Below are 57,671 nucleotides of genomic sequence, written 5' to 3'. Positions count from 1 at the left end.
AAGGAATTATGTGCGAGGATTGTGGCGATCCACCCGTCCCGGATAGAACGCATAGCCCGCTAACGTAGAATGGCGGCGGGGCAATTACCGATATTTCGGGCCGCCTCTCACGATTGAAACTCTCCGAACGGACGCTCGAAGAACTCGCAAAGATGGTAGTCGGGGATGCCACGCATTTCCCGTACCGCAGCAGCTACTACATCACGCAGTTTTTCGCCCGTTGCGGTCTCCCTTTCAAACATGACAGCACAACAAGGCCTATTTGGGCTGCCGACCGCCTCAAAGAGCTAAACACTGGCGCAACCCAATCTGCTGATCTTCCCTCAGATGATCTTTGTCGCGTCATCTCTGAACTCTTCGATTCTGAAGATTTCGACGCCTATAACAATAAGAGCAGTACCGGACCCCAACATCTGGCCGACATAACCCTCGCACTCGAAAGCTTCAATAAGCTTGTACGGCGTTATGGGATTGTCGCCTATCTCGATGACAACGGTCGGTGCTATTTGCGCAGCACAGGAACCGGCGTTAGCACCGAGTCATTCTCCCAACAGACGCGACCCTTGTCGGCTGAGGAACACGCCCAACGACAGAAACTTGCTACGTTCCTCGACACTGCTAGCGAGGACGATTTCATCGAGAAAGTCCTCGTTCCTCTATTTCAACGGCTCGGCTTCCGCCGCGTCAGCCCAACGGGCCATAAGGAAAAGGCTCTGGAATTCGGTAAAGACCTGTGGATGAAGTTCCAGCTGCCGACGAGCCATTGGCTCTACTTCTGCGCTCAGGTCAAAAAGGACAAAATCGATTCCAGCGGCACAGGTGGGAGCCATAATTTGGCCACCGTCCTCACACAGGCACGCATGGCCATCGACCACCCTATCTTTGATCCGGAAGCCAATCGCAAGGTTTTGCTCGACCATCTGTTTCTGATTTCAGCGGGTGAGATTACGCGGGGTGCGCGGACATTCCTTGTGGAGAACCTTGATGCCGGCCAGCGCCGCCACATCATCTTCATGGACCGGGATGAATTCCTCGATCAGTCGGCGCGTATTCTTCTGGACTTGCGCATCGAGGACGATAATCCCACGTCGATCACTGATGATGACATCCCGTTCTGAAAGGGGCAGATCGCCGTGAACTACATCTTGATGCCGCTGGACACACACTACGATTCAGGGTTTGGCGCGATTGCTGAATCGTTCCGCGAGGCAGCAAAAACCCTCCGAACGGCCAACCCTGACCCGGCGTTCTTCGCGCACCTGCCCCAAAGTTTCCTGTTTCGGCATTCAGTTGAATTGTTCCTGAAATCGGAAATCATCATTCTCCATCGAAAGCTTCGTCTGCCTTATGGCACGCATCCTCACGATGGATCACCCATGATCATCGACGGAGGAGATTGGAAGGCTATTCATCGGGTTCATAGCATCGGGATTTTGTATGAGCATTGGAAGTCTCTTATTAATCCTCGGCTGAATGAATTGAAGGACATGACCAAATACAAGGCCGACTGGACCATCGTTGATGGTGCGGACGAATGGGTAAAGGTGATCGATTCTGTCGATCCGCGCAGCACTTACTCCCGATACCCTTCCATCAGTGATGCCGAGGAAGATCGATCGAAGTCCCCCTTCAAAGCTGCCACTCCGGAAGAACTATTTCCCGAGAACAGCCATGAAGATAGGAAGATCATGGCGCTCGTAATCGAAAATGCGGATGGTGAATTCGTCAGAGCGTATATGAACGAGAAAGGTAGTGAACCAGACAAGGAATATATGGCTGCCCTAGAAGCCATGTCCGAGATGCTTTACAACTACCACGCGATGATGCGGTTCGAACTCACTAGCGGGTTCTAGTGCCGTTTTGAGCGCAATGTGGCGTAAGTCTTTGGGCGAATGCGTAAAGTAGTCTGACGGCAAAATGGATGGTTAGCTGTAGAAAGGTTGAAAGCCTCCGCTATCGCCTGGTCGGGAACTTGACGGCCATGTGGTAGCTGTAAAACAGAAATCGCATTGTTGAGTCGATCACGCAGAATCTCAAGAAGCGAGGGTCGCGTTCATACCATGCGATAAGGTCGGCTTCAACGTAGTTCTCAATCCCGCTTAGGTATTTGATCAGTTGAGCCTTATCGTTCCGTTGTTTCACTAGGTCTATCAGGCGCACATCCGCGAATCTGATGTCATGGGCATAGATGTTCCGTACCTTCCGAATCGTCTCGACAAAAACCAGTTCCTCGGGAGGGAGACATGCTGCATCCAGCAATTTCAGGATGCCGGTTCTCCCATTGATCGGCAGCGAGTCAACGAACTCATCGAGCGTTTCATTCTGCATAACCCTATTGAGGAGCTTGATCCGCAGTCCTGTTCTGACGATGTATTTCGCGGCGCTTTCAAGCAGCGCGTCTATTTTGAGAATGAAGGCCCAATCGCTATCGGTCTTGATGATCTCGCGGATTAAGTCTTTGTGCAGGCCGACGTCTTCGCAGAATTTCTCTGACTCCTCAAGCATGATGGTGAAACGGTCGGCACCTTCAAGCGGCAACGTGGATTTGGGCGCGCGCGGTTGAGCCTTTTTCTGGACGGACTTTCTGGGTGCTCCAGGCATGATCGTCTGTGAATATTTCGTGATCGATCCATTGTATTCGTCGGGGCCGCCCTAGAAGCAGCTGAGGAATGTCCGTAGATTCCTACTTCACGGATTCGAGCTTAATGTCGGTCAGAAGCTGGAAGTTCGACGTGGAGTACACCCGAAGGTGAGAATCGGCAGTTCTAACGACTAAGGTTTTCTGGTCGTTGGATACGGCGAGCGCAAGGACTGGCGCATTCAGGTCCAGCATACGTAGCTCACGTCCGGTTGCAACGTCCCATTCTCTAACTGTGTCGTCTTGGCTGCCGGCATAAAGGGAGCGGCCATCAGGGGAATACGCAAGCGATGTAACAAGGTTTGTGTTGCTCCTCAGAGAAAATACCTGACGTCCCGTTGCCAGATCCCAAATCTCCACCGTATTACGTGTTGTAGCCACGGCGACCGATTTCCCGTCAGGAGAGACTGTGACGCTTGAGCCATTATTGGTCGCTGCGATCAGCCCCTTTAGGGTGCTCAGATTGATTTCCCCGCTCTTCAGCTGACTGATGGTCTTCTCATTGAATTTGACAGGGGAGTTCTGGTTCAGTATGTCCGTGGCCCAATCTCGCAGCCCTGAGGGGTCATCGGGTGATGATGGCTTCTGCAGTATTGAGACCGCTAATTTCACATACTCCAGCTTGATGTTCTCGCCGCCGAGTCGATTCTGAATCATCCATCCGAGCACAGCGACGACGATAGGGATCGCGACGAGCGACAGGACCTTGGCCAGGCGTTCGACATCGAATTTGGAGGGGCTCGATGCAGCCTCACCCTCGTCCTCGGGTATATCCTCGGGCATGCGACCAATTATCAGGCCTCATACTCGATGCAGTAAGAAAAACTTGTTTAGAGATCATCCATTCTAAACCGATAGCGGCAGAGATGGGAGTGGCTCAGGAGATTGCCAAATGACTTACATCAGTGCCTTTCGGTGTCTTGGCGGTATCGTGATTTCTGCCGACACCGAGGAGAATTGGGGAGACCAAAAAAACTATGTCGAGAAACTCTCGATAGTCGAAGGTCTCGCCTTTCCTTTGGCAATTGGTGGCGCTGGAATTGCGGACCTAGTTGAGCCGATGGTTCAAGAGGTGACCGAAAAAGCGGCGGAAAGAAAACCCGCAACGACGAAGGAATTGGCTGCACTTCTCAAAGAAGCAATCGACACGGTTTACAGAGACGACCTTCCGTGGCTCGCAGTGAAAAAGCACGAGCGGACGCCAGAATTCCTGATTGCAGCCAAACCGACTTCAGAGGATTTCTGTATTTTCCGCATCAAGGGGCGTCGTCTATATCCGGTCAAGACAATGGCCATTATCGGCTACGCTACCCCAATAAATTCCGCGCTACTGATCCGCATGTACAGGGACAACCTCCCCATGCAGCAAGCGGTTATGCTTGCGGTCTATCTGGTCTCCCTTTCCAAGAAGTTGGATGAAGGCGTGGGGGGGGAAACCAGCGTTGCGGTGATTCGGGAAAATGGTGCCTGGATTGATTACCCTCCGTACATCCTGAATTCAGAGGACCGTATCGCTGAGTTCTTGAAGCTAACCGACGATCTATTTCTCTCCTCTGTGGATATAAGCATTTCCCCGTCTGCTTTCCCGGCGATTTTGGAAAAATTTCGAAACGATGTGGCGACGCTTAGACAAAAATACTTGGACCAAAGTTCTGCGATTTCCCTGGGCCGTGTTTTTTCTGATCCAAACTATGGCGGTGAGCCATACGAGAAGGTTTTCCTCGGCGCTCTCGTTGAACTCAGAGGGGATGGCGGCGTGAGTACCAGAGAGGAGACCCCAGAGGAAAGAGCACAGCACAAGATGATGTGGGAGGCAGCCAAACTGGCTATTAACGAGTCAGCCGGCAAGCTATTACATCACCTGTTATCTGGCAAACAAATACTGTATTTAGGGGAAGAGAAGGTTCATGTACAAGGGACGGCTGGTCTGGTTGAAGGGTCGCAGGCTCCTTGATCTTCGTTCGCTAGAACATAGGTTTTAACGACAACATCGTTCGTCACCGAACGGTGGCATACAGCGCATGGTACCTATGTCAATTCCAACGCCCGAGCCCGGCACTGCGAAATAGGCCGGGCGAAGGAATTACCGCAGAGAAAAACTTACCGTTCGAAAAGGGCCAGCCCGTACTCGATGAGTGCTTTGGCGACGGCCGAACAGAGGCACTAGTCTGGATATACGACGTTACAGCCAGGTGGAATCAGAATCCTACGCAGCGACTTCACAAATCAGCACTTTGCGAGATCTGGGCCGCCAAGTCCAGGCGTCGTGCCATCGTCGCAAGCAGCTTCGGTCGAGCATCCGGTCGCGTCCAAGGACACTCGGCGATGCAGATGCCGCAGGATGCTGCTTCGGCGAAGTACGGGATACACTTATCGAAATTTACATACCATCGTTCTACGCCTCGCACCATTTGCTTTTGTTCGGTGATGGCTGCCGGAGGGCAGGCTCGGGTGCACACCTGGCAGGTAGCGCAAAATTCGTCTGCGCCGAACCGATCAGGTGAGGTTGCGACCAGCGGCATATCGGTGGTCACGCCCGCCAGACGCAGACCAGCTCCGAATTGCCGGTTGATCAGCGATCCATGTTTGCCGAGTTCCCCGAGACCGGAGTCAATAGCGGGCGGAATGAGAAGCAGGGCGCTCGCTGACGGCCCCGGATAGGCATTTGCGGTGTAGCCCTGCGATCGGATCCAATTTGCAAGGGCATATGAGGATCGAGTGCCGCGCGCATATTGCTCACCGATGGCACAAACGCCCACACCGTTGGTCTCGTCTGAAGGAACCTCTTTCAGCTTTTCATAATCGGGAGCAAGGGCGAGTACGATCACCCAGGGTTCCTCGATTTTGTATCCCTCGAAAACATATCGTGGTTCCATTGGCGCGAAGCCAACCGCACCTGCCTCGTGCGCTAACGCGAAGACTGTCGCTTGAGCAGTGAGCTCCGCGGCTGGAGCAAGGTTTCGTGTTTCAGCAACGGGGATTAGTTCCGGATGCGTGTAAGCCGCCATGAAAACCTCGGCTGAGCCTGGACACTTGCGCGAGTTGCGACGGGCGACATTCTGCAGCGCCTCATACGGATGCTGCGTTGGTGGATGCCAAAAGAACGGAGATGCCTGCCTCTCGACTGTTTCTCCAAGCCCGTTGATCGCATTGCCCGAAACTTCTAACAGCGAGAGCGTCTCCGCCTGAGGCGTATAACTGCCCCGCTTCGGCCGTCGTGGATTCGGCTGCCCTTGCGTGGAAATCGGCCGTTCTGAGACGCTTTGGTCGTTTGTCAGAGTATTCAACATGTCGATGTCTTTCCTTAGAACTGAAGTTTCAGAGAAAGTTGAACCTGCCGCGCTGCCGCCGCATACGTTGGACTTCCGAATGTAGGATTGGCCGGGCTGCCAATGCCATCACCGTAGACTTTCGGGACAGGACCGAGGAACGTTCCGGAGCCGTAGACCTGGTCCACATCCGTCACATTCACGCGGTTCACAAGATTGAGTACCTCAGCACTGAGATTCACTTTGACACGCTCGCCCACGTTCAACAGTTTTTGCAGGCGTATATCAGTGTTGTAGTATGCGTCCCCACGATAGCTGTTCCGACCTATGCCCCCTACGCGATCGTTGAACGGGAAACCATCACCATTGATGTCGGATCCGGCGAGAATGCTGTAGTACTGGGGACTTTGCAAAGTATTGAGTATCGAAAACTGAAAATTCCGTAGCGGCGCAACCCAGGTGTTTGGTGATTGCGCCATGATCGTCAACGCCAGTCGGTGACGGACGTCGTTGTCACTCACTGCCCGATCGAGTGCGGGGTTGAGGTAGTCCTGTGGTTCGTCCTGCAGCTGGTTTTCCGTAGCCACATCGATGGACTTGCCGTAGACATAATTGGCCATCACGCTATAGTTTTTGGCAAAATCCTTGCGCAGGCTGACAATTCCAGCGTTATAGATCGACCAGCCAGAGGGGGTTGCATACAAAACAAACCCAAAGTTGGAGTCGGCCGGCAAGAACTTCTGTACGCCATCTGGGAGGAAACCATCAGGAACGCCATTGATTGTGTTGGAGCTCAACAGGCGTGACGCGTGTACATACCGGTATCCGAGTGTCAGAATCCAGCCTCCGCCCAACTGGTTTTCGATCTCCAGAGTCCCCAGCTCTGAGTAACTGAACGGGAATGTGCGCTGCGTAAACCCGAGGGGAAACTGCTTCAGAATTGAAGGGACCGGGTAAGTACCTGTATGGGTAAAGTTCGAAAATGCCGCGCCCGCGAGTACCGGGCCAGCTGTCCCGACCATGCCCGCCGGCCCAAAGCCCACCAGGTCATTCGTCGGGTCTGCGAAATTGGCGAGCAAGGGCTGGTTCATCTTCGTGAACGGGGCCGCGCCGTGCCACCCATTGACCAAGCTGCTGTATTCGAGCGACCCGTTATACAAACCGAAGCTGGAGCGGACTACACCTTTGCCTTCGCGAAAAGAATAAGCAAGGCCCACCCGTGGTTGCACATTTCCAAAGCTGGTTGGGTTCATCTTGCCGATGATGCGAAGATCGCTTGCTGACGGAAGAAAATCGATGTCGTAACGCAGCCCGTAAGAGAACGTCAGATTCGGGAGGGCTTTCCACTGATCTTGAATATAAAAGCCTGCCAGCTTGTGCCAAAACGCTACCTGATCAGCCGCCTGGTGAGCCGGTCCATTCGGGCCGTCATAGAAACCGCCCTCGAAGGGCAGGTTGCGTTGCGGAACCTGAGTGCCAAAATCCGCCCTGGTCTGCTGGAAGAGAAACTCCACCGCCGTCCCCGGACCGAACCCCGCAAATTGACCGGCACCAAAGAAGCTCTGAGGACTAAAGATCCCTACGCCAGGCGTAAAGTATGGCGTCTGCGCCGCAAACCATATCGGTTCAAAGCCGCCCCCAAATTTAATGGTGTGAGAGCCCCGCGTGTAAGTCATGGCCTGCGTGACTGGGAAGTAAATCTCGCGATAATAGTCGACGCCACCGAGAAATCCGCCGCTGTAGAGTGTGTCTGCAACATCGATGGCCGGCTCGTAACCGGCGCCGACGGGGTTCATATAGAACACACGCCGGCCGAAGGCGACAGAACTCTCCGAAGTAAATACAGGACTGACGAGATGGAAGAAGTTTCCGTAAACCGTTTGATCCTGAATGGGATTTTGACGGTAGCTCGAAGGCAGGCCCTGTCCTGGCGAGGCCGCAGGAGTGCCGTCATTCCTCAAATTCGCATAAAGGTAGCCGACCGACAGAGTGCTTCGTTCGTTGAACACATCGGTGAGCTTCCCGAAGGTCTTGTCGTAGTCATTGACAAGAAGAAGGGAGTCCAAGTTTTCCGGCGACAGGCCCAGATCCTGTTTGATCTGATTGATGCTGGGTGTGCCGGGTCCAAGGCAACCTTGGGTGTCGATGCACTTCAAAATGAAATGAGAGTAGATGGGCGATTCCGCGCGGCGCTGTCCTTCATAGCCGAGAAAGAAGAACGCTTTGTCTCTCCGCAGAGGGCCGCCGACAGTCGCCCCAAACTGGTTAAATCGCAGCGTGTTAAAGCCCGGCGCGGAGAGCAAATTGTTGGCATCCATCGCGCTGTTGCGAACGTAGTCGTAGAGCGAACCATGCAAATCGTTGGTGCCCGATTTGGTAATCGTGTTTACCACTGCACCTAGATTGAGTGTGCCGCTTGCGGCATCCGGGCCATTGACCACTCGGAACTCCTGCACCCAATCGAGCGACGGGCTTACCCGCTGGACCCCGGAGACGGTGGTTGTGTAATCGACCCCATCCACTCCATAAAGGACGCTGTGTGTTTCGCGCAAACCCCCGAAGCTAACCTGGAGCACCGATTCTTGAAAGGCCGACTGGGCTCCGGTGCTCGTATTGCGCCCGACCGTGGCGGTGGGCGTGAGTAATACAAAATCAACAAAATCGCGGTCTGAAATTGGAAGATTCGATATTTGCCTGGGATTGATGACTTGGCTTCCCACAGTCCGCTCCCGGTCAATCCCTTGAGTTGATTCAGTGACCTCCACCTGTTCAGTTGCGCCAGCAATGCGCAGGGGCACCTGCACGTCCGCCATCTGGCCGAGCGTCAGTACCAGCGGAACTTCGTAAGGAGCGAAGGAAGCGGCATCCACTGTCAACGTGTACTGACCGGCCGAGAGGCCAGGAATCACAACGCTCCCTGCCTTATCGGAAACTCCGTCGCGAACAATACCGGTATCAGTTTTGCGGGTCGAGACCTTTGCATCTGCAACGAAGCTACCTGACGGGTCCACGACAGTGACCTTGAGCGTTGCGAACTGCTGGCCGAACGATGAGGAGATTGCTGTGGCCGCGAAGAGGATTAGCGAAAGGCCTCGAAGCGTAGCTGAGGACGCACGAGAAAGATTGATGCGAAGATTATTCGGCACGGAATGCTGAGTGGAGTGATCGTACACATTAGTCACTGAATGGCCTCGAAGTGGTTCATTGATAGTTGCGAGTTGGAGGAGTGTGCAGCCTTGTGGCTGTCACATCGGCATTATCAGGAATGCGAAGCGAAGGCACCACAACCCAAGGAAGGATGTCGGCGTCATACCTGGGATGGAGAGTCCGGTGGTTGTAGTGCCTAACGAGGGGGCCATCTGCGTGGCAAGGCGCGATGTATCCCTCTGAGAAAGGACGCAACGTCAAGCGTCAGAGCTATGAAAGAAACAAGCAAGCAGTTAGATCTTCGAAAGTTCTATGACGCGGCTCCGGAAGTCGAGGATGACTGAGTCCGTTTGCAAAACCAGTGAAAGGCTCCGAGAGAATATCTCAATGTTGCCAGCAACAGGCGAAGCAGGGTCGTCTTGATTAACCCTTGAGGGCGCAGTCGCGAGTAGACAACATTCATGCTCCAGGCTGGAATGGTATACAGATCGCCGGCGTTGAAAGGACCGATGCGATTTCTGATCGGCCAGTCGTAGAGCACATTCTCAATCCCGCTATTGAAGAATCTGGCGAGGCTCAAGACCCGTTGGCTGTACATAGCCGCAGACAGGCGCGAAAGTGTTTGGCGGTTGCGATACCGGATGATCAGGCTCGATCCCTCCGCCGCGTGTCTCAACGCAGCTGTCACGCCATTCGAAGTCATCGGATCAACCATCGCCGCCGCCTCGCCAGCCACCAGCCAGTTGGGTCCGGCAACATTTGCGAAGACACGGCAGCGAAAGGATGTCGTTCGAGGCTGCTCTCTCCCCGGCTCGTGCAACAAACTTTGCAAATCAGGGAATCGTTGCAGTTGCGCCGCAAAGATGTCTCTTACGCTGAGCCCTTGTTGTCGCTTCTCTTTGACCATCTCCCCTGTCGTGACGTAGCCCACGCTGATGGTGTTGGGATGTATCGGAATCTGCCAAACCCACTCCATGTATGGCGGTCCTGCACCATCGGCATGAAGGATCGTGCCCTCGATAGACTCGGGGACCGTGAAGTATTCCCACATCGCCACTTTGTGCGGGCCATACTCATAGACCGGCAAGTCAAATATCCGGGGGAATAAACCGGCATTGGAGCCAGATGCGTCAATAAACCATTTTGAGACGATGCGTTCGCCTCGGGCAGTGACGACTGCTTTGACCACTCTGCCGGCAGTCTCGATGTGGGCTACTCTGTCGTTGATCAGCGTAATTCCCTTGCCAATGAATATCTCCCTGAGCGCCTGATTCAGTTGGCTGCGATCGACGTGCAAGGTGCGGAGATTCACGTTGTAGGGAGGCTTGCCCAGCCACTCACCGGGAATATAGTGCTGCTCGGCACCGTCTCTGAGCTTCAGAATGACGTGCCGTTTGTAAGTGGCGATGCCTTGGTCGAGCAGATACTGCATGGGCAGTCCTAGAGCTTTAAGCAGATCGGGGGCCGACCAGTCCAATGACTCGCCTACTGGATCCTTGTCGAGAGGATCGGCCTCGATACACAAAACTTTCAGGCCGGCATTGGCGAGATGGATCGAGGACGACATGCCGGCGAGGCCGCCGCCGATGACGGTTACGTCGAAATTGTCTTTCTTGTCTTGCACGGACGTTCTGACCAATCTTTGAGGTTGAGTTGGGCCCACATCACGTAGGAAACCACGCTATAGAGAGTGTCCTCGATAGGCAGTTCAAATGGAGTTAGGCGTGAGAGCGTTTCGTATCTGCGAGCATTGCCCTTCGGACGCTGTGAGCCTGGCAGATGTGCCGCCGAGAGTGAGCGTTGCATGCAGAGAAGAACTCGAGCAGGTTCACGCGGAAGTAGCTGGCAACCGGAGAGGAGAATCGCCATGCAGTGAGGTCAAGACCGCTGGCCTCCGAAATACGCAGCCTGAGGGCTGCCTGCGAAGTAAGAAACTGCTCCAACTCTGATCCAGCGGAACTAAGCAATCGCGGCAGCAGCGTCTTTGGAGCTCGCATCTTGATCAATGGCCGCGCGTCCATTCGCCAGACGATGAGTCGGCCAAAGGGGCTCAGTGCAAATGGTCCCTCACTATGCAGTCCCATTATCCTGCTCGCCTCAAGGGCAGAGTCCACGGCGGGCAAAAAAACCTGGATGGTGGTGCGGAGATGGGCGAGATTTTCGGCGACTGACCACTTTCCCGTCCCAGGACTCCAGGAGAGTTGTTCTTCGGTCAGTCCGGCGCAAAGTTGTTTGGCCTCGAGGTCGACCGCAAGCGCTGCTTCAGTGAGCTCAACAGTCTTTATCACCGGAACGCGATCAGTAAAGTCGAGATACCTATCAGTCGCACCGAACATCCTGTTCTCCCAACGCTAGTCTTCCGAATTGCCAGTCTGGATCTCAGCCTATTTCAGCGAGCTGCATTTGCTATCGCGGATTCGGTCACGGCGGTGTATCCCTGGGCGACGATCCGCGCGGCATTGGCGCGGTAGATATCCATATCTTTCGGAGCCCAGGTGTCGAGACCGTCGACATAGCGGTTGCACATGCAGAAGATAGCCGCAATTAGGACGGCATCGTGAATTTCGAGATCGGTGGCTCCTTCAGTTCGTGCGGCGGCGACATCTTCTTCTGTCACGTGCTTACCGCCGATCTGGACTTTCCCGGCGATATTCAGGAGAGCCTTCATCTTGGGAATGATGTCGGCATTGATCCAGTCGGTTTTGACCATCTGCACCAACTGCTCGTCGTGCCCGAGTTGCGCGGCGGCGACGGCTCCGTGAATGGTCTGGCAGAACAAGCAATCGTTGCGCCAGGAAACGTGGGTTGCGATGAGCTCGCGTTCCCCACGGGTCAGGGTGCTTTCCCCTCGCAGCAGGATATTAACCAGCTCATTGATAGGAGCGGCGGTTTCCGGACGGAAGGTCATCGGTCCGACGATACCAGGGAATTCACGGCCGAGTTGCTCAGCGATCGGCAAAGTGATGTGGGCCACGAGTAGTGCCTCCGCAATCGAATTCTGCAAAGCATTTCAATCAGCGGTGTTTGGCAACGCCGCAATTCTTCTCGAGAGCATAGTAACTCCCGCATCGACCGGAACGCGTCATCCGAAAGGTGGAGATGGGTGTCGTCCTGCCATCCGCGTTGACACATTTGCGGCATTCCAGAAGTTCTCTACACAGACAATGGTTCCGATTTTACCTCGAAGCATATCGAGCAAGTTGCCGTAGATCTCAAGATGCGCCTTGTGTTCTCGACACCGGGAAAGCCACAGGGGCGAGGTCGGATTGAGCGTTTTTTTCGAACGGTAAATCAGATGCTGCTTTGCGAACTCGACGGCTACCTCAAGAGGAAACGACAGAAGCCCAGCCTCTCGCTCGAACGTTTCGAAGAGCTCTTTCGAGCGTTCCTGCTTGAGACTTACCATCGCCGCATCAGCGAGGAAGGGCGGCCCGTTCCCTCCTCGCGATGGGAAGAGGGTGGTTTCTTACCGCGCATGCCAGTCACTCGAGCAGCTTGACCTCTTGCTGATGCAGGAGGTCCGCACCCGCAAAGTGCGCCGTGATGGCATTCATTTTCAGGGCCTTCGGTACCTATCGCTTACGTTGGCTGCCTATGTAGGAGAAGATGTGACCATACGCTTCGATCCGCGCGACATGGGTGAAGTCCGCGTGTTCTACAGGGACCGGTTCCTCTGCCCAGCTGTTTCCGCAGAACTGGCCGGGGAGACGATTCCCTTACGAGACATCATTCGCGTGCGCAATCAACGTCGCCGCGAATTAAGTTCGGTACTCAAAGATCGGCAGAAGGTAGTCGACGCGCTTCTTGAACTGAAAAGGGGCACAGCCCTTCAGGAGATTCATGCAAATGCCGCCGTCCTCCCCGCTTCCGGGTTCCGGATCAAAAGGTACCGCAACGGGCTTACGGGGCAGTAGAACTTATCAGACACGCTGACTCCCATATCTCTCAGGAGACTGCATTTGATGCCCGCATTGCATTCATTAGCATCGATAATGCCGTTGAAACGTGCATTCGGGTATTTCTTTCCCTACCGTCTTCTAAGTCAGGGGTCGTAGTTTCTAAAAAAGAGCTGACAGAAGCTGAGAACAGCTTTCCTGGCCTCTTAAACCTTCTCTGGAACAGGGCAGGGGATCGTCTAACTGGACTGGATGATGCCGATATCGAGCATTACCATCGAATAAGAAATAAGCTTTATCACGATGGTACCGGCCTGAGCGTTGACCAGCAATATTTGCTTGCCTACAGGCAAATTGCGGTAGTGCTTCTCAAACATCTCTTCGGACTGTCTCTAGGTGACCCACGTCCAGCTCCGACTCTGGAAACTCTAGTAGCACTTTGGAACCAGATCGAAGAGAAGTTGAAACGAAAGTCTGAAGTCGCTGGAGTGGAGCCTGGTCATACTTTCTTTTGGGAAGAGGCTATGACTGTGGGCGTGATTAGTTCTGAAGATCTGAGCCGCCTTATCGAACTACGCATGATACGTAACAGCGAAGTGCACTCGACCTCAATCAATCGTCAACGAGTGGCTTATGCAGTGGGGTTGGCGGAGGAACTTTTGAAGAATATCAACAAATCGATATAGGTCGTGAGAAGCGATCTTAGCTGGGGAAGTATGATCGCAGGGCAGGGGCGTCATTGACAGCAAGCGGTGAGGGCTACAATACCTTCGCCCCGCAGTGATTGGGCAGTAGGAAAGAGGTAATAAGTGATGTTGAAGGTCTGAACCGAGACGATGGTTAGGCGTCGAGAGCGGAGATTCCTGCCAGCACGACGGGCTCGCGATCTGGAAATTCGGCTATGAGCGACAGGGTTCCGCCCATGGCTTCGATTGAGCGCCGGAGAGTAGAGATGTGCATATCGGTCCGCTTCTCGATTTCCGAAATCTGCTTTTGTGCAACACCAAGGCTTTTTGCCATGCGCACCTGCGTTAGCGCTCGTGCTCGGCGTAACTCCTGCAAGGTCATTTCCTCGGCGATCAGAGTGGAGGCGCGTTTTTCGATCTTCCGCTGACGGCTCGCTGGGAGATTCTTGATGATGTCGTTGACGTTCTTGGCCATGATCTATTTCCTTTCCTTCTTGATGCGCTCCAGATGAGCATCGAACCGTTGATCGGCTTTCCGGATCAATTCGCGATAAAACCGTTTTTGGCTCCCGCCTGACTTGTCCCCAGCCACAAGCAAAATCGCCCGGCGCTTCGGATCAAAAGCAAAAGCTACGCGCCAGACACCATCCGAGGCGTCAAAGCGCATTTCTTTCATATTGGCGTGCTTCGAATCCTTGAGCGTGTCCACATGCGGCCTGCCGAGATGCGGTCCGGAGTGCTGGAGCAACCTGGTCATCGCCAAGGTCTCATCCTGCACGTCCTTTGGCAGCGCCAAGAACTCCGGCTCGAATTCATCGCCAATGAGTACAATCCATTCCATGTTTAATATACTCCTGAAAGTATATCCCGTCAAGGGTATACTAGTGACTGAGCCGTTCTCCCAACCGTTTCAACGACCTGAGGCCATCAGTAAAGGAATTAGCTGCCAGAATACGTTTATAACAGTAGGCCCAAATGTAACAATTGTTGGTGCACTGAATTTGAGGTAAAGTCATTGGCCTAAAGCCAATTGCGGCGATTTGGGTTCTGTGGTGCAATGTGCACCAATCTAAGCCGGATTTCACTGCGGCTCGGGAGCTTCAGCATCGCACCTTCGAGGCTCGGTGCAGCAGTGCAAAAGCGGTAGTCTTGGAGAAATCATGCAAGGTGATGTTTTACAAAGTTTCTGGATAAAGGCCTGCTCGATCTAGGTGAGGACCGCGAGAAGTTCGGTTACATCCAATCTGCAGCTCAAGACCTGGCCAAAAAGCTTCTCGAAAATCGTCTGGATTTGATAGCGGCGGCATCAGTAGTCCTGGGAGGGGATCTTCCCGACGATGACTCAACCATGTCGCTATGCAAGCAAGCCATCACCGTGCACTGGCAGACTTATGGCAGCAGGTTGTCAACTATGGAATAAGCTAGATCTATGGGACAGACTGTACTTTGGAATTCTCACGTCTGAGCCTGTCGTATCCGAAGATGAATGGTGGGAAGCGTTCCAACAGTTGAGCATAAAGCTTTATCAATACGGGGTACGTCATAACGAAATCTGGAATGAAGCTGACGGTGATGGTTCACGGATAAAGCAAGGGGCAGGGCGCGATGAGTGGATCGAGGCTTTGGACCTTCTTCGTAAGGGAGGTGCTGGTGGAACGATGACCGTTGAGGGGTTGCTCCATCAGATGCGCAATGATTTTTACTACAACTCAGAGCTTGAACTGCTTGAGAATGTCTATCTCAGCAAAATCAAGAGGAGATGGTAACGGATGGCAGGTTCTAAACCGACAAAAGCATTGATCATTACGGCGCTGCCTGGTGAACGTGATGCCGTGATTCATCATCTCCAGAACCTGCGATCAGTCAGGCACGATGCCGGTAACGAATAACACGATCGGCCAATTTGAGTCATGGCAAGTGTGCGTCTCGCAGGTAGCGCCTGGCAATACATCCGCTGCTCTTGAGACTGAGAGGGCCACTCAATATTTTAGTCCTGACATTGCGCTCTTTGTGGGAATTGCCGGTGGAGTAAAGGACGTAAAACTCGGCGATGTCGTTGCCGGGTCGAAGATATACGGTTATGAAAGCGGCGCTGATCGAGACCATTTCCAGCCGAGACCCGAAGTCTTCCTCGCTAGCTATCCCTTGATCCAGGAGGCGCAGATTGTCGCGCGTGATAGCGAATGGTTGCATCGAATTCGCATCAAGGAATCTGTCGGCAATCCAAAGGTCTTCGTCGGCCCAATCGCTGCCGGTGATAAGGTCATCAAATCTTCTACTGGCGCAGTCACAAAGCTTCTAAAAGAGAACTACGGAGACACGCTCGCGGTCGAGATGGAAGGTTTGGGATTCATGCGGGCCGCGCATGCAAATAAGGTTGATAGCATGGCCATTCGAGGAATTTCTGACCTCCTCGATGGAAAGGCTGAAGCTGACAAGAGTGGCTCGCAAGAGATTGCAGCAGACAATGCGGCTGCTTTTGCGTTCCAATTACTTTCGCTTCTCGGCTCCCGAAGCATTGCTGAAGTCGCGTCTCAAGGGCCAGCGGTCAAGCTGCTTCGCAAAAGTGATGATCCGTCGGACTTCTGGTCGCGTTTTCGAGAACTCGCTCCAAGACTTTACCCCCGTGGACCTGACGAAGATGCCGTCTGGACAGAAGCAGGAGGCGACTTGTCGAGATTAAATTTGTCTGGCAATGGACGAAGCCAGTGGTCTCGAGCACTCCGACTGCTCGAGAATGGTGGTGGTGGTGAGATATCGCCGAAAAGCCTTATCGAAGGGATGTTAAAGGCGTATGGGAGAAATTACGAACTCCAGTATCTGCGAACTTTAGTAGAGCGGGTGTGAGGGAGCAGCGGTAGCTCTGAAAGTCGCATACCCCACCCCTCGGTTCCCTGCCTGGCGAGGATATCCCGACCGATCGACCAATAGAGGAGCACCAACTCGCGATTGACCGCGAGCGCGGCGCGGACCTGGGCGGTACGGATGCGTCCTTTGATCTCTTGGAGGAGCTCATGGTAGCCGGAGGGGAGCAGAAGGCTTTTTTGCACGAATTCAGCCTAGCACAAATATTAACAACGACAATCGACATTATCGTAGGTACTGTTCACTGATTCTAATCAACTTATGGTCGACAAACCGCATCACTTGAACGTCACTTATTTTTCAAATCCACGCTGTTTAATCTACCCGCGAAGGTCTATGCTTGGACACACAGGAGTCAAGCATGTCCAAAAAAGAACCCAAAAGCGCTAAGAATATGAGCGCCCAGCAGTCGGTAGAGAATCTCTTTCACCCTAAAGCTTCGGGGAACGCTAAAACGCATGCCGAGGGCGCGAAGAAACCGAGGAAGAAAGGCTCATAAGATGGGACGCTTTCTGGATTAATAGTGAACGTGCCGCGTTTGCAGTGCTGTGCCCAATTTGTGCCCACACCCTGCGTTTCTGTCGCGTTCTGCATTTCTGGCACGATGAAAAATCAGTAGGTTATTGACCGGCAATCTGAACCGAGAGTTCGAATCCCTCTCCCTCCGCCATTTTGTAGCTTCCTACAAACCAGTTGTGCATCCTGGATTTCTCAAGAGATGCCTCATTTTTAGAGGCACCCATAGGGCATCCCTGGGCAGTCCCGCCCTTCGATTACAGGCCAAATCACCCGACTGATAAGCCAGATCGGGAGCCAGAGTGCAGCGAAGGGCTTCGCTACGCCGTGAATACAGAGACAAATAGATGAGCCAAGCGAAGTTCCGGGATCAAGGGCATTACCCATGATACGACGGCAACGCTCTATCCAAATAAGTATCCCCAATCTGTGCCGCACGTTCTTTGTTAGAATCACCTAGCTTGCGACGACACACAAGACAGGCAACCTCGTACTCAGGGAGTATTCATGAGCAATTTGTTAAAGCTGATTCAAGAGAGTCGCGCTTCCGTTCTGCAAAACTGGATGGAAGGAATTCGAGATTTGAGCCGTCGGCGCGGCCTTATCGATGAGCGTGAGCTGGAAGCTCAGTCCGGAGATGTGCTGTCGGCGATTGCCGATGTTCCTGCCGATACCAACCTAAGCAATATAGATTTGCCGGCATGGCAGACGTTAAAAGAATTGCTGGGAACTTTGTCGGCAGCGCGCGCGGTTCAAGGATTCTCGCCCTCGGAGACAGCTTTATTTGTACTTTCACTGAAACAACCTTTGTTCGAGCTTGCCCGCAAACATTGGGGAAACAAGGCGAACGAACTTTTCTCCGAGATCACGCTCACCAACGATTTCATCGATAAGCTTGCCTTGTACACCACCGACAGCTACATTCACGGACGCGATCAGGTGATAAGCCGGCAGCAGGAAGAGATGCTGGAGCTTTCGACGCCTGTTGTTACGCTCTGGGATGGAATCGTGGCGCTGCCGCTGATCGGCACACTGGACAGCTCGAGAACGCAGGTGGTGATGGAATCCCTGCTGCAGGCAATCGTTCAGACCAATTCGCGTGTTGCCATCATTGATATCACTGGTGTTCCCACTGTCGACACGCTCGTAGCTCAGCATCTGCTGAAGACGATCACGGCGGCTCGGCTTATGGGCGCGGAGTGCATTCTGAGCGGAATTCGGCCGCAGATCGCTCAGACCATCGTGCATCTAGGTATCAACCTTGAAGATGTAACCACGAAGGCGAAGCTGTCAGATGCTTTTCGGCTCGCTCTCGAGCGCAGCGGACGAGCCGTCGTCAGGGTCTCCAAGGCCAACACTTCGGCTCACGCAGCTAAGGAACTCTAATGGACCGCATTCCGATTCTGCGCATGGGAAACTTCCTCCTGGTAACCATCCAGGTGGATATGCACGACAGGCTGGCACTCACACTGCAGGATGATCTCACTAATCGAATCTCTGAAGTGGGAGCACGGGGCGTGCTGATCGACATTTCTTCACTGGAGATCGTGGATTCGTTCATCGGACGAACTCTCGCCAACATTGCGTCTATGGCACGGGTGCTGGATGCACAGACGGTGGTTGTCGGCATGCAGCCGGCAGTCGCCATCACCCTCGTCGAACTGGGAATGTCGCTACCGGGGATCCGCACTGCCCTGAACGTCGAATCCGGCATGGAGTATCTCCAGGAAACTGCAGAAGCGGGCATGGAAATAGGGGTCTATGGCGGCGACAGTACTGAAGACTGAGACGATCCATATCAAAAGCTCCTCGGACGTGGTGACCGCACGCCAGCAGGTACGCACATTAGCTATCGAGCTGAAGTTCAGCCTCGTTGACCAGACCAAAATTGTGACTGCAGCGAGTGAGCTGGCTCGAAATACTCTCGATCACGGCGGCGGCGGCGAAATGGATGTAGCTGTCGTGGAGAATGGAATCCGCAGAGGACTCCGATTGACATTTCGAGATCATGGTCCAGGCATAGCCGATATCAAACAGGCTCTTAGCGATGGATTTACTACCGGCGGGGGTATGGGGCTAGGACTGGGCGGAAGCAAGCGGCTCATGAATGAGTTTGATATTCATTCCCAACCGGGTGCCGGTACAACGATTACCGCGGTGCGTTGGAAATGACAATGCCGGTCAATCGAGCGATTCCCATCTCTGCCGGCGATCCCAGCCAAGTAGGTAACGCACGCCGGCAGGCAATTTCGCTTGCCGCCGCTCTGGAATTCGACGAGACGCGGCAGGGACAAACCGGCATTATTGCTACAGAGGCAGCCCGCAACATCGCCGCTCATGGCGATTCCGGTGAAATCATTCTCAGCCCGTGGTCCATTCATGGCAGCGTCGGCCTCGATATTTTTGCTCTCGATCAAGGCAAAGGTATCCCGAATATCGAGATGGCTGTCGAGGACGGGTACTCCACGGCAGGAACGGCAGGCCAGGGGCTAGGAGCCATCTCGCGGCTTGCCGGAGAGTTTCAGATATTCTCAGCCGCGGGACGGGGAACCGCACTTTTCGCCCGTGTCTATCGAACTGCCACCGATCAGAGTGCTATTTCGCATCTTTCTTTCGGCGCAATCTCTGTGCCGATTGCGGGCGAGCGCGTAAATGGAGACGCCTGGAGCGCTCAACATACTACTGATCGGAGCATTTATATTGTTGCCGACGGTCTTGGACACGGCCCCTTGGCGTCCGAAGCGGCCGAGGAAGCAATCAAGATATTCCACCTCACCGCAGACCGGCATCCGGAGCTGATTTTGAAGGATATCCATTCTGCTTTGACGAAAACCCGCGGGGCCGCAGTTTCCATTGCCGAAATCCGCTACAACGAGGGCGTATTAAACTTTGCCGGAGCGGGCAATGTCGCTGGTGCAGTCTTGTCCAGGGGAAAGGCCCGGAATATGGTTTCGATGAATGGCACGGTTGGGCACTCGGTGGCAAAAATTCAATCCTTTTCCTATACTTGGGAGCCAAACTCTTTTTTGCTGATGCTCTCGGATGGTATTGGAACTCGTTGGAACGTGGAGCAATATCCGGGTCTGGCGCAGCGGCATCCCGCGTTAATTGCCGCCATTCTCTATCGAGATTTCAGTAGAAGGCGCGACGATGCGACAATAATAGTGTCACGCATCCAGTAGAATGAGCAGCTTGTCGGAATTTCCCATATTTACCCTTCGTCTGCGGCACGAACGCCACGTTGTCTATGCTCGGCAGCGGGCTAGAGAGATAGCCGGGCTCCTCGGTTTTGATCACCAGGAGCAGATACGACTGGCTACTGCTACCTCTGAATTAGCACGAAATGCCTATCGTTATGCCACCGGCGGCGCAGTAGATTTTCTCGTCAGAGACTCGAAGCCACAGCTCTTCGTCATTCTTGTTACCGATACCGGATCCGGAATCGAAAATCTCCAGGAGATTTTCCATGGACAGTATGTCTCGAAGACTGGCCTAGGCAAGGGACTCATCGGCACCCGACGCCTGATGGACTATTTCAAAATCACCGCTCCCGCCACGGGGACTCGTATCGAGTTCGGTAAATGGTTGCCGTCTTCAGCACCGCGTGTGGATGCAGTTCGAGCGAAAGATATCGCCAGCCGGTTGGCCAAGAGCGACTCAACCGAACCGTATGACGAAATCGAGCGGCAGAACCAGGAGTTGCTCAAGACTCTTGCAGAACTGCGTGAAAAACAGGACCGGCTTGCCGAACTGAATCAGGAGCTGGAAGACACGAACCGCGGAGTCGTAGCTCTCTATGCCGAACTTGATCAAAACGCCGACGACTTAAAACGCATCTCGGACCTGAAAACGAGCTTTTTATCAAATCTTTCTCACGAGTTCCGAACTCCGCTTAATTCCATCATTTCGTTGAGCAGGCTCCTGCTGAACCGATCAGACGGTGAGCTTTCACACGAACAGGAAAAACAGGTCACATATATTCAGCGCTCGGCCGCTGAATTATCGGAACTTGTGAATGATCTTCTCGATCTTGCCAAGGTCGAAGCTGGCAAGACCGACGTGCGGCCGAAATACTTTGAGGTCCAGGAGATCTTCGGCGCATTACGCGGTGTCTTGAAGCCTCTTCTTGTGGGGAACAATCTCGATCTGATTTTCGAAGCAGATCCGAACATCCCACCGCTTTATACCGATGAGGGAAAGGTGTCGCAGATTCTCCGCAACCTCATCTCTAATGCAATCAAGTTCACAAGGCGCGGTCAGGTTCGCGTTACCGCTAAAACAGGGATCGCCAGTGGGATGATCATCTTCCAAGTAGCGGACACGGGTATCGGCATTGCGCCCGAAAATATAGAACGGATCTTCGAAGAGTTTATCCAAGTGGAAAACGAACTGCAGAGCCAGGTGAAAGGCACGGGCCTCGGCCTACCGCTTTCCCGGCGACTGGCTGAGCTTCTTGAAGGCTCACTCGGAGCCGAAAGTATTCCGGGCGCCGGTTCAACTTTCACCCTGAAAATACCGCTGCATTTTGGAAAGCTGCCGCCCACGGCGGCGCATCAAAAGGAAGAAGATCAGACCACCCAGCCTGTCATCTTATTCATCGAAGACAATCGAGAAGCTACTTTCGTCTATGAAGCTTCTCTGAAGAACAGTAAATATCGCCTTGAGTTTGCTGCCACACTTCACGAAGCAAGAGCTGCGCTGAAACGTCTGGCTCCGGCACTCGTCGTGATGGATCGCCTGATCGATCGAGAAGATTGCCTGTTTTTCCTGGAGGAATTACGAACGACCGGATTTAACGGGCCCGTGCTTGTAGTCAGCGTTGTCGATGAGCCTGCGGCGGCCTTACAGGCTGGAGCTAATGCATTTCTCGCCAAGCCAGTCGTGCCATTCACCCTGTTAAGCACGATTCAGGAACTCGTCGAAGGATATAAGGCGAAAACGATCGCGGTCATTGACGACGATGAGGTGACTCGCTATCTTGTCGGGGAGATGCTGGCCAAGCTGGGCTATCGTGTTCTGGAGGCCCGCAATGGACGCGAAGCGCTGCGGCTCATCGAAAATCACCACATCGATGGCATGTTCCTAGATATCCTCATGCCCGAGATGGATGGGCTTGAGGTATTGCGCGAGTTGCGGGCCAATGCAATCACGGCGTCGATGCCCGTTATTATCCACTCGTCAAAAAACCTTTCCCCCCAGGAATCGAATCTGATCTCCGACATGGGCGCAGTAGTATATCCGAAACGTAAACTTGCAGAAGACGGACTGCCTGAATCACTGGTGGAGATAATCGAAGCAGCAGGCATCAGCAAATGACGGGTAACCAGGCCACGATACTGATCGTCGACGATCGTGATGCCAATCGCTACACCATTGCGCATATCCTTAAGCGCGCCGGGTACGAGGTGGTTGAGGCATCTACGGGAAAAGAAGCTCTCGAACTTGCCAATCACCATCCATCAGTCATACTTCTGGACGTAAAGCTTCCGGATATTCTTGGATATGAGGTCTGTCGCCGGCTCAAGTCGAATCCGCACACAAACTTCATACCGGTGGTGCAGCTCTCTGCCGCGTTTCTCGATAATGAAAGTAAAATCTACGCTCTCGAGAGCGGAGCAGATGCTTATCTCACCCAGCCGGTTGAACCCAATGTCCTCATCGCTACAGTCAAGGCTCTCGTACGACTGCATCGTGCAGAATCTGAGTCGAGACTGTCTGCACGACAATGGCAGGCTACATTTGACGCTCTGGCTGAAGGCGTTGCTTTGGCGGATTCCGACGGAATCATTCGCAGAAGCAATCGCGCGTTGTCCGCGTTGCTGGAGAAGCCGTACTTTGAAATTGAAAAACATCCACTGAGCGATCTCATGTACCGCCAATTTGGCGTAGACGTTGATCCTCGAATGAAAGTAGTTTCTACAGAAGTAAATTTTAGGGATCGATATTTCGAATTCAGCCTGGATCCGGTTTTCCTCGATGAGATTCACACCAGCAGTATTTTGATCGTTTCTGAAATTACGGCGCGTAAAAAGGCTGAGGCCGCAGTTCTGATCAATGAGCGACTCGCCGCCACTGGACGCATGGCGAATACGATAGCCCACGAGATTAACAATCCGCTCGAAGCGATCACCAATCTGCTTTTTCTACTTCATAGTTCACTGGATAAGCCAGAGGTTGCCCAGGAATATCTCGATTCGGCGCAACGGGAGCTGGACCGGGTATCGAAAATCGCGCGACAAATACTATCGTTCAATCGTGAATCTTCAATGCCTGTACAGGTGAACCCCGCGGAGATTCTGACGGATGTGCTCGCACTCAACAATCAGGCCCTTGTCGAAAAGAGAATTCGGGTTATCAAGGAGTTGCAGACGAGCACTCTTGTGCAAGGCTTTCCTGCTCAACTGCGTCAGGTGTTTTCCAATCTCATCCGCAATGCCGTTGAGGCGTCTTTACCTGGCACCGTGTTGCGGCTCAGAATTTCCCACTGTCTAATCGGCAATCGACTTGGTCAACCAGCTGCTCGTGTGACCATTTCCGATCGTGGAATCGGCATCCCGCCTGAAAACCTGAAAAGGGTATTTGAGGCCTTTTTTACGACGAAGGAGCTGAGAGGCTCAGGTATCGGGCTTTGGCTCAGCTCAACGATCGTACAGGAACACCATGGCTACATTCGGGTGCGTAGCAGCACGCGTCCCTCTGGATCGGGGACGTGCGTATCAGTCGTGCTGCCTTGCGAATGGCTGCCGAAGTCGTCGCGATTGCATTAACCGTCACTAATGTTTGGCGGGCGCCTTGGCGGGCTTTGGATTCGCGTGCTTCGTCTGTAATTCGGTCTGCTGGGTTTGAGGAACTCCACCGCTCAGGTTCGGAGGTGCCTTTAGAACAAAAAATGGGATGATGGCACCTACAAAGAGAACCGCAGCGACCCACATAACCCATGGAGGCAAATTGCTGATTTCCCCACCCAGCGTATCGTCATCGGCCTTAGACTCGGCGGTCGCATTGGCTATGAGCCCGAGCGGGACCATTATTATCGCTAATATCCCAAAGCCTATAAACCTATAATCCTGTTGAACGATGCTCACGCCGATGATTAGAGCTCCGGCGCCGAAGACCATTGCGTATCCCAGCCATTTGCTCCAGCCCTTTCCAAGATACGCCACAATTGCGACGATGATGGCCACCGCCAGCTGAATCCAATTCCATACTGACATTTTGACTCCCTCCTCGACTTTCATTTTTTCAAGCGTCTTGTTTAGCGTCTCGGCGAGTGCCTAATACGCGAAACTAAACGGCAAGATGTAAAGCTCTTCTAACTCGGGTGGCTCAGAGAGAGATGATCCAGACTAGGTCTTCAGGGGGAGGAGTCTGTCATCAAAGTAACTTATCTTATGAGCCGCATGACCGCGATCGATAGATAACCTTTTTCTTCCAGGTAAGATGATTTCTCTTCCCTAGTAATCCCAGTTGTCGCACCTGGCCATTAACCGTTTAGGTTTTTTAAGGCTCTGAGTCAACTTGCATTTTCGCCATTCTTACTGCCGGGATCACTTGTGCTTCGCCGGAGCAGGCGCACCGTGGGGCTTACTCTGTGGTTGAGATTTAGACTTTGGTGCTGCGGAGTGAGTCTGCGCAGTCGCACCAGCCATTCCACTGTCTACCCACACGGAGTTCACTACAAGAACTGCTAACACGGTAGCAACCAGGAAGAAGGGGATGGACCAGGCAATTACCCACTTACCTGGCCAAATAATCTTCCGATCTTCATCATCATTGCCGATGATATCGGTGCGCTCCGCGTTCTGAACCTTGTAAGCCCACGTTTCCCATGGGTTGTTGAAATAGCACCAATCCTTTGGTCCGGAGAAGGTCCGGGAAACGCCGATTTTAATGATCGCTGCAAATATTGAAGGGATAAGCCAGACTGCCATCCATCCCAAGTAGGTAAGGGTATACATGGGACCGAAAGCACGATTCTGCCATACATGAGTTCTTTCATGCCGGTACAGGTCTTGACCAGGAGCCTCGTCGAGATTGCTCATAACCGCGCCCTGGGTGAACGCGAAACCAGGTTTCAGACCAAATCCCTTGTCATATCGGTGAGCGTTCTCCCGGGTCTCTGTGCCGTGATTACCCCACGAACCATCTGAGAAAATCTGCGAGGCCCAATAGCCCACGAAATTGATGATGTGCAGGAGGCAGCCTACGGTATTGCCAGCAAGCGCCCAGGTAACATCGAGTGGAAACCCGATCCAGCCTAAGCCATCCCACGCGTAGATACGCCAGAGGCCGCTTGCCATTCCAGACAGTCCGCCGACCATCGTTGCAAACAACAGCAGATTTTCAGTGGTGGTCAATAAAGGTTGGCTATGCAGGAGATACGGGATCGTATCGACGATGCCGGGGATCAGGAAAAAACCCCAACCAATAGCTAATCCGGCGGCCGGCGAGTTGTTCGCCATTCCCAGCAGAAGACTGATGAAGGCCCGCGCAATTAATCCGCCAAGCACCGCGAGGATGGCGCCTTCGAGACCTCGTAAAGTCGCGCCGCTGGCGGATGTGTCATTGTCAAATCTGTCTTTGAAGATTAGCGAGAAGAGGAAGGCCACACCAGCGAAAGCTGCAAGAATCCCCCAAGCAATTGGATCATTGAAAATACGCTCGACCATTTAAGGTTCACCTCCGAGAGAGAGATGCCGTCTTAAAAACAGCATGTATCAACCTAGTTCGAAATCACGATTCGATGCGAAATACACCTTAGATAGGAAGTCGGTGTTTCGTTCGAATCGGCTGTGCATGCAGGATGCGCACAGCGTTGAGCCCGTCATCTCACAAGAGTGGTGAGGTTATAACCAAAATCGTTTCTGCGCAGCCGCGATAATTATGACTTCGGACAGGCGCCCGGCCCCATTTATAAGAACTTACCTCACCACGGCGTTCACTATATACCCATCCCTGAATTGACGCACATCATTTTTTCGGCGAGATCAAAAGTTGGAAGCTGCGTCCGAAGAATCTGCTGCTTGCAACGCAACAACTATCGCGACTACATTCATCAAAAATCCTATATTTCACGATTGCAAAGCAGCTAAACAAGAGTAGAATTCGTTGCTGCGGGTGAAACCATATCGATGTGAAAATATTTTATTGGCTCTTATGGTCGCATCATAAGGTTAAGTACTGAATCGCATTCAAGACTTACACTGAGGTTCGTTCAAGTGCTCGATGGCATGCGCAAACCGGTCTTTGTGGTTGCTCTGATCGTTATCGGAATTACTGTGCTGATCGAGCTTTCTTCCATAGCGCTGATAAGCAATGTTTCCTCTTCCGCTAACGCCTTAAATGTATCCATCAAGGGATATGCCATTCCTTCCATGGCCTTTCTGGACGGATTGAGCTTTTATACGGCGCTGGTTATCGGTATCGCCCTGCTGGTACCCGAGCGTGTGCAAAGTAAAGTACAGGGGATTGCGACGGTAATCGTTGCCATCCTGTTGTTGTTGGGGTGCATCGTCACTTTTTTCAAGAGCCTGGCAATGCTTTTCCTGATGTTAGGTTTGCTGCTCGCGCCTATCTTCGGAACAATTGCCTACTTTGCGATATGGGGAAGTTTCGATACAGGCACGGCACGTATAGCGCTCAGCTTAATCATGCTCACCAAGATCATCTTTGCTGTTGCTCTTGTCGTATCGCACCAGCGATTTCTGCAGAATAAGGGCCTGGTCCTCATTATTCTGACATCATTCTTAGCTAATCTTGTGATCGCATTTCTATATGGATTTGTACCGGGCTTTCTGGTCAGCATCGTAGATCAGGTTGCAACCCTTGTAATTTGTGCATTCGCGGGAATATGGATCGTGATTTATTTGATCGGCGGAGTCATCTCGGTTATTAAAGTCGTCGTGTAGATCGCTTCACTGATTCAGGCTTACAACACAACTACCGGCGGGTGCCCCTGACCCTCGCTGCACGGTGATGGTTCCTCCACCACTGAGAACCACGATGGAAGGCTGATATTTGCTACTACTATTCTTCGAATTCGAATCGGACTGCTGTTTTTTCAGGCTGCTGTCTACATTGGACGGTGGGTTTAGAGCCACATAAGAAATGAGTGCGCAGGGAGTGCCGGAGGCGGGACGCATCTGAAACTTGGCTGTTCGGAACTGATTGCTCGAATCAGCTGCGACAGTCACCACAAATGTAGGCTTTGTCTGCAAGTTAAAGCTGGTGGCAGATGGCTTCATTTGCTTAGCGCTGAGCTTAGGACCGAACTTTGCCAACACAGGTCCCAGGCTGTTTGTCAGCGAGTAGTCCGCGGGATTGAAACCAGAAGCATCTGTGGTCGGATTGCCTGTTGTTTTCACGCTTTTGTTTGTGTTTGCACCCATCACCGTAAACACTACGAAAATGACTACAACCACTACTAAAACCACCACCAGCACTTTCGTTCCCATTCCCTGACCTCCAGTCCCTAAATGTGAACACAGATGCCATTCATCAGGAGAGCCTTTCACCGAGGACGATATTGAGCTGGGCCAGCCAAAGTGCGTATTCGTGCAGTGGCCTGAACTCCTTTGAAAACACATGGCGTAGCCGCTGTGCAGGCGGTGGAGGACTGGGTTGTCAAGTCGACCTTGCCATTACTTGCTGTCGCGCCTGCAACGGGACTTGTAGAAATAACTATATTGCCATCTCCTTGTAAGACACCGACACTAAGATTTGCCTTGCCCAAAGCAACGCTTGCATCATGTAAATTCATGCCAACCAAATTTGCAGGAACCGGAGATGGGGCAGCCGTTTGCGTCGTTGTAGAACCGGCGCCTGAATTTCCGGTTTTAGTCGTTTTTGGCTTGGACCCGCTTAATAGCCAAATGAGCAAGCCAATGACGCACACTACCACTATCGCAATCAGAGCGATCAAACCCCATTTGGGCTGCGGGGGCGCAACACTCGCAACCGTGAACTTCAGGGGCTGGCTGGAATCTCCTTCATCCGTTTTTGCAACTGATACAACGTCCAGACGGAAGCTGTATGTTCCTGCCGCATTCTTTCCTGCGGGAGTCTTAAGAGGAACGGCAATGTTGACCGTGTAAGTACAGCTTTTGTCCGCATCCATGTGCTGATCAGTGCTGCCGGCGATTTTGACCCATCCCTTGTTTACGGGATGATTCGGATCAGAAGGATTGCTTTGTGGTAATGCAACCAGAACCGCCCGGGCGTCAAGGGAACGCGCACTTTTGTTCACGATCACATATTGCGCTGTCGCCCGCCCCTGGCTGTCGAGGTTCAACTCGGACATACCATCGGGAAGCGTAATTTGAAAAAGCTTCGCCATTTCTCTCCTCCACCTCGGATCTAGAACTCCAATTCATAGGTCACATATGCGGGTTTTTCAAGTTCAATAATCTTTTCAATAAGAGGCCGGTGCGGAACGAGCACTTTAGGCGCCTTAACCCGGAGATGAAACGGTTTTGGTTTGCCGTCAAGCCCGTTCACCTGTTCGTCTATCTCAAAGCCATTCATGCCTGTGGCCGTCTCCAGAAAGAGCTGGAGCCCTTTTCGAGTACCTCGCCACTCAGACAGTCTCGCAGCTGACGCGGTTAGTTCTCGAAGGCGACCCAAGCCAGTAGACAGGGAAGGGGCTGTGGATCGAGCCCCCCCGCGGGCGTCCTCTAAAACTACACCCAGATCAACCCATCCAGCAAGATAAGAAACGAAGCGATCCGGAGCCCTGCGTGGATCGAAGATAAGGTCAAGGTTAGCAAGTATTGACTCCGGCAGGTCGTGCATCGCTTCCATGGCGTCAAGAATCGCGAGCAGTGGGCTGCCCGGAGTTGCAGTTCGCTGGAAAACGTCGGGTAGGAGCCGTTTAATTTGCGCCTGTTTCATCTTCGGATACGACCTCGATTTCATGCTCGCCGGAACAAAACAGCCAGTTAGCTGGCAGCATCACCTTATCGGTGAATACTTTGCTGGAGCACAATTGGAAGCTCTGACCATCATCATTTGTGCGGTAGATTCCGGACTTCGTACCCGCGAGCACCACGTCGCGCTGAGAGTCAGAGGAAAGAGCGTCGATCCGTTGAAAAAGGTGTTGCTTGGATGCGATCGGGAGTCCGCAGCCAACATCCGGAGCCTGCCAGGTAGCCCGATCGTTTCTCTCCTCCAAGGTGATCACTCCGGCATCGTATGTTCCGGCAAAGATCCTCGATCCTGAAAAGGCCAGGTTCACGCAGCTTCCGCCAGTCCAGTCTTTATTGAATGTCTGCCAGCCATCCGCAGGATCGTCGGCACCTAACAGTTGCCAAGCACAACAACCTTTGCCCGGGTCGCCAACTACAGGTGCTGCTAAGCCCGCCCACAGAAAGGACAGAGCGCCATCTTTTTGCACGGCGAGAACGCGGACATCTTCTCCAGCCATACCAATATTGCGAAAAGTGTTTCCTTTACCGCCCTGACTCGAAAGAAAAATACCTCCGCTATTTCTGGCTGCAATGGCAACGCTGATATCGCCTCTGAAATCTTTCGTGGCAATAACGGAGTAATATCCGACAGCTTCATCGCCGGAGCGCACAAAGACCTGAATGGGCGAGCTATCTGCCTGCATTCCGAGTTCGTAGAGGCCAACATCAGTGGCCATCAGCAAGACCGGCGCTCCATCGCGGGTTGTCCAAGCGATATCCTCGACCAGGTAAGTTCCTCGGGCTTTCTCGATCCAAGTATCGCCACAATCGATGGAAAGATGGATCTGCGATCCTGGCTGATCATTCGAGCTTTGCGTGGATAAAGCAACTACTCCCGGCAACTCCGGGTGAGCTTTGATGGCGAAGACAGTTTGATTCTCAAACTTTCCCGCGGCAGCCCAGCCTTCCCCGTCATCGAGGGAGCGATAAACGGTATCGTCTTTGCCCGCATACCAGGTCTGCGGTTGGAAGAAATCAGCCTCCAGGCATGCGATATCACGCTCGGGGACCTCTTCTACGATGAACTGGGTGTTGTCGACGTAGCTCACTCCAGGCTCAGCAAGCGCGGCGTCATATATGTTGGAAATTCTGAGCGCTTGTCCAAAACGCCAACCAGGATATATGCCGGCGGGGACCGGGTTGATCATCTGATAAAGCCGCTCGAGAACGCGGCTTTTGAGTGCAGCACAGTCTTCCTCAACGTGGCTGACGACTCGAGCTTTGACTTTCACGGATTTGTATCGTGCCCACGTCACAATGCAGGCCGTACCCAAGGGACGCCGCTCATCGAGTGCTCGCTGGATTTGCTCCCGCGCCTCATCTGTCTGCAAAGCCCGTATCTCAGCGGCACTTACACCATCGTTGCGGTTCTCCTCCTCAACGTAAGGAACCAACACGACTTCCACAGTTCCAGCAGGTGCGTAGGTCCAGAGGGCAGCCTTAGTAAAGGCACGGGCCCGAGAGACGGAGCCCGATCGGGCAGCTATGAGTTCAAAATCGCGCGCGGTGACGGCCCTCTGCAGCGAATGCAATTCCTGCGGTCCGCGCAGCAGAGCATTGTCGATCGTTTCCGCGGAACGACCCCCTACCGCTGCTTCCGGATTCGTCACCGAGACTCCGGCAATAGGATCTTTCAACACCGTCAGCATGTTTGCCGCAACGTTGCCATTTGGCCCCGCGCCCCGGCGATACCACGCGCGTATCTCCTCATTTAGCGGAGGGACTGCGGCTAATGCGCGAGCTGCTTCTTCTAACGATCCGGTTTCGCTACGCATTCTGACAGCGGGCGCAAAGGTAATCGTGCCGGACATGCGGTCAGCGACGTACACATAGCCGTCCGCACCTACCTCCGTAAAGTTCTCGACTTCTCTCCATGTCCGGTAAAACTGTTCTCCATACTGCCGACCGGCAGACCGTGCAGTTAGATCCAAGTCGTCAGATTTGACTCCTACGACAAGATCAAACCCATCTTCTGTGGGGGCGATAATGGGAGGTCGTGCGACTTGAACGACGAGACCAGGCGCACCTGTTCCCTTGCCCAGCAACTCTGCTTCGACCAGATCGCAATGAAGCGCGGTGGCATCGACCTCAGTTTTGCCTGCAGGTATTAAGGCGTTATCAACCGTGACGAATATCGGAGCCGAGCCACTGCTATCAGCACGGGCGACAGTCACGCGAGTGCCTCGGGGAATTTCAATGGCTCTTGCTATGGGCGCTCTCAAGCTGAAGACAAGACGGACCCGCGCAGCCCCAGGCGGGAGTACATTGACGCCAAGTAATTTGAGGAATTCAACATATGCTTTGTCCGGAACTCGATTGAGGCGGTAAATCATCGTTTCGGTGAGAAAAGCGAAGACATCCACCAACGCCATTCCGGGATCGCCCACGGACAGATCGGTCCATGTTGGACAGCTGGCCATGATTTTCTGCCGCGCTTCTTCGACCAATTGAGTGAAGGTGCGGTCATCCAGATTTGGAGAGGGAAACGGCATCAGGCACGCTCTCCCATCAGATCAAACGGATATGTTAGACGGTCTGTTCGCTGGGTGGACAGCACTTTGTACTCGAAGGTGATCTCCAGAACTCCGGATACTGTCACTTCGGCAGATTTTGTTGCATCGATGCGAAGCAATTTAATGCGCGTTTCCCACCGCTGAATGGCCTGTTCTACGTAATGGATAGCAAGTCCAGCAGTGGTTTCATCATTGGGAGCAAAGATGAGCCGGTGAAGATTACAGCCATAGTTCGGACGCATGACTCGCTCTCCCGGCCGAGTGGAAAGGAGGAGAAGAATCGCCTGCCGGACGGACGCATGCTCATCCACCATATCGATGCCGCCACGATTGGAGACACGCAATCCCGCGGCGTTCTCTGTTGGATCAAAATCGGGGTGTACAAAGCGCCAAGCCTGGTAACGGCCGTTCATTATATCTCCGATACAAAATTCTGCCCTGCGGATCTCACTTCGTACTTCACCACCCCTGGCGGAGTGCCATCGGTAAATCCAGTGACAGACTGCAAACAAATTCGATGGCCGTCGGCCCGGATGAAGTTCGAATAGCCAGTTATTACTTTCAGCGTTACAAGACAGGGCTTAAAAGGTACTACACTCGGACAGCCCGAGATCGATCTTCCTTCGGGATCGCTTTCTACAAGAATTCTTCTCCCGGCAATAGTCAGCCAGTTCTGACTGGGCTTGTTCGACACCTTGCCCGGTCCATGCTTGCAAAACACCCCCGCATCTTCCGTAATGACGAGCATTCAACCTTGCCTGAAGTCAATGGTCTTGCCGGTAATTGTGACCTCTCGGCCCGGCGCGTCGATCTCCAGATTGACCTCGGAGTGCAACTGAACCTTCTCTGGAGACAACTCAACAAAACTGCCTCCCTTGTTCTCAATGCGAATCGATTGGCCGGTATCATCGAGGCGGATCTTCTGGCCACCCGAAGTGCAAAAAGTATAGCGACGAATCGAAGAGCCCTCCACACCATAGTCTTCCGGGCCATGCAGGCCGTAGAGTCCGCCGAGCACGAGACCAGAGGACGTATCGCCATCGAGGAATAGCACCAGAACCTGATCGCCCACATCCGGCATTGCAACGATACCTTTGCCTCCTCCCGCACCGGCAGCAAGGACGCCCAGCCAACCTGTTTCGACGTCGCCAAGGGCGGGGAGCGAAACCTGCACTCGTCCCAGATACTCTGGATCGTCTACCTGGGTAACGAGACCCCATGTGGCGGATGGCGGCCTGGCATTGCTTTTGAATGTTGAAGGCGCGGTAGAAATTTCAGATGTAAACCCGGCCTTTCGATTGAACAGGTGCGTAACCGTCGTGAGTGAATACTGACCTTCGAGTGCCGACGCAACACCAGTAACATTCACGCGAGTACCCGGCATGAGTTCGGCGTTGCCTTCTGCAATGCCCCAGAACGTGACCTCTTTTGCTGTCCTAAGATCCAACTCAGCCTGTGCCACAGCTTCAGCGTGAATGTCATCGGGAAGGACTTCGCCCACCACGGCCCGCTTGCCATCCTCACCGAAGTTGCCAGGAGCCGCTTGTACAGTCACGTCGCGCCCTGAGCGCGCCTGTTCGGCAACGCCTTCGTGTTCTTCCACTCTCGCGGCATCCCAGCCGCGGGCTGTGACCGACCGGCAGGCTGACTCAGCGTTGACTTCAACGCGTGCCTCTAGCAATGAGGTGCCTAACTTCAGCGGTATTGGATCATCTATGCCCTCAAGGGTGATGAGATGGAGTACATCGTCGCGCAAAGTAAAATACAGGCCCAGTCGCCTTGTTACTTCGGCAAGCATCTCAAAATCGGATTGCTTGTATTGAATGATTCGGGGAATCATTGGTCCCGTCTCGCTAGCGGTTACCGTTAATGACAAGTCAGCGACCAGGTCTCGGGACAAATCTGCCGGTGTGATTTGAACATGCACTCTTACCGGTTGCCGTTTCCGAAGGCGATGTAATACGTCGTAACCGCGAATGCGAATGACTCGCTGATAAGCAGGCTCATATGTGTATTCGATCGCGGTTACTTCACCGTCGAATAAAAGTGAGGCGCCAGGCGCAACGGTAAGTCGAAGGCGAGCTCCGGTTGAAATGCTCAAGATTCCTGGCAATGGATCACGCCCGATTTGAAAGGTCAACTCACACAGGGCTGGTTGCGACAACGCCTGCTGTACCCGAACCTCAGTTAATGCCTCCACAGACCCTTGTGGTAATGAGCTTCCGTTCAGCTCGAGAGTAAATTGGGGAAGAGTGGCGACGCTGCTCATGCAGATCCTCCCGCGGCAGAATCTGGCGGAATGCTAAGAAGTGTGCCGGGAGCAATCTTCCAAGGATCATCGATATTGTTGAAGTTAGCGATGCGCCGCCACCATAGGGGATTTCCATAGACACGCCGAGCGATTTCGTCGATGCGCTCGGTGCTGCCTACCCCTTGTCCACCATCCTGACCCGTGCCAGTCATTTCATAAAACTTGAGATTTTCAAGTGGCACATCGTCGGCGTCAGGTAATTCCGTCGGGGAGACATCGTCGCTCCAATTATCTTCAGATTCCTGAGAAGAGCTGCTCACTCGCACAAAACGCATTCGCAGCCAGGAACGCTGAGGAGCTCCATCCGCGTTGAAATATTCCAGGCGTTCGGCGAGTGCGGCTACAACTCCAAGGACATTCCACTTCTTTCCCCAAACAAAGCGGACGATCGATAACTGCTGGGCGTTATCTTCCTCTTCGACACCTTCAGCAAGCTTGGCCAACGGGAGAGTCAAATCACGAACGTCTTCAGAAGTGGTCGCATCGTTGGTCAGAGAAGTGTCGAACAAAAGATCAAGGAAGATCTCCGTCATGCCTCCGCCCGTGTAGAGAAGAGGGTCATCCTTCAAATTGCCGCCGGTGATCGGTCCGCTCGATGAATGGCGGTGCTGGATACCGGCGAGACGACGAACAACGACATTTTCCGGATTCAACAGGCAGTCGATGCGGTCGCCAGTTTTTTCAACTAAAAAAGAGGCCCGTTCCATCAGTAGTCTCCCTGTTGCTCGCTACTGAGCCTTTTGGAGCGATCCAATTCGCGTGCTGTAGTTTCGAAATTCTGCTGCGGTGGGCGCGGATCCTCAGGTAGATCCGGCCACAGATCTGGCCTGATGTCTTGAAGGACATCGGATCGAAGAAGCGAAGACTCCCATGTTGTCGCGTGATGCCCTGGCGCGCCAAGAGGAGGAAACGACGGCTTGGATTGGGCCGATCTCCTGTCAATCTGCGCGGGTTCCGGCGTGCGACGGTACGTGGAACCGGCAAGACTCTCAGAGGTTGGATAAGGCTTCTGTTGATGCGCGCCCCAGCTGAATGACGGCGGCATCTTTGGTTGTCCGATCTTTGAAACGGGCCGTGGTACCTGGGTATCCCCATTTTGGACTCTAACCGGAAGGGACGACGCATTCTCGTGTGAGGACGTTGCAGATGCAATAGGTGCAGCAGCTCCGGGAAAATTCACCCGAACGGCGGCGGGATTTACTCCGCGGTTGTTTGAGTCTGAATGCAAAGGGCGATAGCCGCCATCTGTGCGGCGGTTATCGATATTTCGCGGTGATGGGGCAACTGGCGCCTGGGGCGGCAAAACATTGCCTTCCTCAAGCTGTGGTCGCACGAAGCTTGGCTTCGCACTCTTTCGGGAAAACGATTTTCGATCGAGATGCGGGCTCGCTTCTGAAAATTCCAATGCGGAGGGCGCTGGCATCGTATTCACGGAATCAAGCTCGGAAGGTGCCGGGTCGTTTGCCTCCGATCTCGAATTACTTTTTCGCGAGAAATACGAAAACATGCGGTCCATTGTTGTTCGCTTCAGCGAACTCTTCAGGCCAGGAAACTCGATGGCTCTTTCTCTTATGTCCACCTCGATTGGAGATGGGGCTTTAGAGTCAGATGACACGGAACTTGCATTTGAAGACATCTGTGTCGGAGTTGATCTCGGAGCGGCCATGCTTATCTGCGTCGGCAGACTTTGCCCATATACCGATTGATACGGCGTGCCGCCTTCATCCGGATGAAGCAATAATTCCGGAGCGCCCTTACGAACGCGTTCCAGCCAGTCTTCTGGAGGGCCGCCTGACGTCCTATAAGAGTGAGGATCAGGAGAATCTAGCGATTGGCCCGGTCGCAACGGTGATCCTTCCATCTCTGCAACTGATGGATCTGTCGGATCGGATGTTCGCATAGCTTCATCACTGACCAACTGTTCTACCCCGGACGATTCATGTTCCATGAGATAGTTGTTCAGCCAGTTCCTGAGTTTGCGCGCAACAGCCCGCACCAAGACGTCGCCCGATAGAAGATCTTTATGACCGGTCGATGGATTCATAAACCAGTGTCAACTCCTCAATGGCAACATCGCGTCCGAGAGCGTCGAGGGGGGCGGCTCGCCAGGATGAAGCCCATGCTTTTCCCAGGCTCCAGCGCATTTTCTCTTCGACGCCGTCTGCATCCAGCATCACTATGTGAACATCTTTTCTTTCAACCTTGCCCTTCACTGCGCTCATCATCCAGTCGAATAAATCAGACGAGCTAGTGAGTCCGTAACGAAGCGTAATATCGCTATACTTCACCTGCCCCGGCAGGCGATGGACGATTTGCGATATCCCGCCTTCTCGGTATGAGATCGCTTCGACGTCAATGGACATATTGCTGCATTGGGTGAAATGACCTTCTACCACTCCCTGGATAAGGAGCTGGAAATTGTAAGAGCGGTACGGATCGAGAAAGGTGCCCGGCTGAGCCCCGGACTCGTTTTTAGGTGCTCCTTCAGCAGCTTCGGCCATCACGGTCTCCTTGCATTTGAGCTAGAGAGTTTCTGAAGTAGCGCCGCCGGCATGTTGCCCGATTCGGAAAATGATGAATTCCGCGGGCTTCACCGGCGCTACGCCGATAAGGACAACGAGCTGCCCGGCATCGACTACTTCGGGCGGATTCGTTTCTGCATCGCATTTCACAAAAAAGGCTTCTTCCGGCGAAGCGCCCACAAGAGCGCCATCCCGCCAAACGAGTTGCAGGAACTGTTCCACTTGAAATCGAATCGATTTCCACGTAGGCACAGCGTTTGGCTCGAAGACTACCCATCTTGTGCTGCGACGAATGGATTCCTTGATCATGTTGATCAGGCGCCGAACATTCAGATAACGCCATTCACTGGCTTCTTCGGCGAGCGTTCGAGCGCCCCACACCAGCGTCCCGTCGCGTGAAAAAAAGCGGATCACGTTAATACCGCTGGAGTTCAACTCTGCCTGCTCCTCGTTTGTGACGCGATAAGTGAGATTCAGAGCGCCGCGCACGGACATATTCGCCGGGGCCTTATGACAACCTCGTTCTCCATCTGTACGCGCCCAAATCCCAGCAATATGCCCCGAGGGCGGAACTTCCACTAAGTCTCCCTTGGCTGAAAGCGCATCTGCTACGACGATGCTGGGAAAGTAGAGTGTGCCGGAACCGTTGGCGCTAACTCGAGGACGAAGCCCAGTCGGTGGTGCCGGAGAGACAGCAGTTCCCCCTGGAGAATCCGGGTCTTTCTTGGCTGGCTTCGTCGGTGCTGAAGCGGTACCGACGACCTTCAGAAGGTCGATATCTGGCACGTTTAGAGGGGGGTCCAGGATAGCGACACAATTGCCGGAGTTTTCGGCATAAGAAAGCATGGCTTCATAGGAAGCAGCATCCGAATATCCCGGGCACGCGAGAATAGAAATTTCATCAATTTCCTGCAGCAATTTAAGACCGGTTCGCTGCGGTCTGTCCATTCCCGCAATAGCGTCTCCGGCGGGGATGTTCACGATATAGCAGCGTTGTCCACCATTCTGGTAGAAGCCCGCGACAGCGTGAGACAGAGGCGTGCTGACGCCGCCGTCAGCAGGCACAAATTCTTTTATAAACTGCGACCAGTTGTTGATCGGAAACGCCTGATTCAGATGGGCGCTCGCATCGGGAGCCTGACCTATAAAGGCGCCTGTGCTGGTGCCAACCGCCTGGATTGATTTCGCTCCAGAGGCAACCTCTTCCATGAAGATACCCGGGTATCTATATTTCGACAGTGGCATCTCAACTCTCCAATGGGCTGAAGTGTATGACTAACGGATCATTTTGGTCAGGAAAGCTCTTTTCGCAACGAACAGAAAGTTCGCGCCCTCGAGCTCTCACTCGTAATATCTTGGGACCTTCTGCAGGGACGGCAGGAAAGAAAAATCGGCCTTTATGGTTGGCGTTGGCTTTGAGTTTCATCGCTGGTATCTCCACCCGCGAGTCGGCGAGCGGTATGTCCTCTGGACCCAGGACGACACCATGCAGTTGAATCATAGTCGAGGTCGCGATCTGCACTGGCTGGCGAACTATCTTCACATCCGCTTCCGGGCGCTCCTGTCTCAGAGGAACGCGCAAGATAAAGGCCGGCATCGGCGGTACACAAAGTGCTGTCCATACCGTCAGAGGAACGGCTTCCATTTCCATTTGAGGATCTGTACTGGAAAGAGCAGCAAATGCGAGATCGATAAGAATCTGATGTGCATCCTCAGGTGAGTCTGACCAGGCTGTCACCAGATATCGCAGGCTCAGTTGCAGGGGAGGCCGCTTCGTGGTGGAGGGCGGTGGCATATGAAGCAACTCCAGCAGGTAGAGACCGATACCTCGCCCCGATACTTTCGCACTTGGTGGAGCGAGAGACACAGGGATTTCCGAGTGCACGTGAGCCGTCCAATCCATCAACAATTTGTCCGGTTGAGCGACCATAATTTTTCTTCGGTGGCCTGATGATTACTGACTTACTTAAATCGAATTGCGGGGCCTGAGAGTCTGGGGTGCAGACAAAGAAATTACTTGCTATCGCCGTTAGCGTAAACACATAGCGAGTGACGGTCAGTGCCGCAAAAGATAATCTGGGCAGTCTTCAATGTCAAGATAAAATCGCCCTGCGTCAAAAGCCTTCATCACTTAGCTAGTGAGTCTTCTTGAAGCAGGTGCGCTCGGTGGACTCTGTGGCCGGATGCGGTCGCTAAGAATATTTGGACGAGCGGGGAGAAGTGGGATATGCTTGGTCGCTGCCTGGTGTCGGTATTTAGATGACTCGATTGTTTGGCGTCGTCATACTTCTCACCTCCGCGCTTCTATTGGAGAGTGGCGGTGAAGGACGTCCGCAAGTTGAAGCTCGAACAATTCCAATCACCCGAGTTGTTCGGATACCTCTTGCCGTCTTAGGTTCTCAAGAAGTGTCGGGAAATAATTCCACAGTGCTGGCAGCATCACCAGGAGCTGCGGAAGAGCTTCCCGAAGGGCCCAACGGTTTCGATATTTTCGAAGAAGAGAATATTTTGATTAGCGATCCCCTGCACAATCGGGTCGTGATCTTCGACCCTCAAGGGAAATTCCGTCAAGCATGGAACATAGGCTTTGCAGCTGACAGTATTCGTGTCCTGCCTGATGGCAATGCGTTAGTTCGTGAGGCCAATACAGGCCAGTTTCATGCATTCAATCGCGAAGGAAAACCTGTTACGGGAGAGATGCCTCCTTCGCTCGAGTCGACGCAGGCCCACAAGCTCACTACGACGAGCGGATTGGTATCGAATCCTAAGGGAAGTCCGATCAGTGTTCAATTGAACCAACCAGGCCTGAGCCTGGTGTCTCTTGAAAGCGTGGGGGTCGATAACACCGGCAACATATACATCGCGCTCGAGAGCTCATCGGGAGAATCAGCAGATGGAATAAACGTGAACAAGACCGTTCGCAAGTACGCCGCAAACGGAAGCCTTCTTAGCGAGACTTCAAAACTCCCACTCGACTATTACATTCCTCCAGTGGACGAGATCCGAGTTCGTAAGGGCAGAATTTACCAGCTGATGACAACCAGCACCGAAGTTGAAATCAATATCTGGGATACAAACTGAAGGATTCTGGATGATGAAAGATTTAGGACTGCGGTCGCGCCTCTGGCCGTCTCTTCTGGTTGTATATGTTTCGCTGACTTGCATTTCGTCGAGCAACACCCAGACGAGTCTGATTGCCCGGCTGCCTACCACCACAAGAGCAGAAGTAGTGGCGCGAGCGAAACAACTGGCTGCTCATTCGTGGACCTGTGGATCCCAAAATCTCCATGCCTCGTGCTCGAGAAGTTATAAGAGCGATTGGACGAACGGTCAGCATGTGACCGGCATACCTTATAGCTGGGGAGGAGTGGACGGTCCGGAGCTCTTCGATCAAAAGCTGGCTAAAGGATTGGCAGCGGGCGGCCACAGCCGGTATGGTGTTTTGGCTTGTACGGCGGGAATTGATTGCTCTGGCTTCGTAACTCTTTGCTGGGGGCTGCCGGTGTCGGGTCACGCTTACAGCACCAGCAATCTTCGCACGATCGCGGGGAGGCTGAGAGCCAACGTATTCACAGACCTGAAACCGGGCGATGTTTTGAACAAACCAGGCTCGCATGTCGTTCTGTTCACCGGCTATAACCCGGACGGCACATTGAATATCTGCGAGGCATCAGGCAGTGCGGCCAGGGTGATATGCCACCGGACTACGTGGTCTCATGTCACGAAGTACATTGCATTGCAATATAAGGGCATAGACGACTAAGGCGCTTATCTCGAGGCTTATATGAGAAGGCAATTCTTGAGTTTGACTGGATTCGCATTGGCAGTTTTCCTTGTCGCCTGCCTCGTTCGTCTTCCTTCCTTTCACGCTGCCGAATCGGATAGCGCAAGACCTGGGAGAGCGGCGGAGGCAGCGCCTGACAACACACCTAAGAAATATGCGCTTCTCGTCGGCATCAATGATTATGAGCATCCAGAGAGCGTTTCGCCCCTGGCCGGCTCGGTAAACGATGTTGAAAACATGCGGCAGGTGCTGATCGGAAAGTTTGAATTTCCTCCTGAAAATATCCTGGTTTTGACAAACGCCCAAGCGACCCACGCCGCAATACTGGGTGCGATCAAGACGCACCTGATTGACAAAGCGCAACCCGGAGACATTGTCGTCTTCGATATCAGTAGCCACGGATCGCAGATGAAAGATGTTTCCGGAACCAAAATCAGCGGTATGGATGAAACCATTGTTCCCTATGACTCGAGAGATCCTGAAGGGAAAGTTTTCGACATCAGCGGAACGGAGCTACATCCTCTCCTGGTCCAGCTTGCGGCAAAAACTAAAAACTTAACCTTTATTCTTGATAGTTGTCACTCAGGCACCTTAGTGCGGGGGGCGCGTGTGCGTTCAATTCCGCCTGACACGCGGCCCTTGTCGCGGGAGCTTGCAGCTAACACATCTGCCACGCGACAAGTGGGTGTGGTCGACACATCGGACTCCCCGAAGTTCGCAGCTATCTCGGCGGCATCTTCACGGGAGAGTGCCTTTGAGCACTACAGCGACGGTGCCGAGCAGGGTGCGCTGACACACTTTCTCGTTCAACAACTTCGTGTTGCGAAAGCGGGAGCCACGTATCGCGACATTATGGACAGTGTAATCGGCAATGTTAAAGCTAATTATCCGACGCAGGATCCCTCCCTCGAAGGTGCGGAGCCCGATCAATATGTCTTCGGTGATGGCAGTAGTGTCGCGCGAGTTTACATCACCGCAGCGCCTTCGCTGCTGGACCCCCACCGGGTCACACTCGGGGTTGGACAGGTCGCCGGCGCGACGGTCGGATCCATCTACGAAGTCTATCCGCCTGGCAGCAAAAAGTTTGCAGCTCCTGAGAGGGTGATCGGAAGTGTACAGATTATTTCGGTCAGTCCGATTAGTTCAGAGGCCCGCCAGATTTCCGGCGACAAGATTGCGCCAGCTTCCCGAGCCGTAGAACGGCAGCACCGCTTTGGAAATTTACGGATGCGTCTCTTTATCGATGGGAACTCGCAGCCCCTGCAATCGATTCGAGATGCGCTGCAAACTATCAAATACATCGAAGTTGTAGATAAGCCAACACTTTGCAATATGCAGCTGAGGCAATCGGGAAATGTCATTCAAACGCTTGGTGCAGACGCTTCGACGCTGTCTCCGCCCGTCCCTGTAACCGATGCGGATTTTACGGATCACGTTGTAAGCCAGCTGAAATCATGGGCTGCGTGGTTTAACGTGCTCAGTTTAAATAACCCTCAATCAGGCATTGACTTAGCATTCACTTTAAAAGGCAGTCAGACCCGAGATGTGATGGCGAGGGTTGGACGTCCGGACATGGGTGTTAACGAGGGGGAAGTCGTTGAGGCTTCGCTCAAGAATAATTTCGATCGAGATCTGTACGTTGCGATATTGGATCTCTCCAGCGATGGAAGCATCGCTGTTGTGTATCCAAGTGAGCGAGGCGCGAAGGCTGTTCTGCAGCCAGGGTCGACCATGTCAGAGTCTTTCAAGACATTTATTTCCAAGGGGCGCACAAAAGAGACCGACATTCTTAAAGTATTTGCGAGCACTAAACCCATTGATTTAACACCGCTTACTCAAGGTAAGATTCGCAGTGTCGAAGATGTACCAACTGGAGAATTAGATCCTCTCCAGGAATTATTGATGGCTTCCACTGGAGTTTCCCGTGGGATTGCGCCGGTTTCGTCCGGTCCAACCAGTTTAGGCACCTGGACGGTAACGCAGAGAGTTTTGGTCATAAAACGCGCGCATTGAGTGCATTAATCGACCCAATATTGCGCCCCAAAGGCGGTTTTTGGAAGGAGAATCAACTATTGCGCCCTCAACGGCTCATGCCGGTAGCGATATTGGGGACGGTTTGCGCCCTCTCTTTTCTCTCACTCGTAGGCTGTAAATCCAAGGCCACGCAGCCAGTTCAAGATGCATTGAACGGGGTCGCGAGTTGGTATGGCGTTCCATTCAATGGACGCCCTACAGCCAGCGGCGAGATCTACGACATGGAGAAACTCACGGCCGCTCATCGCACTCTTCCACTCGGTACGGTGGTCGAAGTGGACAGGCTGGACAATGGGCAGAAGGTTCAGGTCAAGATCAATGATCGAGGTCCTTTCGTGCAGGGAAGGATCATCGACCTGTCGCATGCCGCCGCACAAGCAATTTCTATGCCCGGCATTGCCAATGTGACGCTTAAAATCGTGAGCGAACCGCCCACGCGTGGTGTCGACATGTTCGCCGTTCAGGTGGGCGCCTTCGCGGATCGCGCAGCCGCTGAGCAACTTCGCGATCAGATGAATGCGAAGTTCGGTACCGCCAGGTTGGTGTATCGAGCCGGTGATCAGACGTGGTGCGTCCTGGCCGGCCTGGAACCAACCGAGCAAGGCGCTAACGCCCTGGCACAGCAACTGGGCGACAAATCCAGCAGTAGCTTCGTCGTCCTCGTGGATTCAGACCAGTGAGATTAGTAGTTTTAATTGAAAGTTTGTTTCTTGTTGTAACGTAATCTGTCCAAAGCAAAAAAATGTTGTAACAAAACCCGCAGAAGAGCACTATCGTATGTATCACATTCCTGAGCGTGACGAGAGTAGCTCGGAATCCGGCCCTGTTGACGTCACCATGCTTGGAAGTTCCCTGGTTATCAAGTCGACGGAGTGACTCAGTTGCAAAAGAGTCGACATCGGCTGCTCTTTTTGTTCGCTGTCTGCCGTCTGTCACTATCGTTTGTACACGTCCACGAACAAGGGGCGCGAATCGATGATAAGAGTCGAATCCGCAAGGCGCTCGATATTTGCGCCATGAAACCCTTCGAGAAAGTGCACGAGTCTACAGAAGAACTTGTCATTCATCGCAATGCGCGACTTCCGTTATGGACGCGATGAATAACATATCCAAGAACATCAGTTCACCCTTTTGCGATTACGCATTTCGGTGAAACGACACCTCGCAAATGTGAGGTTTTATGTACAGAATTGCCATCCCGCACCGTAGTTACCTCGCGCTCTTCGCCAGCCTGATCGCGTTGGCCACCGCGACTTTACCAGCCAATGCTCAGGATCGCGGTATCGTCAGCCTGAAGGCGGCCAATCCCACGCCGACGCAGACAGGCCGACCCAATTTTTATGCCTTAGTGATCGGCATCCGCAGCAATCCTTATCTGCCTCCCTTAGAAACCCCACTAAACGATGCAAAAGAGGTAGAACAGACCCTCAAGAATGAGTACGGATTCAACACTCAGTTGTTGATAGATGCGACGAGAGACCAGATCATCGGAGCTCTGGATCATTACCGTCGCACGTTGACCGAGAATGATGAATTATTGATCTATTATGCCGGGCATGGATTTTACGACAAAGATGTAGACCAGGCTTACTGGGCGCCTGTCGATGCCAACACAGATACTTATTCCCGCTGGATCATTGCCACCGAGATTACGGGTACAGCCAAAGCCGTACCGGCGCGCCATGTTCTGATCATCTCCGATAGCTGTTACTCGGGAATGCTTTCGCGGGGCGCAGGGGGCGCCGGCCCGGCTACTAATCTTGAAGATCATTCGGCCTACCTGGAGAGGATGCTGGACAGAAAATCAAGAAATGTTATGTCCAGCGGTGGAGACGAACCGGTTCAGGACAACGACGGGCAATGGGGCCCTACAAATCATTCGGTCTTCGCGAATGTTCTGCTGCGGAATCTAACTGCTCCTCCAGCGGACGAATTTACTGCTGAAGAACTCTTCTCTCACGTCCGGATTCAAGTGGCAGCAAGATCGACGCAGACGCCAACATACACTCCCATTCGCGACTCACTTCACGACGAAGGAGACTTCGTTTTTTATCGGGTCGGCCATGCTGGAGAAGTGCAGCCTTCGCCGTCAAATATCTCATACCTGCCTCCTCCTTCAGTTGACCCGGAGAAAGATGCAATCGGGGCCAGCCTCGACAAGTATGAGGATGCCTATGCGTCGATGGACATGCATTTGATGAAAGCAGTGTGGCCTTCTCTGTCCAGGGCACAGGAGAAGGCACTCAATCATGGGATTAGCGCTCCGGGACTCAAGGCCGTAAGAGTGCAGTTGAGAAACATAGTCGAAACGCACGATGCTGGTACTGCCAAGGTAAAGTGCGATCAATGGATGGTCTATACCTGGGCAGGAAAGCGACAGCCTCCGCAGGTGAATTCAGTTGAAATCCTGCTCACGAAAAACCAGCAGGGATCCTGGCTCGTCAATGATGTCAGGCCGAAGTAGGTATTTGGTAATAGATGCTGGACATCATTTACCAACCAGCGCAATAACCTACTTCAAGCTGTTTCCATTATTTGTTTGACACCAAAGTAACGGTGCTGTAGATTCGCTCCCCTGTACGTGGGCCTCTTCTTCTATAGCAGCAATGGAGCAAGAGTCGTGACGAATGAGCGTAATTCGAAACCGGTCGCAGCTTGTATTCATGCAACAGCGATTGCCTGTAGCGTGGTGCTCGCGGCAGCGACTCTGTTCCAGCCATGCGCTCGAGGACAAACGGTCGGTTGCGCCCCATATACGGCAAATTATCCATGCGTATATGTTGCCAACGAAAGTGATGACACTGTTTCAGTAATAAACGCTGCCACGAAAACAGTAATAGCCACCGTCGACATTACCGGTGGGAGTGGTGCCGCTGCCGAACCCGGCGCAGTCGCTATAACACCGGACAATGCCTACGTTTATGTCGGTAATACAAATTTCAATCAGGGATCGGTTACGCTGATCGCCACAGACACGAATACTCTTGGTCCAACCGTTGCCCTTCAGAGTCCCGAGTTGCCCGGCGGTATAGCCATCACCCCTGATGGAAAACAAGCCTGGGTCACAGAGCCGGGAGGCTACTATTCCTACATAGGATTTGTTGGAATAGACATTATTGATACCACCGTTGACCCCAGCAAAAATTTGCCGGCTATAACGGCCACCATCACTACACTCTCGGATGCCGCCGCTACTCCGCTAAAAGATCCCACCGCGATCGCCTTCACTCCTGATGGCACCGTTGCTTACGTAGCGGACACTTGTTCTGATCCGCAGAACACTGGCGCAACAATCGCCTGCGCCGACAAAGTCTCCGTAGCGTCGCACACGGTCATAAAACAGATTCCGATCGAAGGAACCGTAGCTTTCCACGCGGCCTCCATAGTTGTGACCCCGGATGGCTCGCGCGCCTGTATGTCGACTTTGACCTCTTCGACTTCGACCTCTTCGACTTCGAATCTCGTAGTTGCGTGCATCAGCACTGCTGATGATACTGTGTCTACTATTCCGCTGCCCCCGTTATCACCCCCCCCACCAGTCACACCATTTCTCTCACCTTCAAATTATGGGTTTGGTGTTACGCCCGCCGGTGTCCTGTATGCAGCTACGTACTCCGATTCGACTTCGGGAAATCAGGTGTTTTTATTCGATCCGAGTCATAACAGTTTCATTGGCAGCACAACGGTCGGCAGTGGTCCGACAGGTGTGGCGGTCTCTGCCGATGGCACCTCTGTATATGTAACAAACTGTTGCAACAACAGTGATCAGACTGCTACCGACACGGTATCAATCATTGATACGGGTACGGGCGCAATCACGACCACGCTGAACGTCGGATTTGATCCCCAGGGTGTCGCAGCGATGCCATCGATTCCCGCAACGATCACAAGTGAGCCGATCGGCCAAACCATCGATTATGGCCAGTCTGCGACTTTGTCTGTAACCGTAGAGGGTACGGCTCCGTTCAGTTATCAGTGGTATGCCCTGAACGGCACTTCGCCTTCGCCGATCCAAGGCGCCACCTCAAGCACCTACACCACTCCTCCGTTAACTGCGACAACAACCTATGCGGTGATGGTCGCCAACCGTGTCGCGGGAGCATCCGTACGAAGTAAGAACGCGACGATCACTGTCAATCCTTATGTGCCGCCTACAATCACGACTCAACCCGTCAGCCAGCCCGTTACATCCGGGCAGCCCGCCACACTCACAGTTGCGGCGACCGGTACACCGCCGCTCGCCTATCAGTGGTATCAGGGACAGAGTGGCGACACCTCGACGCCTATTCCAGGCGCCACTGGCAGCTCATACACCACCCCTGTACTTACTGCTACGACCAGTTATTGGGTTTTGGTGAGCTCTTTGGTACAGGGGCAATCAGCGACTGCACAGAGCAGCACGGCAACAATCACTGTGAACTTTGTCCCTACATGCACTCTTTCTCTACAGGGAACGGAAACGTCGACTTTTATGACGCAGTTCACAGTGCGCGCTATCGCCAACTGCACTGATCCGCAGAACTCACCGCTCACTACCTCCATCGACTGGAAAGATGGGTCAGCACCCTCGTCAGGAGCCGGTGGATCTCTGACGGCGACACATACATACAGCTTGCCTCTCCAATCCAATTACATGATTACGGTTAACACCACGGATTCTCTTGGCCTGCAAGGAGCAATCAGCAACTCAACGGCCCTCGTTCCCGCTTCTCAGGTTCCGGGAGCTTTTTCGGGACAGAGCACCAGTTTCACGCGGAACATGACGTCGCCGCCACCCAGCCCAACGGAGCAGGTAACATTCGAGTGCACTACGGTTACGGATTCCAGCGGGAATGTGCAGGACGCATCGGCGATAGGAATATCCTGCGGATCGACGCCGGCGCCGGTGACGCTTTCCAGCGTACCAACAAGTGTAACAATCAACATCCAGACGAACGGATTAGCGGCTGCGAATGCAAACTCTCTCGATAGAAGAGCATGGCTCTATGCAGTGTGCCTCCCATTACCCGGACTGTTCTTCTGGTGTTTTGGTTTGGGAAAGAGGTTGTCACGTAGGAGAGCCCTGATACGGTATGGAGCGCAGGTGCTTGTAGCTGGACTGCTTTTGCAACTCGTTGGTTGCGGTGGTGGCTTTACACTTCCGGCGGCGACGCCGCCATCTTCCACACCAGCGGGGAATTACCAGATAACCATCGTTGATAATCCGGTGAATTCGAACACGTCAGGCTTTATACAAATTTCGCTGATCGTGCCGTTAACAGTAAGCCCGACGCAGTAATGTCGGTTCAGAGATTTTCCAAGGGCCACTTTGAGAGATACGTAGGATCTGGCGTCACATGCTATTGACGGCCAGCTGAGGACAAGAAGCATGCTGATTCGTATTCTGGCGAATGCCGCGCTTGCACTGACTCTCGCGCAATCGGTCGCGATGGGACAGACCGCGTGTGGCAACACAAAACTTGTCTGTCTCATCCCGACCGCTCTGCATACGACCTCGTCTACTTTTAACTTCTTTAACACAGCCTTCGGAACCCAGGTCACGCAGCTGCCGCTGCCCTCGATGGCGTCAGGATTTCTATTTACTTTCGACAAGTCCACGGGCGTCTATGCACAATCTCAACAAAGCTTTGGCCCTGTGCTGACCGAACGTGCCGAAACCATCGGACGCGGCAAGGCCTACTTTTCAGTGAACTATCAACGCTTCTCATTTAGCCAGATTGACAACAACGATCTGAAAAACCTTTCCATCCTCTTTTACTTTCCGTCTTCTCAAAATCCGCAGGTGATTACGAATCCAACGACCCGTGTAAGCTCAACTATCAATCAATATGTTGCGGCCGGTACCTTTGGGGTCACTAACCGGCTTGATGTTTCGATCGCGGTTCCTTTTTCACGTGTCTCGTTAGGCGTCGGTTCACAAGGAACGGAATACAGCACGATTAGCGACGCATCGGCTCACTTCTCCGAATATCTTCCCGGTGCAGCAAGTGGTGCAGGCGATGTGGTCTTCTCAGCTAAAGACAGAATTCTCATGCGCGAAAAATTCGACCTGGCGATAGGTGGTGAAGTGCGGCTGCCGTCCGGCGATGCAGAGAATTTTCTAGGCTCAGGAGCCTACGGCTTGAAACCCTACCTAATAATTTCGCGTCGTGATAGAGTGACACCTCACGTTGTGCTGGCATACCAGTACAACAGCCATTCCATTCTTGCGACAAATCAGACGGGTCATAGGGACTTGTTACCAGGGTTTTTTACCTACAATGCAGGAGCGGATATCGGAGCAACAAAACGTGTCACAGTTACCGCTGATTTTCTCGGCCAGCTTTTCTTCAACGCTCCGCAGGTTTCTACTCCAAAAAGCGTGACCGTACAGGTCAACAATGCACCACAGTCGTTTAATACGATCGTGCAGGAAAACGGCTCGTATACGACCGCAAACCTGGCTTTAGGCGTCAAGGCAAATCCCTGGAATAACGTCCTCATCACGGCTAATGTAGCCCTCAAACTAAACAACGCGGGCTTGAGAGCTACTGCGGTACCGCTCATTGGAATTTCGTACTCCTTTTAATAAATCAACATTGCAGCGGGAGAAGTGGATCCTGATGACGGTGGCATGTAAAGGAATATCTCGTTCGAAGGAGATATCGGATGTTTGACCGTATGTATTCGGGGTTCTATGTTTGGGGAATCGGGACTCTTGTCTTAGTTGGTTTATTTCTAATTTTTGTGCTGGCAGGCTGGCCTGGAGACATCAACAATTGCGTATGGGGGTCTGATAAGCAGCTTCCAGAGAGCGCACTGATTGCACCGTCAGCTCACGCTTCGGCGCAGGCACAAAAAAATTATCAGCTTGAAGTCAAAAAGGTAGCGTCCGACAATACCTGCTATTGCGAGGCGTTTTCACTTTCCGACGCGGCACAAGGAAAGCCGGGCGTCCGTCAGAAACAGAATACATGGTTCAATCTTTATTCTATTGCCACATCACTCATCGTAGCTTTCGGTGTCTACTGGTCTCGCCGAGACGGCGCCAGCAACTTAGTAGGATCAAATACCTTATTTCCCGACGTCTACATCTTCGTGGTCTTGTTTCTCGGATTGGGAAGTATGTGGTTCCACGGAGCTATTAAGGAGTGGGGCGGCATTACCGACGATCTATCGATGTATCTTTACGTGGAATTTTTGATTTTCTATACGCTGCGCCGCTTATTAACCTCAGTCCCAGAGTGGCTGATTTGGACAGGCTATCTACTCGCTGTTGCTTTCTTCACAGGCTTTGGTGAATATCTATCGGAGAAGAATCCCGCCACACCAATCTCGCTGATTCTGATTGTGATTCAGGTGGTGGCCTATCTCGCATTGCAAATAGTGATATGGGTTCAAAAAAGTGAGAAGCCAACCTGGAGATGGTGGTCAGCAGTAGCCTGTATCGGAGTGGCTACATTTTTCTGGATCTTCTCCCAGACCGGCAGATTTATGTGCAGCCCAACGGGTCCGCAGCCACACGGCCTGTTGTGGCATCCCTTAGCGGGTGCGATGGCTGTCTTCCTTTATTTTTACTGGCACTATGACACCGGTGACGATTTGTCAGCATTCTCTTAATCGTGGAGGGAACTACTGAAGGACCCAACAATCGTTCTTCTCTCAGATCAAACTTATTCGCGATCAACAGGACGGATACGCACGTGACGATGAACTTGAAAACTATAAAAGCCAGCCGTAGAGACCTAATCACCACGCTATCCTCGATCGGCGCACTTTCTGCGATTTACTCTTCAGGATTTCCAATGGAGGGGTTGGGTCAAACTTCGCCGAAGCCGGATGATTCGAGTGAACAGTCTTCCCCCAAGGCAGAAGCGGCTTATAACTTCTGGAGCGAAGATATCCGCAACCCGGATTACGGAACAGCAAGATCAATCACCCCTGGCGGCGTTGCACCTCGTGCTGTTTGCATCTACTACGACAAAGACAAAGGCTTTCTCACCGGCAGCGACATCGGAGACGTCGGATTGGCCGACCGCGGCGATGCCAACGTCCTCGTAAATGTAGACCATATACGTCCATCTACGCAGGATCAGACACGTTTTACAAATTTGGACGGAGGGTCTCTCCGCATCGATTTGCAACAATCGACACCGATGCCGTCACTCACGGAACGGCTGGCCTGGACAGCGATTGCGGCATTCTTGCCAGAAAACAAAAAGCTTCCCCCGCTGAAAGATATGACTTTTGATCCGGGAACAACCTGGGGCAAGCTGACAAGTGTGAACTTTCCCAAGGGTGGAGGAACGTGGACCTGGAACTTTTTCCTACAGCACCGTAAAAGCCGTTGGATGCAGCTCTTCGACACCATTTGTAGCTCTCGTGGCGTGCTCTTGCCAATCCTCGGTCTTGGATTTCCCGCCATCGCCGTGACCGCTCTTTATACGGTGGACAAAATCGTGGCGGGACTTACAAAGGATGCGAACACTGATTGGCTGTTTCAGAGTTCAGATACCTATATCTATGCAACCAAAGAGGCACGAGATTCTTTCGAAGGATCGAAGATGCGGCTGAAACAGGGAATGTATGTGATCATTCCGAATGCCCATGTCCCCTCCTTCAGCAGGCAGCAGGCGGGCCTCATCATTAAGGACGGTCTCATTGTTCCCGCAAACACCAGCAGTCTCAATGTTATTGAGGCTGCGCAGCAAACAATTCCAGACGTCACTTATATAACGGTCGGCGTCACAGCGAGAGTTCGCCCCTCATTGAAATAAAAGAGCTGGTTGACTCACTTCTGTTTTGCTATGTCCGGTCCGTTGATAGCGGTAGCTGGTGGTTCACCGTAATTCGCGGCATATACATAGCCGGTAGTCGCGTCGACTGCGAGCGCATACGGATTTATCCCGGCGTCATGCGTTCCAATCACTGTATTCTTAACGCCATCGATCACCGTCACGCTATTGCCATGCACGTTTGCAACATAGATCCGGTTGCGTGTGACATCAACCGCTACAGCCTGGGGGTGCTCGCCTACATGCAGCGTGGCAATCACTTTTCGCTTTCCAGTGTCGATGACGCTCACAGTCTCACTGCCATAATTCACGGCATAGAGTGTATGCGTAGAGGGATTGATAGCAACCGCGCAGGGGATTTCACCAACAGGAATGGCGTATACGTCATGAGTCTTTTCATTCAGGGCGACGATATCGGCGGTTCCAGTGTGAGCCAGATAGAGCGTGTGTGACGAGGCATCGAAGACGAGACCCCAGATATGCGGCCCCACCAGCACTTTGCTGGTGGTTCCGTTTGTAACATCCACAATTCTGATATTGGGGTCTTCGTAGGTTGTGAGAAACATCGCATGGTCGGGGGAATCCAGCGCTATACCATCTGCGCTGCCGACCTTGAACGATCGCCTTGTATTGGCTGCGTCGTCGATGACGGTCACAACGCTACTATAGGTGTAAGTTACATAAATTTTGTCGCTGGTTTCGTCTACCGCCAACACATATGGAGTGGCTTCTACTTTGATGGTCGCTACTACCTCGTCGGACCTGCCATCAATCACGCTGATAGTGCCGCTTTCAGTATTGAGAACGTAGATTCGGTTTGTCGTTCGATTTATGGCAAGAGCTATGGGGGCGGCGCCTACTTTGACCGATCTAGTCGAGCCGCTCGTCTCATCCGTTACGACTACTGTACCTGCGCCCTCATTCACGGCGTAGACCTTGTGAGTTGCTGGATTGATGGCCACAGCGAGACTGGTAATCAGCCTGCCTTGCGGTGCCTCACCTTCTACATGCACCGCAAACGTCGCAGAAACCAACGCGACCAGGGCAATCGCGATGCGAACGCAGGTCATGGAATAGCAAGAGGTTGAAAATGACAGGCAATTGCAGGATCGGAGGTTCACGTTGCGATATACCTCGTTGTGGAACTATATTATTGAACATTAGAAAGTCCGATGTCGAGCGGTAAAACTTGTTCGCACTGGCAAGGAAGGCTCTCCATGATTTCGCGCATGCGGTCTCTTTGTTTCCTGGCTGTTTCTCTCTTTGTAGCGGCCGCCGCTTTTGGCCAGGACAAACCATTTCATGTGCTTGCCTTCTATTCCACGCATGTAGAGAAAGACCACGTAGATTTTGCCATGCAGGCCATTCCGTTTTTTGAGGCGATGGCCAAACGAGACAACTTCGAATTCAAGGCAACGTCGAACTGGGATGATTTGAATCCGATTGCGCTGAAACAATATCAGGTCGTCGTGTGGCTGGATGAGTTTCCGTCCACTGCGTCGCAGCGCATTGCCTTTCAGAACTACATGGAGCAGGGAGGAGCGTGGCTTGGCTTTCATATCGCCGGTTGGATGGATAGCCGCGAGACCTGGCCATGGTTTGCTGATTTCCTGGGAACCGTCTTTTATGGCAATAGCTGGCCGCCGCTGCCTGCAACATTGAACATTGACGATCCATCGCATCCCACGGTTCAGGGGCTGCCGACGAGTTTGCTCTCGCCCGCTAACGAATGGTATAGCTGGAAGCCGGATCCACGCCAGAATCCTGATATCAAGGTTTTAATGACGCTCGCGCCTTCCAATTATCCGTTGGGATTCAAAGACACCCTTGCGGGCGGTGACATTCCCGTTACCTGGATCAACAAAAAATACAAGATGCTCTATACGAACATGGGCCATGGCGACAAGATTTTTGCCGATCCTAAACAGAATCGATTTTTCGAAAATGCGTTACTGTGGCTCGGTGGCCGACGTTCATGACCTCGGAGAAATCCTGTGCAACAACGACTATTTTGGCTCTGGAGATGACACCACCGAGACCAAAATAATATGCCGGCGAGTGCTCCATCATGACTTGAGTCTTCATTTAAAAGTTAGTAAAACGACAAATCGGGAGGGATCGTGCAGCGCAAATTGCGTCTTTCGTTACGAAATTCTGAGATATGGCTGTTCATTCTGCTATTCGCCTGCATTGGCATGGCTAAAGCCGCTGCCCCCAACCCCGCAGCTCCGACATTTCGAGTCGTTGCGCTCGCCGAGGCTGGAGGCATTCACCAGCCTTTCGTGGAAGCGGCAAAGGTATGGCTGAACAGAGAAGCGGTTGAACATAACTTCACTGTCGACTACATTCAAAATACCGACAAGATTGATGACGCATTCTTATCTCATTACCAGTTATTTATTCAGCTCAACTATCCGCCTTACAATTGGACGCCAACAGCAGCAGCCGCATTTATCAAATACATAGAAGCGGGTCGAGGAGGATGGATCGGATTCCATCATGCCACGCTGCTTGGCGAGTTCGATGGCTTCAAGATGTGGCCCTGGTTCTCAGATTTCATGGGAGGCATCCGTTTCAAGGACTATATTCCCAGCTTCGCCGATGGCACAGTGACGGTTGAAGATACGTCTCACCCCGTGATGAATGGTGTCACTACGCCTTTCGTCATCAAGCATGAGGAATGGTACACATGGGACAAATCTCCTCGTCCCAATGTGCATGTTCTGGCGACGGTGGATGAAAATACCTACTCGCCAGATACGAAGATCAAGATGGGTGGCGACCATCCCGTCATCTGGACGAACGAACACTACAAAGCGAGAAACATTTATATCTTTATGGGGCACCACCCGGATTTATTCGAGAACACTGCCTTCGCTACCATCTTTCGGAATTCAATTTTCTGGGCAGCTCATCAGGATGTGGCCCCTTGATTATTTCTCCGTAAGAAACGCTAAAGCCACCTGTCAATCCCTATGGATCGACAGGCTCGGCTGCGACGAGGGTGCGGATTGCTGGAGCGACAACGAGAAGCAATTCCGCGTGAGGCGCCACGCTTTTCTCGATATCAGCCAGTTGTTCTTTATGCTGATCTTGAGTGACAGGATGCCCGGATTCGACAGCGTCGAGTGCCGACAAGCCAAGTGTCCCCAATTCCGAAAGACCTTGTGACAACGGAACCAACGGTTGCCGCAGCGCGGATGTGGCTAGATACGGCTCAATCTGGGCATCGTTATCGCGCCACTGGATTAACAATGTTCGCAGCTCTGGTCGAACAGAAGGATCGTGGATCGCACGCTGCGCCAACGCGTTGATCTGCCTTGCCTGATCGCTTTCCGGTGGAACCGCGTCTACCATATGGTTCAATGGAGCTTCTACATCGTAGACTTGCGTCTTTTCGCGTTCGTATTCCTTTACCGGTTCAACGGCCATTGCCAGTGTCTCAAGTAGTTTGGGGGGCATATCGTCATTCTCGATCCGGTCCATCATTCTGACGCTGCTGGTGCGCTGCTCGAGGTCTAGCCATTCCAGATTACGGCTGAGAACAGCCAGACGGCGATACATCGAATCGACGTCTGTCACTGATGCTGGAGACCACAGCCGTTCGGCGATGGCGCCAAGCCGCGGCCATATCCGGTTATCGAGAATCTCCGGTGTGACGTACTCGGTCCACTGTGCGGCTTCTCCACCGAGAATCCTCGACTTTTCTTCAGCTGAGAGCGATGCACTCTCACCGCTCAGAGGATCGACAGCATAGTGCTGCGATGCGGGATATTGAAGATCGAGATAGTAACCGGCGGATAGCACCGTTTTATAGCCCAGCTTTGCGGCATCGGCCAGCGAGTTCGCGCCTCTCCAGGATTGAATGAGCGAGTCTTTCGGTAAGTCTCCGGCGAGGATCTCGTCCCATCCTTCCATCTGCTTGCCGTGCTTTTGAACGATAGCCTGCACACGCTTTGTGAAGTATGTCTGCAGAGCATGATTATCTTGAATGTTGTGCTCATGCATCCACGTCTGGATGTGTGCGCCTTTATCCCAATACTTACCGTCAACCTCGTCGCCGCCGATGTGAAAGTATCGGTCAGGAAAGAGTTTTTCCATTTCTCCGAAAACCTTATCGAGCAGCTTGTAAGTGGCATCTTGAGTCGGATCGAGTGGAGGCCGCAGATTGTCACGCTGCGAACGGACCAATCCCTGAGGCGCAGGTCCTGAGGCAATTTGAGGGTATGCAACCAGCCAGCTCACCGCGTGACCTGGCACATCGAATTCGGGAACCACGCGCACACCGCGATTACGCGCATACGCTATCAACTCATGTATCTGGTCCTGCGTATAGAAAAGCCCATCAGAGGCAACCCTGGTAAGCCTTGGGCATCGCTTGCTTTCGACACGAAAGCCTTCGTCGTCGGAGAGGTGCAGATGCAGAATGTTCAGCTTGACCGCAGCCATACCATCGACATTGCGTTCAATCGCATCGAGCGGCATGAAGTGCCGTGATACGTCGATCATGAGGCCGCGCCATGCAAAACGCGGCGTATCATCGATGCGAACATAAGGGAGAACCCACCCTTGCGGCCCCGATTTCACCAGCTGAAGCACGGTTTCGAGGCCGTGCATAGCTCCAAGAGGATTGGCCGCCGTAAGTTCGATTCCTTTGCTGTTGATCACTAGATGATAGCTCTCATCTTCTTCGACCGCCTGAACGCGAAGTCCAGGGCCGGCACACTGGATGACGAAAGAAGGACCATCAGGGGTTCCGGGAAAGTGTCTATCGAAAGGGAAGCCGGTGTGCGCAGTGAGATTTCGCATAAATCGATCAAGCGCGTGATGAACACGCTCATCTCCGCCAATAAGCTCGATTCGCGGGGAATTATCGAGGGCCAGGAGACCTTCCTGTTGCGTGATCTGCGAAGGCCAAGGAATAAGATTTAGTTCCGCAGCCCCACAGGATAATGCAGCTGCCAGCAGGAGGGCGGCTGCTCCAAATCGACTCAATTCACGATGCATTTTCAAATTTGTCTCCCGATGCCAATTCTGACCACGACGAAAAAAAGGCCGACCCGCGTTGAGAGTCGACCCATTCTTGTCACAATATGCTGAGGCAATCAGTTAGTTGTCCAGTATTTATTGAAGCCGATGTACTCAGAAGGAACGGCAGCAAGAATCTTCCTGCGTAATTCCAGCAGATCTACCGAGCCGAGCGTGCTGTATAGAACTTTGCCATCCGCACCGAGCAGTACCGTATAGGGAACGGCCGACTGCCACTTTGGATCGAACGCTGCCTGCAGAGTTGCAGTGTCATCGGAAGCAAACAACAGATTTCGGCTGGTAGCGTGTTTCTTCTCCAGAAATCGCAGCACTCCCGCCTTCTCATCAGGCATGTTCGCAGAAACCGTTACCAGGTCGAAGTCGCGATCGCTATACATGCGAAACGTGTCTTGGAGATCGGAGAATTCCGCCACACAGGAGCCGCACCATGTTGCCCAGAAGCTGATGAGCGTCACATGACCACTGGCGTTAGCGCGCAGCTTCTTCAGTCCGGCTGCATCGACAAGCTCTACGTTGACCGGCTGAGCTTCCAACTTATGCTCCGACGCCTCACGATTGGCTTCTTTCTCCTGCCACTTTGTTGAGCAACCGAAAACATTTGTGTGCGTTACAGAGACTTGCTTGTTGGCCAAAAGCGCGTCGATGGCGTTGCGCGCATCCTGCGTTTTGACCATTTCGATCCGGTAGCTGTTGTCCATGCGACCTTCATAACGAAGGCGACGGTCTTTGTCGAAAATAAAGACATGGGGTGTGGCCTGCGGACCATAGGCGCGTGTGACTGTTTGGGTCGCGCCGTCATATAGATAGGGATAGGGCAGATGCTTATACTGCACGCGGACCTTCATCTCGTCGAGCGTGTCACTCATGTCGGACGAGTCTAGCTCTTCGATCGTGAGAGCTTTAGGGTCGTTACCTTGAATCGCGACAACAGCCACACCGCGCTTCCCATAGTCCTCGTATAGTTGCTCAATGCGATGTTCATACATCTGAGCGATGGGGCAATGATTACACGTAAAAACCACAACCAGAATAGGGCTGGCGGCATAGTCACTTAGCTTATGAATCTTCCCGTCCACACCGGGAAGAGCAAAGTCAGGCGCGGGAGAGCCGAGTGCCAGGATGGGATGAGACTGCTGACCATGCAGAGTTAGCGATATAAGCGATACCAGGATAAAAGTAAAAAACCTACTCATTCCATGTCTCCACTCGGCAAACACCGATTACGACGGTTCTCGGAAAAAGTAATCAACATAGTGTTTCTAAGGTTCGTTAAGAAAGCCTGTATGCTTGCAAGTGGACCACACCAAAAATAGACTGTCAACGCTGCCGCGGGCCGAGATCCGGTAATAGACTTAATGCCATCGTTCAGCCTACATTTCGGGCTGAGGAAGCAGAACAGAAGGAAGCGTTTCTAACGCTAATGAAATTGCGCCCCATAGTACGGCGCGATTGCCCGGTGTTCCCGACCCGATTTTTGTCACTGCAAACTCGCTACCATCTAATTGGTGACGTACAAAGTCAATTAATACTGGGTGCTCTCCAACCTCTCCACTCAGAAGAATGAGGCCCGGATTCAGAATGAGAGAGAGATTGATGACGATGTCGGCGATGATTTCTGCTCGCTGGCGGATGATTTTCTCCGCCCGGTCGTCTCCGGCTTTCGCCAGATTCAGGACTCCAACCGCATCCATTTTTCTATCATTC

The 57,671-nt window shown here is 52.9% G+C and carries 51 protein-coding genes (1 of these 51 running past the window's edge); 25 read left to right on the top strand and 26 right to left on the bottom strand.

Translation table 11 applies throughout. The features are described from left to right. Nucleotides 1-113: 113 nt before the first annotated feature. Nucleotides 114-1,118, top strand: coding sequence for a hypothetical protein (locus tag GSQ86_RS21645; protein WP_158752231.1), 1,005 nt, complete (start codon nt 114-116; stop codon nt 1,116-1,118). A 15-nt stretch (nt 1,119-1,133) separates the two neighbouring features. Then, nucleotides 1,134-1,853 carry a hypothetical protein gene (locus tag GSQ86_RS21640; protein ID WP_158752230.1) on the top strand — a complete coding sequence of 240 codons (720 nt, stop codon included), beginning with the start codon at nt 1,134-1,136 and terminating at the stop codon, nt 1,851-1,853. Nucleotides 1,854-1,953: 100 nt separating this feature from the next. Here the strand turns inward: GSQ86_RS21640 and GSQ86_RS21635 are convergent, their stop codons facing one another. Further along, complete coding sequence (locus GSQ86_RS21635; protein ID WP_158752229.1) at nt 1,954-2,601, bottom strand: hypothetical protein; 648 nt, start codon at nt 2,599-2,601, stop codon at nt 1,954-1,956. Between the two features lie 82 nt (nt 2,602-2,683). Further along, the gene (locus GSQ86_RS21630; RefSeq protein WP_158752228.1) at nt 2,684-3,421 is read right to left on the bottom strand and encodes a WD40 repeat domain-containing protein; all 738 of its coding nucleotides are present in this window, start codon (nt 3,419-3,421) and stop codon (nt 2,684-2,686) included. 109 nt (nt 3,422-3,530) lie between these two features. Here GSQ86_RS21630 and GSQ86_RS21625 point away from each other — a divergent pair, with 109 nt between their 5' ends. Beyond that, nucleotides 3,531-4,592 carry a hypothetical protein gene (locus tag GSQ86_RS21625; RefSeq protein ID WP_158752227.1) on the top strand — a complete coding sequence of 354 codons (1,062 nt, stop codon included), beginning with the start codon at nt 3,531-3,533 and terminating at the stop codon, nt 4,590-4,592. A 265-nt stretch (nt 4,593-4,857) separates the two neighbouring features. Here GSQ86_RS21625 and GSQ86_RS21620 read toward each other — a convergent pair whose 3' ends face one another. The 5 genes from GSQ86_RS21620 to GSQ86_RS21600 form a co-directional block, all read right to left on the bottom strand. Next, a complete protein-coding gene (locus tag GSQ86_RS21620; protein WP_158752226.1) occupies nt 4,858-5,928 on the bottom strand; it encodes a 4Fe-4S dicluster domain-containing protein in 1,071 nt (356 codons plus the stop codon). Nucleotides 5,929-5,942: 14 nt separating this feature from the next. Next, a complete protein-coding gene (locus GSQ86_RS21615; RefSeq protein WP_158752225.1) occupies nt 5,943-9,089 on the bottom strand; it encodes a TonB-dependent receptor in 3,147 nt (1,048 codons plus the stop codon). A 275-nt stretch (nt 9,090-9,364) separates the two neighbouring features. After that, the gene (locus GSQ86_RS21610; RefSeq protein ID WP_158752224.1) at nt 9,365-10,678 is read right to left on the bottom strand and encodes an NAD(P)/FAD-dependent oxidoreductase; all 1,314 of its coding nucleotides are present in this window, start codon (nt 10,676-10,678) and stop codon (nt 9,365-9,367) included. Between the two features lie 94 nt (nt 10,679-10,772). After that, complete coding sequence (locus GSQ86_RS21605) at nt 10,773-11,390, bottom strand: DinB family protein (RefSeq protein ID WP_158752223.1); 618 nt, start codon at nt 11,388-11,390, stop codon at nt 10,773-10,775. 53 nt (nt 11,391-11,443) lie between these two features. Next, the gene (locus GSQ86_RS21600) at nt 11,444-12,028 is read right to left on the bottom strand and encodes a carboxymuconolactone decarboxylase family protein (RefSeq protein ID WP_254062540.1); all 585 of its coding nucleotides are present in this window, start codon (nt 12,026-12,028) and stop codon (nt 11,444-11,446) included. A 484-nt stretch (nt 12,029-12,512) separates the two neighbouring features. Between GSQ86_RS21600 and GSQ86_RS21590 the strand changes: the two genes are divergently transcribed. Beyond that, the gene (locus tag GSQ86_RS21590) at nt 12,513-12,968 is read left to right on the top strand and encodes a Mu transposase C-terminal domain-containing protein (RefSeq protein WP_216841249.1); all 456 of its coding nucleotides are present in this window, start codon (nt 12,513-12,515) and stop codon (nt 12,966-12,968) included. A gap of 822 nt (nt 12,969-13,790) precedes the next feature. Here the strand turns inward: GSQ86_RS21590 and GSQ86_RS21585 are convergent. Next, the gene (locus GSQ86_RS21585; RefSeq protein WP_158752221.1) at nt 13,791-14,111 is read right to left on the bottom strand and encodes an XRE family transcriptional regulator; all 321 of its coding nucleotides are present in this window, start codon (nt 14,109-14,111) and stop codon (nt 13,791-13,793) included. A 3-nt stretch (nt 14,112-14,114) separates the two neighbouring features. Further along, nucleotides 14,115-14,477: a type II toxin-antitoxin system RelE/ParE family toxin gene (locus GSQ86_RS21580; protein WP_158752220.1), complete on the bottom strand. Its 363-nt coding sequence runs from the start codon at nt 14,475-14,477 to the stop codon at nt 14,115-14,117. Nucleotides 14,478-14,822: 345 nt separating this feature from the next. On the opposite strand from GSQ86_RS21580, the gene GSQ86_RS24040 reads away from it, so the two are divergent. The 3 genes from GSQ86_RS24040 to GSQ86_RS21570 all read left to right on the top strand — a co-directional run bounded on the left by GSQ86_RS24040 (nt 14,823) and on the right by GSQ86_RS21570 (nt 16,483). Further along, nucleotides 14,823-15,056 carry a GTPase-associated system all-helical protein GASH gene (locus tag GSQ86_RS24040; protein ID WP_371720731.1) on the top strand — a complete coding sequence of 78 codons (234 nt, stop codon included), beginning with the start codon at nt 14,823-14,825 and terminating at the stop codon, nt 15,054-15,056. Further along, nucleotides 15,028-15,402, top strand: coding sequence for a hypothetical protein (locus GSQ86_RS21575; protein WP_158752219.1), 375 nt, complete (start codon nt 15,028-15,030; stop codon nt 15,400-15,402). Before GSQ86_RS24040 ends, GSQ86_RS21575 begins: the two co-directional genes overlap by 29 nt. A gap of 106 nt (nt 15,403-15,508) precedes the next feature. Next, on the top strand, nt 15,509-16,483 hold the full coding sequence (locus GSQ86_RS21570; protein WP_158752218.1) for a 5'-methylthioadenosine/S-adenosylhomocysteine nucleosidase: 975 nt from the start codon (nt 15,509-15,511) through the stop codon (nt 16,481-16,483). Here the strand turns inward: GSQ86_RS21570 and GSQ86_RS24035 are convergent. Then, nucleotides 16,441-16,686: a DUF1016 N-terminal domain-containing protein gene (locus GSQ86_RS24035; protein WP_158752217.1), complete on the bottom strand. Its 246-nt coding sequence runs from the start codon at nt 16,684-16,686 to the stop codon at nt 16,441-16,443. The two genes, GSQ86_RS21570 and GSQ86_RS24035, sit on opposite strands and share 43 nt — an antisense overlap. Before the next feature lie 838 nt (nt 16,687-17,524). On the opposite strand from GSQ86_RS24035, the gene GSQ86_RS21560 reads away from it, so the two are divergent. The 6 genes from GSQ86_RS21560 to GSQ86_RS21535 are packed head-to-tail and all read left to right on the top strand — an operon-like array spanning nt 17,525 to nt 23,784. Continuing rightward, nucleotides 17,525-18,403, top strand: coding sequence for an STAS domain-containing protein (locus tag GSQ86_RS21560; protein WP_158752216.1), 879 nt, complete (start codon nt 17,525-17,527; stop codon nt 18,401-18,403). Beyond that, nucleotides 18,403-18,804: an STAS domain-containing protein gene (locus GSQ86_RS21555; protein WP_158752215.1), complete on the top strand. Its 402-nt coding sequence runs from the start codon at nt 18,403-18,405 to the stop codon at nt 18,802-18,804. Before GSQ86_RS21560 ends, GSQ86_RS21555 begins: the two co-directional genes overlap by 1 nt. Further along, nucleotides 18,779-19,189, top strand: coding sequence for an anti-sigma regulatory factor (locus GSQ86_RS21550; RefSeq protein WP_158752214.1), 411 nt, complete (start codon nt 18,779-18,781; stop codon nt 19,187-19,189). Before GSQ86_RS21555 ends, GSQ86_RS21550 begins: the two co-directional genes overlap by 26 nt. A gap of 2 nt (nt 19,190-19,191) precedes the next feature. Further along, nucleotides 19,192-20,199: an ATP-binding SpoIIE family protein phosphatase gene (locus tag GSQ86_RS21545; RefSeq protein WP_254062539.1), complete on the top strand. Its 1,008-nt coding sequence runs from the start codon at nt 19,192-19,194 to the stop codon at nt 20,197-20,199. Nucleotides 20,200-20,209: 10 nt separating this feature from the next. Further along, nucleotides 20,210-22,333 (top strand): ATP-binding protein, encoded by a 2,124-nt coding sequence (locus GSQ86_RS21540; protein ID WP_216841248.1) that lies wholly within the window; start codon nt 20,210-20,212, stop codon nt 22,331-22,333. Then, nucleotides 22,330-23,784, top strand: coding sequence for an ATP-binding protein (locus GSQ86_RS21535; RefSeq protein WP_158752211.1), 1,455 nt, complete (start codon nt 22,330-22,332; stop codon nt 23,782-23,784). The genes GSQ86_RS21540 and GSQ86_RS21535 overlap by 4 nt, the downstream gene beginning before the upstream one ends. A 6-nt stretch (nt 23,785-23,790) precedes the next feature. Here GSQ86_RS21535 and GSQ86_RS21530 read toward each other — a convergent pair whose 3' ends face one another. Beyond that, a complete protein-coding gene (locus GSQ86_RS21530; protein ID WP_158752210.1) occupies nt 23,791-24,231 on the bottom strand; it encodes a hypothetical protein in 441 nt (146 codons plus the stop codon). Nucleotides 24,232-24,564: 333 nt separating this feature from the next. Continuing rightward, complete coding sequence (locus GSQ86_RS21525; protein ID WP_158752209.1) at nt 24,565-25,686, bottom strand: hypothetical protein; 1,122 nt, start codon at nt 25,684-25,686, stop codon at nt 24,565-24,567. Nucleotides 25,687-26,265: 579 nt separating this feature from the next. Between GSQ86_RS21525 and GSQ86_RS21520 the strand changes: the two genes are divergently transcribed. Beyond that, a complete protein-coding gene (locus tag GSQ86_RS21520; protein WP_158752208.1) occupies nt 26,266-26,925 on the top strand; it encodes a hypothetical protein in 660 nt (219 codons plus the stop codon). A 6-nt stretch (nt 26,926-26,931) separates the two neighbouring features. On the opposite strand, the gene GSQ86_RS21515 is transcribed toward GSQ86_RS21520, so the two are convergent. From GSQ86_RS21515 to GSQ86_RS21470, 10 genes are all read right to left on the bottom strand, one after another. Continuing rightward, nucleotides 26,932-27,471 (bottom strand): hypothetical protein, encoded by a 540-nt coding sequence (locus GSQ86_RS21515; protein ID WP_158752207.1) that lies wholly within the window; start codon nt 27,469-27,471, stop codon nt 26,932-26,934. 56 nt (nt 27,472-27,527) lie between these two features. Next, on the bottom strand, nt 27,528-28,352 hold the full coding sequence (locus tag GSQ86_RS21510; protein WP_158752206.1) for a PASTA domain-containing protein: 825 nt from the start codon (nt 28,350-28,352) through the stop codon (nt 27,528-27,530). Between the two features lie 20 nt (nt 28,353-28,372). Beyond that, entirely contained in the window at nt 28,373-28,906 is a 534-nt protein-coding gene (locus GSQ86_RS21505; RefSeq protein ID WP_158752205.1) for a phage tail protein, read from the bottom strand. Then, nucleotides 28,887-31,472, bottom strand: coding sequence for a baseplate J/gp47 family protein (locus tag GSQ86_RS21500; protein ID WP_158752204.1), 2,586 nt, complete (start codon nt 31,470-31,472; stop codon nt 28,887-28,889). Before GSQ86_RS21500 ends, GSQ86_RS21505 begins: the two co-directional genes overlap by 20 nt. Beyond that, nucleotides 31,472-31,906, bottom strand: a complete 435-nt coding sequence (locus GSQ86_RS21495; RefSeq protein ID WP_158752203.1) for a GPW/gp25 family protein — start codon at nt 31,904-31,906, stop codon at nt 31,472-31,474. Before GSQ86_RS21495 ends, GSQ86_RS21500 begins: the two co-directional genes overlap by 1 nt. A 335-nt stretch (nt 31,907-32,241) precedes the next feature. Next, a complete protein-coding gene (locus GSQ86_RS21490; RefSeq protein WP_158752202.1) occupies nt 32,242-33,762 on the bottom strand; it encodes a phage baseplate assembly protein V in 1,521 nt (506 codons plus the stop codon). Continuing rightward, entirely contained in the window at nt 33,759-34,511 is a 753-nt protein-coding gene (locus tag GSQ86_RS21485; protein ID WP_158752201.1) for a LysM peptidoglycan-binding domain-containing protein, read from the bottom strand. Before GSQ86_RS21485 ends, GSQ86_RS21490 begins: the two co-directional genes overlap by 4 nt. Before the next feature lie 1,314 nt (nt 34,512-35,825). Continuing rightward, entirely contained in the window at nt 35,826-36,305 is a 480-nt protein-coding gene (locus GSQ86_RS21480; RefSeq protein ID WP_158752200.1) for a phage tail protein, read from the bottom strand. Nucleotides 36,306-36,326: 21 nt separating this feature from the next. Continuing rightward, nucleotides 36,327-37,571, bottom strand: a complete 1,245-nt coding sequence (locus GSQ86_RS21475; RefSeq protein WP_158752199.1) for a phage tail sheath C-terminal domain-containing protein — start codon at nt 37,569-37,571, stop codon at nt 36,327-36,329. A 1-nt stretch (nt 37,572) separates the two neighbouring features. Beyond that, nucleotides 37,573-38,256, bottom strand: coding sequence for a Pvc16 family protein (locus GSQ86_RS21470; protein ID WP_158752198.1), 684 nt, complete (start codon nt 38,254-38,256; stop codon nt 37,573-37,575). A gap of 338 nt (nt 38,257-38,594) precedes the next feature. Here GSQ86_RS21470 and GSQ86_RS21465 point away from each other — a divergent pair, with 338 nt between their 5' ends. The 9 genes from GSQ86_RS21465 (at nt 38,595) to GSQ86_RS21425 (ending at nt 50,900) form a co-directional block, all read left to right on the top strand. Further along, nucleotides 38,595-39,407 (top strand): hypothetical protein, encoded by an 813-nt coding sequence (locus GSQ86_RS21465; protein ID WP_158752197.1) that lies wholly within the window; start codon nt 38,595-38,597, stop codon nt 39,405-39,407. A gap of 10 nt (nt 39,408-39,417) precedes the next feature. Continuing rightward, the gene (locus GSQ86_RS21460; RefSeq protein ID WP_158752196.1) at nt 39,418-40,089 is read left to right on the top strand and encodes a hypothetical protein; all 672 of its coding nucleotides are present in this window, start codon (nt 39,418-39,420) and stop codon (nt 40,087-40,089) included. A 21-nt stretch (nt 40,090-40,110) separates the two neighbouring features. After that, a complete protein-coding gene (locus tag GSQ86_RS21455; protein WP_254062538.1) occupies nt 40,111-42,123 on the top strand; it encodes a caspase family protein in 2,013 nt (670 codons plus the stop codon). A 59-nt stretch (nt 42,124-42,182) separates the two neighbouring features. Next, nucleotides 42,183-42,824 (top strand): septal ring lytic transglycosylase RlpA family protein, encoded by a 642-nt coding sequence (locus tag GSQ86_RS21450; RefSeq protein ID WP_216841247.1) that lies wholly within the window; start codon nt 42,183-42,185, stop codon nt 42,822-42,824. A 500-nt stretch (nt 42,825-43,324) separates the two neighbouring features. Further along, on the top strand, nt 43,325-44,608 hold the full coding sequence (locus GSQ86_RS21445; RefSeq protein ID WP_158752194.1) for a caspase family protein: 1,284 nt from the start codon (nt 43,325-43,327) through the stop codon (nt 44,606-44,608). A 156-nt stretch (nt 44,609-44,764) separates the two neighbouring features. Further along, on the top strand, nt 44,765-47,422 hold the full coding sequence (locus tag GSQ86_RS21440; protein ID WP_158752193.1) for a hypothetical protein: 2,658 nt from the start codon (nt 44,765-44,767) through the stop codon (nt 47,420-47,422). Nucleotides 47,423-47,512: 90 nt separating this feature from the next. Next, entirely contained in the window at nt 47,513-48,712 is a 1,200-nt protein-coding gene (locus GSQ86_RS21435; protein WP_158752192.1) for a hypothetical protein, read from the top strand. Nucleotides 48,713-48,792: 80 nt separating this feature from the next. After that, a complete protein-coding gene (locus GSQ86_RS21430) occupies nt 48,793-49,743 on the top strand; it encodes a hypothetical protein (RefSeq protein ID WP_158752191.1) in 951 nt (316 codons plus the stop codon). Between the two features lie 89 nt (nt 49,744-49,832). After that, nucleotides 49,833-50,900, top strand: coding sequence for a hypothetical protein (locus GSQ86_RS21425; protein ID WP_216841246.1), 1,068 nt, complete (start codon nt 49,833-49,835; stop codon nt 50,898-50,900). A 14-nt stretch (nt 50,901-50,914) separates the two neighbouring features. Here the strand turns inward: GSQ86_RS21425 and GSQ86_RS21420 are convergent, their stop codons facing one another. Continuing rightward, nucleotides 50,915-51,988 (bottom strand): YncE family protein, encoded by a 1,074-nt coding sequence (locus GSQ86_RS21420; RefSeq protein WP_158752189.1) that lies wholly within the window; start codon nt 51,986-51,988, stop codon nt 50,915-50,917. A 159-nt stretch (nt 51,989-52,147) separates the two neighbouring features. On the opposite strand from GSQ86_RS21420, the gene GSQ86_RS21415 reads away from it, so the two are divergent. Both GSQ86_RS21415 and GSQ86_RS21410 read left to right on the top strand, forming a co-directional pair. Next, nucleotides 52,148-52,897, top strand: a complete 750-nt coding sequence (locus GSQ86_RS21415) for a ThuA domain-containing protein (protein WP_158752188.1) — start codon at nt 52,148-52,150, stop codon at nt 52,895-52,897. Between the two features lie 141 nt (nt 52,898-53,038). Then, the gene (locus tag GSQ86_RS21410) at nt 53,039-53,851 is read left to right on the top strand and encodes a ThuA domain-containing protein (RefSeq protein ID WP_158752187.1); all 813 of its coding nucleotides are present in this window, start codon (nt 53,039-53,041) and stop codon (nt 53,849-53,851) included. A 40-nt stretch (nt 53,852-53,891) separates the two neighbouring features. Here the strand turns inward: GSQ86_RS21410 and GSQ86_RS21405 are convergent, their stop codons facing one another. The 3 genes from GSQ86_RS21405 to GSQ86_RS21395 form a co-directional block, all read right to left on the bottom strand. Further along, nucleotides 53,892-55,925: a beta-N-acetylhexosaminidase gene (locus GSQ86_RS21405; RefSeq protein ID WP_254062574.1), complete on the bottom strand. Its 2,034-nt coding sequence runs from the start codon at nt 55,923-55,925 to the stop codon at nt 53,892-53,894. A 98-nt stretch (nt 55,926-56,023) separates the two neighbouring features. Further along, nucleotides 56,024-57,160 carry a redoxin family protein gene (locus GSQ86_RS21400; protein WP_158752185.1) on the bottom strand — a complete coding sequence of 379 codons (1,137 nt, stop codon included), beginning with the start codon at nt 57,158-57,160 and terminating at the stop codon, nt 56,024-56,026. Between the two features lie 177 nt (nt 57,161-57,337). Further along, on the bottom strand, nt 57,338-57,671 hold the 3' portion of the coding sequence (locus GSQ86_RS21395; protein WP_158752184.1) for an ROK family transcriptional regulator. The gene runs 881 nt beyond the window's last position; only the last 334 of its 1,215 coding nucleotides appear in the window; its start codon lies beyond the right edge, outside the window — the gene reads right to left on this strand; the stop codon is at nt 57,338-57,340.

It is taken from the genome of Acidobacterium sp. S8 (assembly GCF_009765985.1).
Lineage (GTDB): Bacteria > Acidobacteriota > Terriglobia > Terriglobales > Acidobacteriaceae > Alloacidobacterium.
This window is presented reverse-complemented; position numbering and strand designations above follow the sequence as displayed.

Coding starts and splice junctions, on each gene's coding strand:
- GSQ86_RS21635 (WP_158752229.1), bottom strand. CDS start 2,601: ATGCCTGGAGCACCCAGAAAGTCCGTCCAGAAAAAGGCTCAACCGCGC.
- GSQ86_RS21630 (WP_158752228.1), bottom strand. CDS start 3,421: ATGCCCGAGGATATACCCGAGGACGAGGGTGAGGCTGCATCGAGCCCC.
- GSQ86_RS21625 (WP_158752227.1), top strand. CDS start 3,531: ATGACTTACATCAGTGCCTTTCGGTGTCTTGGCGGTATCGTGATTTCT.
- GSQ86_RS21620 (WP_158752226.1), bottom strand. CDS start 5,928: ATGTTGAATACTCTGACAAACGACCAAAGCGTCTCAGAACGGCCGATT.
- GSQ86_RS21605 (WP_158752223.1), bottom strand. CDS start 11,390: ATGTTCGGTGCGACTGATAGGTATCTCGACTTTACTGATCGCGTTCCG.
- GSQ86_RS21585 (WP_158752221.1), bottom strand. CDS start 14,111: ATGGCCAAGAACGTCAACGACATCATCAAGAATCTCCCAGCGAGCCGT.
- GSQ86_RS21580 (WP_158752220.1), bottom strand. CDS start 14,477: ATGGAATGGATTGTACTCATTGGCGATGAATTCGAGCCGGAGTTCTTG.
- GSQ86_RS21575 (WP_158752219.1), top strand. CDS start 15,028: ATGGCAGCAGGTTGTCAACTATGGAATAAGCTAGATCTATGGGACAGA.
- GSQ86_RS21570 (WP_158752218.1), top strand. CDS start 15,509: ATGCCGGTAACGAATAACACGATCGGCCAATTTGAGTCATGGCAAGTG.
- GSQ86_RS21560 (WP_158752216.1), top strand. CDS start 17,525: ATGAGCAATTTGTTAAAGCTGATTCAAGAGAGTCGCGCTTCCGTTCTG.
- GSQ86_RS21555 (WP_158752215.1), top strand. CDS start 18,403: ATGGACCGCATTCCGATTCTGCGCATGGGAAACTTCCTCCTGGTAACC.
- GSQ86_RS21550 (WP_158752214.1), top strand. CDS start 18,779: ATGGCGGCGACAGTACTGAAGACTGAGACGATCCATATCAAAAGCTCC.
- GSQ86_RS21545 (WP_254062539.1), top strand. CDS start 19,192: ATGCCGGTCAATCGAGCGATTCCCATCTCTGCCGGCGATCCCAGCCAA.
- GSQ86_RS21535 (WP_158752211.1), top strand. CDS start 22,330: ATGACGGGTAACCAGGCCACGATACTGATCGTCGACGATCGTGATGCC.
- GSQ86_RS21530 (WP_158752210.1), bottom strand. CDS start 24,231: ATGTCAGTATGGAATTGGATTCAGCTGGCGGTGGCCATCATCGTCGCA.
- GSQ86_RS21525 (WP_158752209.1), bottom strand. CDS start 25,686: ATGGTCGAGCGTATTTTCAATGATCCAATTGCTTGGGGGATTCTTGCA.
- GSQ86_RS21515 (WP_158752207.1), bottom strand. CDS start 27,471: ATGGGAACGAAAGTGCTGGTGGTGGTTTTAGTAGTGGTTGTAGTCATT.
- GSQ86_RS21510 (WP_158752206.1), bottom strand. CDS start 28,352: ATGGCGAAGCTTTTTCAAATTACGCTTCCCGATGGTATGTCCGAGTTG.
- GSQ86_RS21505 (WP_158752205.1), bottom strand. CDS start 28,906: ATGAAACAGGCGCAAATTAAACGGCTCCTACCCGACGTTTTCCAGCGA.
- GSQ86_RS21500 (WP_158752204.1), bottom strand. CDS start 31,472: ATGCCGTTTCCCTCTCCAAATCTGGATGACCGCACCTTCACTCAATTG.
- GSQ86_RS21495 (WP_158752203.1), bottom strand. CDS start 31,906: ATGAACGGCCGTTACCAGGCTTGGCGCTTTGTACACCCCGATTTTGAT.
- GSQ86_RS21490 (WP_158752202.1), bottom strand. CDS start 33,762: ATGAGCAGCGTCGCCACTCTTCCCCAATTTACTCTCGAGCTGAACGGA.
- GSQ86_RS21485 (WP_158752201.1), bottom strand. CDS start 34,511: ATGGAACGGGCCTCTTTTTTAGTTGAAAAAACTGGCGACCGCATCGAC.
- GSQ86_RS21480 (WP_158752200.1), bottom strand. CDS start 36,305: ATGGCCGAAGCTGCTGAAGGAGCACCTAAAAACGAGTCCGGGGCTCAG.
- GSQ86_RS21475 (WP_158752199.1), bottom strand. CDS start 37,571: ATGCCACTGTCGAAATATAGATACCCGGGTATCTTCATGGAAGAGGTT.
- GSQ86_RS21470 (WP_158752198.1), bottom strand. CDS start 38,256: ATGGTCGCTCAACCGGACAAATTGTTGATGGATTGGACGGCTCACGTG.
- GSQ86_RS21460 (WP_158752196.1), top strand. CDS start 39,418: ATGATGAAAGATTTAGGACTGCGGTCGCGCCTCTGGCCGTCTCTTCTG.
- GSQ86_RS21455 (WP_254062538.1), top strand. CDS start 40,111: ATGAGAAGGCAATTCTTGAGTTTGACTGGATTCGCATTGGCAGTTTTC.
- GSQ86_RS21445 (WP_158752194.1), top strand. CDS start 43,325: ATGTACAGAATTGCCATCCCGCACCGTAGTTACCTCGCGCTCTTCGCC.
- GSQ86_RS21435 (WP_158752192.1), top strand. CDS start 47,513: ATGCTGATTCGTATTCTGGCGAATGCCGCGCTTGCACTGACTCTCGCG.
- GSQ86_RS21430 (WP_158752191.1), top strand. CDS start 48,793: ATGTTTGACCGTATGTATTCGGGGTTCTATGTTTGGGGAATCGGGACT.
- GSQ86_RS21425 (WP_216841246.1), top strand. CDS start 49,833: ATGAACTTGAAAACTATAAAAGCCAGCCGTAGAGACCTAATCACCACG.
- GSQ86_RS21420 (WP_158752189.1), bottom strand. CDS start 51,988: ATGACCTGCGTTCGCATCGCGATTGCCCTGGTCGCGTTGGTTTCTGCG.
- GSQ86_RS21415 (WP_158752188.1), top strand. CDS start 52,148: ATGCGGTCTCTTTGTTTCCTGGCTGTTTCTCTCTTTGTAGCGGCCGCC.
- GSQ86_RS21405 (WP_254062574.1), bottom strand. CDS start 55,925: ATGCATCGTGAATTGAGTCGATTTGGAGCAGCCGCCCTCCTGCTGGCA.
- GSQ86_RS21400 (WP_158752185.1), bottom strand. CDS start 57,160: ATGAGTAGGTTTTTTACTTTTATCCTGGTATCGCTTATATCGCTAACT.